This is a genomic window from Pseudomonas sp. GD04091, assembly GCF_029836165.1.
Taxonomy (GTDB): domain Bacteria; phylum Pseudomonadota; class Gammaproteobacteria; order Pseudomonadales; family Pseudomonadaceae; genus Aquipseudomonas.
Window position 1 is genome coordinate 339,690 of sequence record NZ_JAOEBG010000002.1, and the last position, 55,537, is coordinate 395,226.

General features: G+C 62.6%; 56 protein-coding genes and 4 pseudogenes (2 of these 60 only partly in view). 34 read left to right on the forward strand and 26 right to left on the reverse strand.

Going from position 1 to position 55,537, the window contains the following annotated elements; translation table 11 throughout:
- Both traD and N7422_RS04600 read left to right on the forward strand, forming a co-directional pair.
- Positions 1–2,093: the 3' portion of a type IV conjugative transfer system coupling protein TraD gene (traD, locus tag N7422_RS04595; protein ID WP_023912667.1), read on the forward strand. Its footprint begins 91 nt before the window's first position; only the last 2,093 of its 2,184 coding nucleotides appear in the window; its start codon lies beyond the left edge, outside the window; it ends in the stop codon at positions 2,091–2,093.
- Positions 2,090–2,839, forward strand: coding sequence for a TIGR03747 family integrating conjugative element membrane protein (locus tag N7422_RS04600; protein ID WP_023912669.1), 750 nt, complete (start codon positions 2,090–2,092; stop codon positions 2,837–2,839). The genes traD and N7422_RS04600 overlap by 4 nt, the downstream gene beginning before the upstream one ends.
- Before the next feature lie 50 nt (positions 2,840–2,889).
- Here the strand turns inward: N7422_RS04600 and N7422_RS04605 are convergent, their stop codons facing one another.
- From N7422_RS04605 to N7422_RS04615, 3 genes are all read right to left on the reverse strand, one after another.
- Entirely contained in the window at positions 2,890–5,403 is a 2,514-nt protein-coding gene (locus N7422_RS04605) for a heavy metal translocating P-type ATPase (protein ID WP_094226391.1), read from the reverse strand.
- Between the two features lie 126 nt (positions 5,404–5,529).
- A complete protein-coding gene (locus N7422_RS04610) occupies positions 5,530–5,814 on the reverse strand; it encodes a DUF2789 domain-containing protein (RefSeq protein ID WP_031276165.1) in 285 nt (94 codons plus the stop codon).
- 662 nt (positions 5,815–6,476) lie between these two features.
- Positions 6,477–6,857 carry a hypothetical protein gene (locus N7422_RS04615; RefSeq protein ID WP_031276167.1) on the reverse strand — a complete coding sequence of 127 codons (381 nt, stop codon included), beginning with the start codon at positions 6,855–6,857 and terminating at the stop codon, positions 6,477–6,479.
- Between the two features lie 208 nt (positions 6,858–7,065).
- Between N7422_RS04615 and N7422_RS04620 the strand changes: the two genes are divergently transcribed.
- The 15 genes from N7422_RS04620 (at position 7,066) to N7422_RS04690 (ending at position 20,452) form a co-directional block, all read left to right on the forward strand.
- Positions 7,066–7,449, forward strand: a complete 384-nt coding sequence (locus tag N7422_RS04620) for an RAQPRD family integrative conjugative element protein (RefSeq protein WP_023912677.1) — start codon at positions 7,066–7,068, stop codon at positions 7,447–7,449.
- Positions 7,446–7,679 carry a TIGR03758 family integrating conjugative element protein gene (locus tag N7422_RS04625; RefSeq protein WP_013520781.1) on the forward strand — a complete coding sequence of 78 codons (234 nt, stop codon included), beginning with the start codon at positions 7,446–7,448 and terminating at the stop codon, positions 7,677–7,679. The genes N7422_RS04620 and N7422_RS04625 overlap by 4 nt, the downstream gene beginning before the upstream one ends.
- A gap of 16 nt (positions 7,680–7,695) precedes the next feature.
- Positions 7,696–8,055, forward strand: coding sequence for a TIGR03745 family integrating conjugative element membrane protein (locus N7422_RS04630; RefSeq protein ID WP_021195311.1), 360 nt, complete (start codon positions 7,696–7,698; stop codon positions 8,053–8,055).
- A gap of 12 nt (positions 8,056–8,067) precedes the next feature.
- A complete protein-coding gene (locus N7422_RS04635) occupies positions 8,068–8,478 on the forward strand; it encodes a TIGR03750 family conjugal transfer protein (RefSeq protein WP_023912678.1) in 411 nt (136 codons plus the stop codon).
- Positions 8,475–9,164, forward strand: coding sequence for a PFL_4703 family integrating conjugative element protein (locus N7422_RS04640; protein ID WP_023912679.1), 690 nt, complete (start codon positions 8,475–8,477; stop codon positions 9,162–9,164). Before N7422_RS04635 ends, N7422_RS04640 begins: the two co-directional genes overlap by 4 nt.
- The gene (locus N7422_RS04645; RefSeq protein WP_023912680.1) at positions 9,161–10,087 is read left to right on the forward strand and encodes a TIGR03749 family integrating conjugative element protein; all 927 of its coding nucleotides are present in this window, start codon (positions 9,161–9,163) and stop codon (positions 10,085–10,087) included. The genes N7422_RS04640 and N7422_RS04645 overlap by 4 nt, the downstream gene beginning before the upstream one ends.
- Positions 10,077–11,495: a TIGR03752 family integrating conjugative element protein gene (locus N7422_RS04650; protein WP_023912681.1), complete on the forward strand. Its 1,419-nt coding sequence runs from the start codon at positions 10,077–10,079 to the stop codon at positions 11,493–11,495. Before N7422_RS04645 ends, N7422_RS04650 begins: the two co-directional genes overlap by 11 nt.
- Complete coding sequence (locus tag N7422_RS04655; protein ID WP_023912716.1) at positions 11,476–11,916, forward strand: TIGR03751 family conjugal transfer lipoprotein; 441 nt, start codon at positions 11,476–11,478, stop codon at positions 11,914–11,916. The genes N7422_RS04650 and N7422_RS04655 overlap by 20 nt, the downstream gene beginning before the upstream one ends.
- Positions 11,916–14,792 (forward strand): conjugative transfer ATPase, encoded by a 2,877-nt coding sequence (locus tag N7422_RS04660; protein ID WP_023912683.1) that lies wholly within the window; start codon positions 11,916–11,918, stop codon positions 14,790–14,792. Before N7422_RS04655 ends, N7422_RS04660 begins: the two co-directional genes overlap by 1 nt.
- A gap of 13 nt (positions 14,793–14,805) precedes the next feature.
- On the forward strand, positions 14,806–15,567 hold the full coding sequence (locus N7422_RS04665) for a thioredoxin domain-containing protein (RefSeq protein ID WP_023912685.1): 762 nt from the start codon (positions 14,806–14,808) through the stop codon (positions 15,565–15,567).
- A 182-nt stretch (positions 15,568–15,749) separates the two neighbouring features.
- Positions 15,750–16,196, forward strand: a complete 447-nt coding sequence (locus tag N7422_RS04670; protein WP_023912687.1) for a TIGR03757 family integrating conjugative element protein — start codon at positions 15,750–15,752, stop codon at positions 16,194–16,196.
- Positions 16,193–17,140 (forward strand): TIGR03756 family integrating conjugative element protein, encoded by a 948-nt coding sequence (locus N7422_RS04675; protein WP_023912689.1) that lies wholly within the window; start codon positions 16,193–16,195, stop codon positions 17,138–17,140. The genes N7422_RS04670 and N7422_RS04675 overlap by 4 nt, the downstream gene beginning before the upstream one ends.
- Positions 17,141–17,150: 10 nt before the next feature.
- Complete coding sequence (locus tag N7422_RS04680; protein ID WP_023912691.1) at positions 17,151–18,545, forward strand: integrating conjugative element protein; 1,395 nt, start codon at positions 17,151–17,153, stop codon at positions 18,543–18,545.
- A complete protein-coding gene (locus N7422_RS04685; protein ID WP_023912693.1) occupies positions 18,542–18,889 on the forward strand; it encodes a hypothetical protein in 348 nt (115 codons plus the stop codon). Before N7422_RS04680 ends, N7422_RS04685 begins: the two co-directional genes overlap by 4 nt.
- Positions 18,890–18,904: 15 nt before the next feature.
- Positions 18,905–20,452: a conjugal transfer protein TraG N-terminal domain-containing protein gene (locus N7422_RS04690; RefSeq protein WP_023912695.1), complete on the forward strand. Its 1,548-nt coding sequence runs from the start codon at positions 18,905–18,907 to the stop codon at positions 20,450–20,452.
- 15 nt (positions 20,453–20,467) lie between these two features.
- On the opposite strand, the gene N7422_RS04695 is transcribed toward N7422_RS04690, so the two are convergent.
- The 3 genes from N7422_RS04695 to N7422_RS04705 form a co-directional block, all read right to left on the reverse strand.
- On the reverse strand, positions 20,468–20,827 hold the full coding sequence (locus N7422_RS04695; RefSeq protein WP_023912697.1) for a DUF3742 family protein: 360 nt from the start codon (positions 20,825–20,827) through the stop codon (positions 20,468–20,470).
- An 84-nt stretch (positions 20,828–20,911) separates the two neighbouring features.
- Positions 20,912–21,544, reverse strand: a complete 633-nt coding sequence (locus N7422_RS04700; RefSeq protein ID WP_023912699.1) for an RES family NAD+ phosphorylase — start codon at positions 21,542–21,544, stop codon at positions 20,912–20,914.
- 12 nt (positions 21,545–21,556) lie between these two features.
- Positions 21,557–22,183 carry a hypothetical protein gene (locus N7422_RS04705; protein ID WP_031276174.1) on the reverse strand — a complete coding sequence of 209 codons (627 nt, stop codon included), beginning with the start codon at positions 22,181–22,183 and terminating at the stop codon, positions 21,557–21,559.
- A 316-nt stretch (positions 22,184–22,499) separates the two neighbouring features.
- On the opposite strand from N7422_RS04705, the gene mobH reads away from it, so the two are divergent.
- Positions 22,500–24,392, forward strand: coding sequence for a MobH family relaxase (mobH, locus tag N7422_RS04710; protein ID WP_279805444.1), 1,893 nt, complete (start codon positions 22,500–22,502; stop codon positions 24,390–24,392).
- Between the two features lie 50 nt (positions 24,393–24,442).
- Here mobH and N7422_RS04715 read toward each other — a convergent pair whose 3' ends face one another.
- The 14 genes and pseudogenes from N7422_RS04715 to aac(6')-Il all read right to left on the reverse strand — a co-directional run bounded on the left by N7422_RS04715 (position 24,443) and on the right by aac(6')-Il (position 35,896).
- Positions 24,443–25,123, reverse strand: coding sequence for a hypothetical protein (locus tag N7422_RS04715; protein WP_023912702.1), 681 nt, complete (start codon positions 25,121–25,123; stop codon positions 24,443–24,445).
- Between the two features lie 22 nt (positions 25,124–25,145).
- Positions 25,146–25,817: a HupE/UreJ family protein gene (locus N7422_RS04720; RefSeq protein WP_155684841.1), complete on the reverse strand. Its 672-nt coding sequence runs from the start codon at positions 25,815–25,817 to the stop codon at positions 25,146–25,148.
- Positions 25,818–25,880: 63 nt separating this feature from the next.
- Positions 25,881–26,216 (reverse strand): molecular chaperone DnaK, encoded by a 336-nt coding sequence (locus tag N7422_RS04725; protein ID WP_011518936.1) that lies wholly within the window; start codon positions 26,214–26,216, stop codon positions 25,881–25,883.
- Positions 26,217–26,232: 16 nt separating this feature from the next.
- Complete coding sequence (locus tag N7422_RS04730) at positions 26,233–27,096, reverse strand: universal stress protein (protein ID WP_011518937.1); 864 nt, start codon at positions 27,094–27,096, stop codon at positions 26,233–26,235.
- Between the two features lie 14 nt (positions 27,097–27,110).
- Positions 27,111–27,797: pseudogene (locus tag N7422_RS04735) on the reverse strand (STAS domain-containing protein); the annotation flags it as partial.
- 56 nt (positions 27,798–27,853) lie between these two features.
- A complete protein-coding gene (locus N7422_RS04740) occupies positions 27,854–28,618 on the reverse strand; it encodes an IS6-like element IS6100 family transposase (RefSeq protein WP_001389365.1) in 765 nt (254 codons plus the stop codon).
- Positions 28,619–29,124: 506 nt separating this feature from the next.
- Entirely contained in the window at positions 29,125–29,625 is a 501-nt protein-coding gene (locus tag N7422_RS04750; RefSeq protein ID WP_000376623.1) for a GNAT family N-acetyltransferase, read from the reverse strand.
- A 127-nt stretch (positions 29,626–29,752) separates the two neighbouring features.
- Complete coding sequence (sul1, locus tag N7422_RS04755) at positions 29,753–30,592, reverse strand: sulfonamide-resistant dihydropteroate synthase Sul1 (protein WP_000259031.1); 840 nt, start codon at positions 30,590–30,592, stop codon at positions 29,753–29,755.
- Positions 30,586–30,933, reverse strand: coding sequence for a quaternary ammonium compound efflux SMR transporter QacE delta 1 (locus tag N7422_RS04760; RefSeq protein WP_000679427.1), 348 nt, complete (start codon positions 30,931–30,933; stop codon positions 30,586–30,588). Before N7422_RS04760 ends, sul1 begins: the two co-directional genes overlap by 7 nt.
- Before the next feature lie 135 nt (positions 30,934–31,068).
- Positions 31,069–31,896: an OXA-2 family oxacillin-hydrolyzing class D beta-lactamase OXA-21 gene (locus tag N7422_RS04765; RefSeq protein ID WP_014386432.1), complete on the reverse strand. Its 828-nt coding sequence runs from the start codon at positions 31,894–31,896 to the stop codon at positions 31,069–31,071.
- Positions 31,897–32,004: 108 nt separating this feature from the next.
- Positions 32,005–33,259, reverse strand: a pseudogene (cml, locus tag N7422_RS04770) (CmlA/FloR family chloramphenicol efflux MFS transporter); the annotation flags it as partial.
- A gap of 266 nt (positions 33,260–33,525) precedes the next feature.
- Positions 33,526–34,080: an aminoglycoside N-acetyltransferase AAC(6')-Ib4 gene (locus tag N7422_RS04775; protein ID WP_003159191.1), complete on the reverse strand. Its 555-nt coding sequence runs from the start codon at positions 34,078–34,080 to the stop codon at positions 33,526–33,528.
- A gap of 328 nt (positions 34,081–34,408) precedes the next feature.
- Positions 34,409–35,272, reverse strand: coding sequence for an extended-spectrum class A beta-lactamase GES-13 (locus N7422_RS04780; protein WP_063860501.1), 864 nt, complete (start codon positions 35,270–35,272; stop codon positions 34,409–34,411).
- A gap of 165 nt (positions 35,273–35,437) precedes the next feature.
- Complete coding sequence (aac(6')-Il, locus tag N7422_RS04785) at positions 35,438–35,896, reverse strand: aminoglycoside N-acetyltransferase AAC(6')-Il (protein ID WP_013263788.1); 459 nt, start codon at positions 35,894–35,896, stop codon at positions 35,438–35,440.
- Between the two features lie 146 nt (positions 35,897–36,042).
- Between aac(6')-Il and intI1 the strand changes: the two genes are divergently transcribed.
- Together intI1 and N7422_RS04795 are read left to right on the forward strand one after the other, a co-directional pair.
- Positions 36,043–37,056, forward strand: a complete 1,014-nt coding sequence (gene intI1, locus N7422_RS04790; protein ID WP_000845039.1) for a class 1 integron integrase IntI1 — start codon at positions 36,043–36,045, stop codon at positions 37,054–37,056.
- Between the two features lie 290 nt (positions 37,057–37,346).
- Positions 37,347–38,198, forward strand: coding sequence for a recombinase family protein (locus tag N7422_RS04795; RefSeq protein ID WP_010792468.1), 852 nt, complete (start codon positions 37,347–37,349; stop codon positions 38,196–38,198).
- Between the two features lie 27 nt (positions 38,199–38,225).
- Here the strand turns inward: N7422_RS04795 and N7422_RS04800 are convergent, their stop codons facing one another.
- Positions 38,226–38,660 carry a mercury resistance transcriptional regulator MerR gene (locus N7422_RS04800; protein WP_000414383.1) on the reverse strand — a complete coding sequence of 145 codons (435 nt, stop codon included), beginning with the start codon at positions 38,658–38,660 and terminating at the stop codon, positions 38,226–38,228.
- 71 nt (positions 38,661–38,731) lie between these two features.
- Here N7422_RS04800 and N7422_RS04805 point away from each other — a divergent pair, with 71 nt between their 5' ends.
- The 8 genes and pseudogenes from N7422_RS04805 to N7422_RS04840 all read left to right on the forward strand — a co-directional run.
- Positions 38,732–39,082 (forward strand): mercuric transport protein MerT, encoded by a 351-nt coding sequence (locus N7422_RS04805; RefSeq protein ID WP_001294666.1) that lies wholly within the window; start codon positions 38,732–38,734, stop codon positions 39,080–39,082.
- A gap of 15 nt (positions 39,083–39,097) precedes the next feature.
- A complete protein-coding gene (merP, locus tag N7422_RS04810; protein ID WP_000732290.1) occupies positions 39,098–39,373 on the forward strand; it encodes a mercury resistance system periplasmic binding protein MerP in 276 nt (91 codons plus the stop codon).
- Positions 39,374–39,444: 71 nt separating this feature from the next.
- Positions 39,445–41,130 carry a mercury(II) reductase gene (gene merA, locus N7422_RS04815; RefSeq protein ID WP_126107561.1) on the forward strand — a complete coding sequence of 562 codons (1,686 nt, stop codon included), beginning with the start codon at positions 39,445–39,447 and terminating at the stop codon, positions 41,128–41,130.
- Positions 41,131–41,147: 17 nt separating this feature from the next.
- Positions 41,148–41,513, forward strand: a complete 366-nt coding sequence (merD, locus tag N7422_RS04820) for a mercury resistance co-regulator MerD (RefSeq protein WP_003090698.1) — start codon at positions 41,148–41,150, stop codon at positions 41,511–41,513.
- Positions 41,510–41,746 (forward strand): broad-spectrum mercury transporter MerE, encoded by a 237-nt coding sequence (merE, locus tag N7422_RS04825; RefSeq protein WP_003090697.1) that lies wholly within the window; start codon positions 41,510–41,512, stop codon positions 41,744–41,746. The genes merD and merE overlap by 4 nt, the downstream gene beginning before the upstream one ends.
- The gene (locus N7422_RS04830; protein WP_010792470.1) at positions 41,743–42,732 is read left to right on the forward strand and encodes a DUF3330 domain-containing protein; all 990 of its coding nucleotides are present in this window, start codon (positions 41,743–41,745) and stop codon (positions 42,730–42,732) included. Before merE ends, N7422_RS04830 begins: the two co-directional genes overlap by 4 nt.
- A gap of 130 nt (positions 42,733–42,862) precedes the next feature.
- Positions 42,863–43,423: a recombinase family protein gene (locus N7422_RS04835; RefSeq protein WP_003124096.1), complete on the forward strand. Its 561-nt coding sequence runs from the start codon at positions 42,863–42,865 to the stop codon at positions 43,421–43,423.
- A 2-nt stretch (positions 43,424–43,425) separates the two neighbouring features.
- Positions 43,426–43,536, forward strand: a pseudogene (locus tag N7422_RS04840) (DUF4158 domain-containing protein); the annotation flags it as partial.
- A gap of 105 nt (positions 43,537–43,641) precedes the next feature.
- Here N7422_RS04840 and N7422_RS04845 read toward each other — a convergent pair.
- Genes N7422_RS04845 through N7422_RS04855 form a run of 3 tightly spaced genes read right to left on the reverse strand, consistent with a single transcriptional unit; the run spans position 43,642 to position 45,961 of the window.
- The gene (locus N7422_RS04845) at positions 43,642–44,478 is read right to left on the reverse strand and encodes an aminoglycoside O-phosphotransferase APH(6)-Id (protein ID WP_000480968.1); all 837 of its coding nucleotides are present in this window, start codon (positions 44,476–44,478) and stop codon (positions 43,642–43,644) included.
- Entirely contained in the window at positions 44,478–45,281 is an 804-nt protein-coding gene (gene aph(3'')-Ib / locus N7422_RS04850; protein ID WP_001082319.1) for an aminoglycoside O-phosphotransferase APH(3'')-Ib, read from the reverse strand. Before aph(3'')-Ib ends, N7422_RS04845 begins: the two co-directional genes overlap by 1 nt.
- 11 nt (positions 45,282–45,292) lie before the next feature.
- Entirely contained in the window at positions 45,293–45,961 is a 669-nt protein-coding gene (locus N7422_RS04855; RefSeq protein ID WP_023434504.1) for a recombinase family protein, read from the reverse strand.
- A 125-nt stretch (positions 45,962–46,086) separates the two neighbouring features.
- Between N7422_RS04855 and N7422_RS04860 the strand changes: the two genes are divergently transcribed.
- Both N7422_RS04860 and N7422_RS04865 read left to right on the forward strand, forming a co-directional pair.
- Positions 46,087–48,972 (forward strand): Tn3 family transposase, encoded by a 2,886-nt coding sequence (locus tag N7422_RS04860; RefSeq protein WP_006473469.1) that lies wholly within the window; start codon positions 46,087–46,089, stop codon positions 48,970–48,972.
- Between the two features lie 33 nt (positions 48,973–49,005).
- Positions 49,006–51,867, forward strand: a pseudogene (locus N7422_RS04865) (Tn3 family transposase); the annotation flags it as partial.
- Between the two features lie 181 nt (positions 51,868–52,048).
- Here N7422_RS04865 and N7422_RS04870 read toward each other — a convergent pair.
- Entirely contained in the window at positions 52,049–52,432 is a 384-nt protein-coding gene (locus N7422_RS04870; protein ID WP_126107559.1) for a hypothetical protein, read from the reverse strand.
- A gap of 95 nt (positions 52,433–52,527) precedes the next feature.
- Here N7422_RS04870 and N7422_RS04875 point away from each other — a divergent pair, with 95 nt between their 5' ends.
- Positions 52,528–52,797: a metal-sensing transcriptional repressor gene (locus N7422_RS04875; RefSeq protein ID WP_126107558.1), complete on the forward strand. Its 270-nt coding sequence runs from the start codon at positions 52,528–52,530 to the stop codon at positions 52,795–52,797.
- Between the two features lie 45 nt (positions 52,798–52,842).
- Here the strand turns inward: N7422_RS04875 and N7422_RS04880 are convergent, their stop codons facing one another.
- Positions 52,843–53,745 (reverse strand): LysR substrate-binding domain-containing protein, encoded by a 903-nt coding sequence (locus N7422_RS04880; RefSeq protein ID WP_126107557.1) that lies wholly within the window; start codon positions 53,743–53,745, stop codon positions 52,843–52,845.
- A gap of 110 nt (positions 53,746–53,855) precedes the next feature.
- On the opposite strand from N7422_RS04880, the gene N7422_RS04885 reads away from it, so the two are divergent.
- The 3 genes from N7422_RS04885 to N7422_RS04895 form a co-directional block, all read left to right on the forward strand.
- Entirely contained in the window at positions 53,856–54,560 is a 705-nt protein-coding gene (locus N7422_RS04885) for an SDR family oxidoreductase (protein WP_126107556.1), read from the forward strand.
- Complete coding sequence (locus N7422_RS04890) at positions 54,550–55,137, forward strand: pyridoxamine 5'-phosphate oxidase family protein (protein ID WP_206437311.1); 588 nt, start codon at positions 54,550–54,552, stop codon at positions 55,135–55,137. Before N7422_RS04885 ends, N7422_RS04890 begins: the two co-directional genes overlap by 11 nt.
- Before the next feature lie 103 nt (positions 55,138–55,240).
- Positions 55,241–55,537, forward strand: partial view of a DMT family transporter gene (locus N7422_RS04895; RefSeq protein ID WP_126107554.1) — the start only. Its footprint extends 579 nt past the window's final position; 297 of the gene's 876 nt are visible here — the first part of the coding sequence; the start codon lies at positions 55,241–55,243; its stop codon lies beyond the right edge, outside the window.

The following is a 55,537-nucleotide window of genomic DNA, read 5'->3' on the forward strand; positions in this document are numbered from 1 at the left end:
TGGTGGCCCCATGGTCGCTCGCGCTGAGCCCGGCCATGGGCGTGGGCAGCGCGCTGGCGTTCGCGACCTACGGCGCCATCCGCTATCGCGACGCGCGTGTGATCCTGCGCTATCGCCGCAATATCCGTCGCCTCCCTCGCTACGTGATGACGAGCCGGGATGTGCCGGTCAGCCAGCATCGGCTCTTCATCGGCAAGGGGTTCCGCTGGGAGCAGAAGCACACGCACCGGCTGGTGCAGACATACCGGCCCGATTTCCGCCGCTACGCGGAGCCGACGCCGGCATACCTGCTGGCGCGGCGCCTGGAGGAACGGCTGGAGTTCGCGCCGTTCCCGATTTCGCGTCTGGCCCGGCTCACGGCCTGGGACGTGCCTTTCAACCCGGTGCGGCCGCTGCCGCCCGTGGGCGGGATGCCGCGGCTGCACGGCATCGAGCCGGAGGAAGTGGATGTCAGCCTGCCGCTGGGCGAGCGCGTCGGCCATTCGTTGGTGCTGGGGACGACCCGCGTGGGCAAAACACGGCTCGCCGAACTGTTCGTCACGCAGGACATCCGCCGCAAGAACGCAGCTGGCGAGCATGAAGTCGTCATCGTCATCGATCCGAAGGGCGACGCCGATCTCCTGAAGAGGATGTACGTCGAGGCCAAACGTGCGGGCCGCGAGGGTGAGTTCTATGTGTTCCATCTCGGCTGGCCCGAGATTTCCGCGCGCTACAACGCGGTGGGCCGCTTCGGGAGGATTTCGGAGGTCGCCACACGCGTTGCGGGGCAGCTATCCGGTGAGGGCAACAGCGCGGCGTTCCGCGAGTTCGCCTGGCGCTTCGTGAACATCATCGCGCGCGCCCTGGTGGAACTGGGGCAGCGCCCGGACTACATGCTGATCCAACGCCATGTGATCAACATCGATGCACTTTTCATCGAGTACGCCCAGCACTACTTCGCAAAGACCGAACCCAAGGCCTGGGAGGTGATCGTCCAGATCGAGGCCAAGCTCAACGAGAAGAACATCCCACGCAACATGATCGGGCGCGAGAAGCGCGTGGTGGCCTTGGAGCAGTACCTGAGCCAGGCCCGCAACTACGACCCCGTGCTCGACGGCCTGCGCTCGGCGGTTCGATACGACAAGACCTATTTCGACAAGATCGTGGCGAGCTTGTTGCCTTTGCTGGAGAAGCTCACCAGCGGCAAGATCGCCCAGCTCCTGGCGCCGAACTACTCCGACCTAGCCGACCCACGGCCGATCTTCGACTGGATGCAGATCATCCGTAAGCGGGCCATCGTCTATGTGGGCCTCGACGCGCTGTCCGATGCCGAAGTCGCCGCGGCGGTCGGGAACTCCATGTTCTCCGACCTGGTGTCCGTCGCTGGGCACATCTACAAGCATGGCATTGACGACGGACTGCCCGGCGCGACGGCAGACGCCCGGGTGCCGATCAACGTCCATGCAGACGAGTTCAACGAGTTGATGGGCGACGAGTTCATACCGCTCATCAACAAGGGGGGCGGCGCCGGGCTTCAGGTCACCGCGTACACGCAGACCCTCAGCGACATCGAGGCCCGCATCGGCAATCGCGCCAAGGCTGGCCAGGTGATCGGAAACTTCAACAACCTGTTCATGTTGCGGGTTCGGGAGACGGCGACCGCCGAGTTGCTGACCAGGCAGTTGCCCAAGGTGGAGGTCTATACCACCACCATCGTGAGCGGCGCGACCGACAGTTCGGACATCCGCGGCGCGACCGATTTCACGTCGAATACCCAGGACCGGATCAGCAGCACCAGCGTGCCCATGGTCGAGCCCTCGCACGTCGTTGGTCTGCCCAAGGGCCAGTGCTTCGCGTTGATGCAGGGCGGTCAGCTCTGGAAGATTCGGATGCCTCTACCCGCACCGGACGCGGATGAGCTGATGCCGCAGGATCTGCAGCAGCTCGCCGGGTACATGCGACAGAACTACACCGACGCGACGCAGTGGTGGGAGTTCACCAGTTCCCCGGCCTTGCAGGACGCGGATTTGCCCGATGACCTGCTCAACGAGGCGGCCATTGGCGTGCCGGCCGCCGGCGCGGACGATGCGGCCGGCAACGAGGCTTCGCCATGAGCGATGCTGCCGCCTCCGCACAGCGGGAGCAGAGCCGCCGCCAAGGCCTGATCGTCGGCACGATCACCTTGCCCTTCAGGGTGTTCGGCGTGCTGATCGCCTCGCTGCTGTTCTCGATCGTGGTCGAGTGCGTGGGCATGCACCTGTTTTGGCCAGAACAAGGCTGGCGGCACTCGCAGCAGATGCTGCAGTACGAGCTGGGGCACCTCTCCAGTCATTTCACGCGCAGCGTGGTCGTGCAGGAGCCGGGGCGCACGGCGCATGAGCTGGTGGATGCCGGATACGAGTGGGTGTTCGTGCGCTCGGGCCTGCTGGAGCGGATGAGCCAGACCGCCGAGCGCGCCCGCGCGCCCAGTCATGGGCAGGCGCGCAACTTCCGGTACTACGTCAGCCAGATGTATGTTTGGGCCGAAAGCTACTTGATCGCGGCCGCCTTCACCACGTTGACCTTCATGGTCCGCCTGCTGGTGCTCGTGCTTACGCTACCGTTGATCTTCACGGCAGCATTCGTCGGACTGATCGACGGCTTGGTCCGCCGCGACGTGCGCCGCTTCGGCGCAGGCAGGGAATCGGGCTTCATCTACCACCGCGCCAAAGCCTCGCTCATGCCCTTGGCCGTGCTGCCCTGGGTCACCTACCTGGCATTGCCGGTCTCGGTGCATCCGCTGGTCATTCTGCTGCCCAGCGCCGCGTTGCTGGGGCTGGCTGTGAGCCTCACGGCGGGCAGCTTCAAGAAGTACCTGTGACCGTGCCTTGCGCGCTCGGTTGCTCCCTTCAACCGAAGCGCGCTCGGCCGCTACTTCGCGCCACGCAGCCGCAGCGCATTGAAGATCACCGAGGCCGAACTCAGGCTCATCGCGAGCGCCGCGATCATGGGCGAGAGCAGCCAGCCGGTGAAGGGATAGATCACGCCGGCCGCAATCGGCACACCAATGCCGTTGTAGATAAAGGCGAACAGCAGGTTCTGCCGCATATTGCGCACCGTGTCGATGGAGACTTCGCGCGACACCGCAATGCCGCGCAAGTCGCCCTTGATCAGGGTGACCTGCCCACTGTTCATCGCCACGTCGGTGCCTGTCCCCATGGCAACACCCACGTCGGACTTGGCCAGGGCGGGCGCATCGTTGATGCCGTCTCCTGCCATGGCGACCACGTGGCCTTCCTGTTGCAGCTTGTCCACCAGCGCCAGTTTGTCCGCTGGCTTGACCTCGCCATGCACTTCGTCGATCCCGAGCTTGGCCCCGACGGCCTTCGCCGTGGTGAGACCGTCGCCGGTTGCCATCACGATGCGCAGGCCGCTGGCGTGGAGGGTTCGTATCGCGTCGGGGGTACTGGCCTTGATGGGGTCGGTCACCGCGAGGATGCCCGCGAAGCTGCCGTCCACCGCCAGGTGCATGATGCTGGCGCCTTCCGCGCGCAGCCGCTCTCCGTCCGCCTGCAGCGCCGAAACTGGCACGCCTTCCTGTTCCATCAACGCGGTATTGCCCAACGCCAGGCGGCGTCCCTCGACCGTGCCGCGCACGCCGATGCCGCTGCCGGACTCGAAATCGGCAGGCTTGGCCAGTTGCAGCCCCTTGGAACGCGCAGCGCTGACGATGGCGTCCGCCAGCGGATGCTCGCTGCCCTGGTCCAGGCTTGCAGCCAGCCTCAGCACCTCATCGGGGGTGAAGCCCGGCGCCGCGATGGCCCGGTCGAAAGCAGGTCGGCCTTCCGTGAGGGTGCCGGTCTTGTCCACGATCAGGGTATCGACCTCGCGCATCTTCTCGATCGCGCCGGCATCGCGGAACAGCACGCCCTGCGTGGCGGCGCGGCCGGTGGCAACCATCACCGACATTGGCGTGGCCAGGCCCAGCGCGCAGGGGCACGCGATGATCAGCACCGCCACCGCGTTGATCAGGCCGAATACCCAGCTCGGCTCGGGGCCGAACAGCCCCCAGACAAAGAAGGTGGCGATGGCGATCAGCACGACCACGATCACGAACTTGCCGGCGACGACGTCGGCCATGCGCTGCATGGGCGCCTTGGAACGCTGGGCCGAGGCGACCATCTGCACGATCTGCGAGAGCATGGTGGCAGCGCCGACTTTCTCGGACTGCATGACCAGTGCGCCACTCGTGTTCAGCGTCGCACCGATCAGCTTGTCGCCGACCCGCTTGGTCACCGGCACGGGCTCGCCGGTCAGCATGGACTCATCGACCGCGCTGCTGCCTTCGGTCACGGTGCCATCGACCGGGACCTTCTCACCCGGGCGCACGCGCAGGAAATCACCGACATGCACGTGGTTGAGCGGCACGTCTTCCTCGCTGCCATCGGCATTGATGCGCCGCGCGGTTTTCGGTGCGAGACCCAGCAATGACTTGATGGCCGCGGAGGTCTGAGAGCGCGCTTTCAGTTCGATGATCTGGCCCAGCATGGTGAGGGAAATGATCACCACCGCCGCCTCGAAGTACACCGCCACCCGGCCCATCGAGACGAACGAATCGGGGAACACCCCCGGCGCCACCGTGGCAACCACGCTGTAGATGAAGGCTGCACCCGATCCCAAGCCGATCAGCGTCCACATGTTCGGGCTGCGATGGACGATCGATTGCCATCCCCTGACAAAGAACGGCCAACCCGTCCACAGCACGACCGGCATGGACAGCACCAGTTCCACCCATGTCTGGGTCTGCATGCTGAACAAATCCAGTTGATGTCCGAACATGGCAAGTACGGTGACGATCACCGTGAACGGCAGCGTCCACCAGAAGCGCCGCTGGAAATCCTTCAGTTCGCTGTTGTCTTCCTCATCCAGCGGAATGATCGGCTCCAGCGTCATGCCGCATTTCGGGCAGTTCCCGGGATGGTCCTGTTGCACCTCCGGGTGCATGGGGCAGGTGTAGATGGTTCCCGCCGGCACGGATGCCGGCTCGGCGGCCGGTTCGCGTTGTGCGTGAACTACCGTCCCATGGGCATGCTCGTGACCGTGGCCATGCCCCTTTTGGGCTTCTGCTTCGGGCACCAGATGCATCTGGCATTTGGGGCAGCGGCCAGGGCGATCCTGCCGGATCTCCGGGTGCATGGGACACACGTACATCGTGCCGGAGGATGCTACTTGAGCGGACGTCGCACTCACCGCATATCGCGCGGGATCGGCGATGAATTTTTCTCGGCATCGGGCGCTGCAAAATCGATAGGTCTCGCCGTTGTGCTCTTCACGATGCGGTGATTCGGGCGGCACGTCCATGCCGCATACGGGGTCCTTCGAGCGTGCCGTTGTGCTTGCAGATCCTTCTTGGACGCCGTCCTGCCTATCGGGATGATGATCCATGCCCATGCCTTTCAGGTTAGTGGTTGATTCCTTTGCTGTCCCTCGATGTCTTTGGCGCGGCCCGCTTGCCGATCGTCTGGTCGCGAGGGCCTACATACTTGCGCCGCGCGATGAGCGCGGGCCGCATCAGCTTTGGCAGCAAGATGCCGCCGCGTCGCCATCCTTGCGCGAGCGGACCGAATCCTCATGCAGCGACTCGCTGAGCTGGTCCACGACGATGGCCCAGGCTGCATCCGCCTTGATCTGTTCGGCCAGGAACTGGCGTTGCGCGTCAGTCCAGAACGGGGCGTCCTCCAGCCTGACGTCGGCAGCAAGTTGATTCGCTTCAATGAAGCGCGAAATCGACTCGGCGTCGCTATCCAAGCCAAGCTGACGAAAAAGGTTGGTCATTCGAGGGGTCGATTTGTCCATTGAAGCCGTCCCTAATTGCAAAAAATCTAGATAAAGAATAGCCGATGCAAGCCATGCGGTCCTGGCGAGGCCGCCCGCCGCCCCGACGGAGCCATGAGGCACCCGTCACTGGGGCGCGCGGCGAGAGTACCGAAGCCACGTCCAACACCCTGTACGCATGGCGCCGGGAGTTACCCAGCAAGGCGCGTCGTCGAGCGTTCGACTGTGGAAGTGGCACTCGGAAAGCCCGCTTCGGTTATCCGCAGCAGGATGTGCGGCGAGCTGTCGCTCCGCAACATCCGCCGCTCCTTGCGTCGCCGCTCGTACTGGCCGGGCCGGCGGACTGCTGGACCAGCTCTGGCGTATAGCCAGCCTCCTGGATGGCCTCCGCGAATTCCGCATCGGTTGCGGCGCCAGAAATCTGCACCAATCGATCGCGAACGCTGATCTCGATGCGAGCGGTGTCGTCCGTTGCGACGATCGCCCGTTGGATTCGTCCGGCACAACTGCCGCATGTCATGTCGGGTACACGAAAAGCTGTCATTGCACGCTCCTTTCAAGGTAGTGAAAGAAGTGTGAACCTTGACATCGTTGGAATGTCAAGCGATTCGTGCAAGGGCTTTTTGACTTTGGCCGGGCGCAGCCCCAGGAAGTGCCTATGACGACATAGGCGACCGTGACGACTAAGCCCGCAGCCGTTCGTACACCTGCCTCCATGCTTCACCCGCCCGGACCTTCGCGGCTTCCATTTCCGAGCGGATGAGCGCGGTCATCTCGGCATGGCCCGCCTCGGCTTCCTCCCAGATGAAATACCGGCGCATCTCGTGCGCCGTGTCATCCACGAAGGCGATCGTCTCGAACAGGAGCGGATCGCCACCTGGCCCGTGGTTGTGGTCCAGCCCGAGAAAGACTGTGGAGATGCGGACGTCATCGATCCATGTTTCCGCGACACGGCGGTCACCCGCCGCCATCCAAGCGGACCATTCCACAAGGCTCTCGCACAGCACAGCGCGACGCCCGTCGAGCTTGTAGTGCATCAGGCGTGGGAAGCGGGGAATCGGCATGGTGAAAGAGTACTCCAGGTCCGCCTTTCCTCCCAATCGGCCCATCGGTCGATCCCGAGGTTCCGCAAGGCTCTTGTAGCCACTGTTCAACCCGCGCGTCTGCGTGCGCCCCCATGAATCCGGTCGTGCGCGGGTTCCTATTGTTTGCGGCCTAAAGCAGCCCCGATCTCCACGATCAAGCCATTGCTGATTACACAGGAATGGCGCGATGGCGGCTTCAACCTGGCGTCGTGCCGCGCATCGCGGCGCGCCCACTCTTTTCGTGATGGCCCTCCTGCTGGGCCACACACCGATGGTCCTGGCCGAGTCCCCGGCGCAGCGCCAGGAACTGGCCGCCACGCTGCGCCAACTCGACGCTTTGGAGCGCACCGTCGCGGACAGCGCCTCGCGGTCCTCCATCACACCTGGCGAGCGCTACCACTTCGATTACCCGCGGCTCCTGGCTGACCTGGCGCGCGTGCGCGCTGGCATCCAGGCCCATCTCACGCCGTCGCGGGCCCAGCCGCGCGACCCCTCCGAACTGGCCGGCGACTACCGCACCGAGCGGGCCGTCGAGCCGCCGCCGACAACGACTGCGGAGGGCAAGCCATGAACGGCGCCCAGGTCTCGGCATTTCAAGCCAACAGCGGCATCGCGCCTTCCGCGATGGCGACCGTCCTGGTCGGTGTCGTGTTCGCGGTCCTGCTCGTGTGGGGCGTCTGGGCCATCCGAACGGCCTACGTGGGGTGGTCCGAGAGCCGCCTCAACCAGCGCCAGTTCCTCGGCGTCTGCATCCGCTTCGTCGCGATGTACCTCGTCCTGACCTTTTTCCTCCTCTCCTGACCTGAAAGGCCTCACCATGCACAACCGCATCCTCACTTCCCGTTTTGCCCAGCGCGCCGCCGTGGCCCTGGGCGCCGCCGCGCTGCCTGCGCTGTCGTTCGCACAGGGTCTGCCGCAGTTGGAGAACCCAACCCGCGGCACCGGCAACGGCATCATGGAAACGATCAGGAATTACGGCTACGACATCATCATGCTCGTGGCCCTGCTGGTGGTGGCGTCGATGTTCATCGGCGTCTGCTATCACGCTTACGGGACCTACGCGGAGATCCATACCGGCCGCAAGACGTGGGGCCAGTTCGGCCTCACGGTCGCCATCGGCGCCGTCCTGCTCGTGATCGGCATCTGGCTGCTCACCGAAGCCACCGGCATCCTGTAAGGCGAGGCTGGTATGTCCGAGCAGCAGCACGTCCGTGCTGACGGGACGGTCACGTTCCTTCCGCACCGGCTCAACCGCCATCCCGTAGTCGTGCGCGGCCTCACCGCCGACGAGTTGTGGATTTGCTGCGGCCTGTCCGGCGCCGCCGGCCTGCTGGTCGGCGCGCCGCTGTCCTGGGTGTTCCGCACGATTGCCATCGCGCCGACGTTCGTGGTCCTGGGCGTCGCGCTCGGCGTGTTCATCGGCGGCGGCATCCTGCGCCGCCTCAAGCGCGGGCGTCCCGACACCTGGCTGTACCGTCAACTGCAATGGCGCATCGCCACGCGCCATCCGCTGATGGCCGGCTGGGTGGGCGGCCATGTGCTGATCTCGCGCTCCGGTTTCTGGACCACCCGAAGGCCTGCTTCAAGGGGGGTGCGATGAGCCGTTTCAAGAACGAGATCACCCACCTGCAGGCGCACATCAAGACGCTACGGCTGGGCGCAGGAGCACTGGTCATCATCGCCCTGGTCATGGGCGGCGGCTGGTGGAACGCCCCGCGCGATCTGACCATCCACGTTCCGCCCGACCTGCGCTCCGGCAGCACCAGGAAGTGGTGGGAAGTGCCACCCGAATCGGTCTATGCGTTCACGTTCTACGTGTTCCAGACGCTCAACCGCTGGCCGACGAATGGCGAGCAGGACTACGCGCGCAACCTCCACACGCTCTCACCGTACCTCACCCCATCCTGCCAGGCCTTTCTGCGGGCGGACTACGAATACCGCCGCAGCACAGGCGAGCTGCGCCAGCGCGTGCGCGGCATCTACGAAATCCCCGGCCGCGGCTATGGCGACGACCCGACGGCGCGCGTGCGCGTGGTTTCCGACCGCGACTGGGTGGTGACGCTGGACATCACTGCCGACGAGTACTACGGGGCAGAGCAAGTCAAGCGTGCCTTGGTGCGCTACCCCGTGAAGGTCACGCGAGTTGACGTCGATCCCGCCCGCAACCCGTTCGGCCTGGCGCTCGATTGCTACGAGGGCGCGCCCCAGCGCATCAGCGCGCCGGAGCCGACGCGCCCGGCCTCGGGCGGCTTGTCGCCGCAAGCGCCCCAAGGAGAAACCCCATGAAGCACGCTGTACTCACGCTGCTGGGGCTGCTGGCCGTGGCCGCGGTTCCCGCTGTCCAAGCGGTAGAGATCCTGCGCTGGGAACGCATGCCGCTGGCGGTGCCGCTGAAGGTCGGTCAGGAGCGCATCGTGTTCATCGACCGTAACGTGCGCGTGGGCGTGCCGGCAGGCGTGGGTGAGCGACTGCGTGTGCAGAGCGCGGGTGGAGCCGTGTACCTGCGCGCCAGCGAGCCGATCGAGCCCACGCGGCTGCAACTGCAGGACGCCGACACGGGCGCGCTGATCCTGCTCGACATCGCCGCCGATCCGCCCAAGGACGGGGAGCCCGAACTGGAGCCAGTGCGCATCGTCGAGGGCAACAGCACCCCGGCGCGCTATGGCGACCAACCCGACGCTGCCGACGGGACGCCGGCTCGCACCCAAAATCAGGCAGGCGCGCGGGCAGCGCGGCGCGAAACCCCGGTCCCGGCCGTCCTGACGCGCTTCGCCGCGCAGAACCTCTACGCGCCGCTGCGCACGGTCGAGCCACTGCCAGGCGTTATGCGGGTCAACCTGCGGCGCGATCTGGACCTCGGCACGCTGATGCCGACGCTGGCGGTGCGCGCACATGCGCTCGCGTCCTGGCGCCTGGAGGATCAGTGGGTGACGGCCGTGCGCCTGACCAATAGCAGCAACGGCTGGATCACCCTCGACCCGCGCGTGCTGCAAGGCGATTTCCTCACGGCCACCTTCCAGCACGAAGCGCTCGGCCCGCGCGGAACGCCCGAGGATACGACCGTCCTGTACCTGGTGACGCGCGGGCGCGGCCTTGCGCAGTCGATGCTGCCGGCGATCAACCGCTTCGACCCGGCCGTGCATCTACCTCGGCCGGAAGCCAGTTTCCAGGACATCAGCGACAGCAAGGAGGCCCGCCATGCGCAGTAACGGACTCCTGAAGTGGCTGATGATCCCCGTGGCCTTGCTGGTGCTGTTCGTCGCCATCCGGCTGTTCTCAGGCGGGGGCGCATCGGCACCGACCGCCGCGGATGGCGGCAGCAGGCTCACGCCGGAGGAAATGAAGGCGCTGGGTATCGAGGGTGATACCCCGCGCGACACCGTGGCGACGCTCGTTGCCCAGGTGAAGCAGTTGCGCACCGAGCTTCAGACCGCGCTTTCGGACAACAAGTCCCAGCGCGAAGAGAACCAGCGGCTACGCCAGCGCGAAAACTCCATCGACCAGCGCATCAATTCGGCGCTGGACGCCGAGCGCTCCAACCTGCGCCGCGACCAGCAGCAGGCGGCCAGCGAACGCCAGCAGACCGAGGGGCTGCTCGCCGACTTGCAGCGACGCCTGGACAGCATCGGCGGGCGCGGCGACGGCCATGCCGATCTGCCCGTGGGCCTGGGGCTGCGCGACGGCGACGAGGCCGGGATGGAAGGCGGCATGCGCTGGATCGAACCGGACGACGCGAAGCCAGCCGATGGACGCAACAGCAGTCGTGGCACGGGAAGCGGCATGAACTTCCCGACGAGCTTCGGACCTGCGCAGAGCACGCTGGAAAGCACTGCGGAGAGCGTTGCGAATGCGGGCGCCCGCGCCGCTGGGGTCAAGAGCGCTAAGCCCGTCTATACCGTGCCGACCAATTCGACGCTGATGGGATCGGTGGCGATGACGGCGCTCATCGGCCGCGTGCCGATCGACGGAACCGTCAACGACCCGTACCCCTTCAAAGTGTTGGTCGGGCCGGACAACCTGACCGCGAACGGGATCGACATTCCCGACGTGGCCGGCGCCGTGTTCTCCGGCACCGCCTCGGGCGACTGGACGCTCTCGTGCGTGCGCGGCCAGGTTCGCAGCATCACCTTCGTCTTCCACGACGGGACGGTTCGCACCATCCCCGAGGACCGCGACGGCAACCAGCAGAACAACCAGCAGCGCGACGGCCTGGGCTGGATCAGCGACCCCTATGGCATTCCTTGCGTCAGTGGGGAGCGGCGCAGCAACGCCCAGCAGTACCTCGGCTCGCAAGCCCTGATCACCGCGGCTGGTGCCGGCGTGGCCTCGCTCATCGACAGCGACAGCGGCCAGATGTCCTACGTGGGCGCCGACGGCTCCATCGGCAGCGTCGGCATCTCGGGCAACGAGGCCGTGGGCCGCATCCTGGCCGGTGGCGTGCGCGACATGGCCGACTGGGTGAACAAGTTGTACGGCCAGGCCTTCGCTGCCGTCTATGTCCAGCCGGGCGCCAAGGTCGCCGTCCATCTCGAAAAGCCGCTTGCCATCGACTTCGATCCCGAAGGCCGCAAGGTCGATCACCGCGCAGGAGAAAGCCATGCTCTTGAACTTGACTAAGGGCCTGGCGCTGGCCCTCGCCGTCGTGGTGCTCGGCGGATGCGCCACCAGCAAGGAAAAGCTGCTGCCCCACGGCGACAGCACGATGATGGACATCTGGCAGCAGAACGCCGGTGACGGCGGTGGTAGCGCCGGCCAGGTGGCACGTCGGCAGTTGCTCGATGCACGCCAGAGCCTGCGCCGGCCGTTGACCGAAGCCGACGTGCAAGCCGCACCTTCCGAGCAGATGCGCTACACGCGCACTGCGCGCAACGAGGTCTATCGCCAGTTCCAGCGCCTGCCCAATCCCGATCTCGTGATGTACGTGTATCCGCACCTGGCAGGCACGGACCCCGTGCCGGTCCCGGGCTATACGACCGTGTTCCCGCTGTACCAGCGCGTGCAGTACGCCATGCCGGGCGAGCGCGTGGAGGACTACTGATGCAGTGGAAATTCCCGTGGCTGAGGCCGACCGCCGAAGGTGCCAACGATACGACCGATGACGACCAGCCGGACGGGTGGCAGCGCCACGTCGAGACCTTGCGCCAGGCTGGCATCCCCGAACCTGGCGCGGCGCTCCAAGGCCGCAGGCCGGCGACCGTGACCGACGATCAGGCGCTGTACGACGTGGCGCCTTCCTTCGTGGAACTCCTGCCCTGGGTGGAGTTTCTGCCCGAGTCGAAGGCCATGCTGCTGGAAGACGGGCACTCGGTGGCGGCCTTCTACGAGCTTGTGCCGCTGGGCACCGAAGGCAGGGAGCCTGGCTGGCTCGCCCACGCCCGCGACGCCTTGGAGAACGCGCTCCAGGACAGTTTCGATGAACTGGACGAGAACCCATGGGTCCTGCAGCTCTACGCGCAGGACGAACCGAGCTTCGACCAATACATGCAGACGCTGCGCGACTATGTGCAGCCGCGTGCGCGCGATACGGCCTTCACCGAGTTCTACCTTCGCTTCTTCGGCCACCACCTTCGCGCGGTAGCTAAGCCTGGCGGTCTGTTCGAGGACACGGTAGTCACGCGGCTGCGCTGGCGCGGCCAGACCCGGCGCGTGCGCATGGTGGTCTATCGCCGCGCGACCGGACAGGCCAGCCGCCGTGGCCAGACACCCGAGCAGATGCTGAACATCGTCTGCGACCGCCTGTGCGGCGGACTGGCGAACGCCGGTATCCGGGCTCGGCGCATGGTGGCCGCTGATGTCCACGACTGGCTACTGCGCTGGTTCAATCCCCGGCCCACGCTGCTCGGGCCTGGGGCCGATGACCGGGAGCGCTTCTATGCGCTGGCCCGCTATCCAGACGAGACCGAGGACGGCGAGATCGAACTGGCGAGCGGGCGGGACTTCAGCCAACGATTGTTCTTCGGCCAGCCGCGTTCCGACGTAACGCACGGCACCTGGCACTTCGACGGTATGCCGCATCGCGTACTGATCACCGATCGGCTGCGCATGCCGCCGGGCACGGGACACCTGACCGGCGAGACCCGCAAAGGGGATGCCATCAACACGCTCTTCGACCAGATGCCCGAGGACACCACCCTTTGTCTCACGATGGTCGCCACGCCCCAGGATGTTCTCGAATCGGATCTCAATCACCTGGCGAAGAAGGCTGTGGGAGAAACCCTGGCGTCGGAGCAGACACTCAAGGATGTGCATGAAGCCCGCTCCCTGATCGGCAGCGCGCACAAGCTCTATCGCGGGACGCTGGCGTTCTATCTGCGCGGGCGCGACGAGGCGGAACTGGACCGGCGCGGCCTGGACCTGGCGAACGTGATGCTCAACGCCGGGCTACAGCCGGTGCGCGAAGACGACGAAGTGGGGCCACTGAGCAGCTATCTGCGCTGGCTACCGTGCTGCTACAACCCCGGCCAGGATCGGCGTAAGTGGTACACCCAACTGATGTTCGCCCAGCACGCCGCGAACCTGTCTCCGGTGTGGGGCCGTGCCCAAGGTACGGGGCACCCCGGCATCACGATGTTCAACCGCGGGGGCGGCCCGATCACTTTTGATCCGCTGAACAGGTTGGACAGGCAAATGAATGCCCACCTGTTTCTGTTCGGTCCCACCGGCTCCGGTAAGTCCGCGACGCTCAACAACCTCTTGAACCAAGTCACGGCCATCTATCGGCCGCGGCTGTTCATCGTGGAAGCCGGCAACAGCTTCGGATTGTTCAGCGACTTCGCCAAACGCTTGGGCCTGACAGTGAACCGGGTGAAGCTGGCCCCCGGCTCAGGCGTGACGCTGGCGCCGTTCGCCGACGCCCGCCGGCTGATCGAAACGCCCAGCGACGTGCAGACCCTCGACGCCGATGCGCTGGACGAGGATCTGCTGTCGGACGCCGCCGTGATGGATGCGGACGAGCAGCGCGACGTACTGGGCGAATTGGAGATCACGGCACGCCTGATGATCACCGGCGGCGAGGACAAAGAAGAAGCGAGGATGACGCGGGCTGATCGCTCGCTCATCCGTCAGTGCATCCTCGACGCGGCCGAGCACTGCGTGGCCGAGAAGCGCACGGTACTGACGCGCGACGTGCGCGACGCCTTGCGTGCTCGCGGCAATGACACGACGTTGCCCGAGATGCGGCGCGTGCGGCTGCTGGAGATGGCAGACGCGATGGACATGTTTTGTCAGGGGGCCGATGGCGAAATGTTTGACCGGCCCGGCACCCCGTGGCCCGAGGCCGACATCACGCTGGTCGATCTGGCGACCTATGCCCGCGAGGGCTACAACGCGCAGCTCTCCATCGCCTACATCAGCCTGATCAGCACGGTGAACAACATCGCCGAGCGCGACCAGTACCTCGGTCGGCCAATCATCAATGTGACCGATGAAGGCCACATCATCACCAAGAATCCGTTGCTCGCACCCTACGTGGTCAAGATCACAAAAATGTGGCGCAAGTTGGGCGCGTGGTTCTGGCTGGCTACGCAAAATATCGACGACCTGCCACGGGCCGCGGAGCCCATGCTCAACATGATTGAGTGGTGGGTGTGCCTGTCGATGCCGCCCGATGAAGTCGAGAAGATCGCGAAGTTCCGCGAACTCTCGCCGGCGCAGAAGGCGCTGATGCTGTCCGCGCGCAAAGAGGCGGGGAAATTCACCGAGGGCGTCATCCTCTCCAAGAGCATGGAAGTGCTGTTCCGTGCTGTGCCACCAAGCCTGTATCTCGCGCTCGCGCAGACCGAGCCCGAGGAGAAGGCCGAGCGCTTCCAGCTTATGCAGCAATATGGCTGCACCGAACTGGAAGCAGCCTTCAAGGTGGCCGAGAAGATCGACCAGGCGCGCGGCATCGAGTCGCCGGCTCTGGAACTTTCGTAAGCCGGAGAACGCCATGAAGCAGAAACGACCTTCCATTCCGATGCAGGTGCAGGCGTCCCGCCATCGGCGCTCGCGGCTCCGCTGGCCCTGGGCCGTGGCTGCTGCGCTGGTTGCGCTGCTGCTGATCTGGCTCATGTCCCGGTCGCCCGGCGAATCTTCAACGCAGCCGCCTGCGACGGTCTCCACTGCGCAGGTGGCTGGGCCTCCCTGGCAAATGGGCAACCCCGAAGGTCGCTTCACGCTGACGCTCCATGCCGACCTGGAATGCCCGTTTTGCCGGGAGTACTTCCCTCAACTGAAGCGATGGGTCGGCAATAACGCCGACGTGGCCCTGCAATGGCACCATCAGCCGCTGGCTGCGCACGAGCCGGCCGCGTCAGCCGAGGCACGTTTGACCGAGTGCGTCGCCGAAGCTGGCGGGCATGCCGCGTTCTGGCATGCCGTCGAGTGGGTCTATGCCCACACGCGCAGTGACGGCCAGGGATTGCCCGATGGCCTGCGCTACCCCGAATCGACGCCGGCCGTTGAGCAGTGCATGACAAGCGAACGGACCGATGTGGTCATCCGTGCCCAGGCTGCGGAAGCCACCAAGAGCGGCGTGACCGCCACGCCATCGCTGCGTCTGCTTGATCGCCAGACGGGCCAAGCCATCCTGTTGCAAGGGCCGATCGAGGGCGACGCCTTGCTGTCGGCCATGGACATGCTGGCGGCTGATGACGCGGACGCTGCGCCCGCTACCGATAAGCCTACCGACGCCACCGATGCGCCCCGGTAGTGCATGGCCCTTGAGGCCACACCGCCACCACTTCTTCAATCACGGCGGGGGCTTCGGCTTCCGCCTTTTTCGTTGGCTTGAGACAAGCAGGTATGCGGGCAGTCCGCGATGCGCATTGTTTGTTGGGATCGCATCGGATTCGCGTTTGACTATGGCCCTGATCTACTTCCGGGACACGCGACATGCCAGCATCCTTTTCCAAGTTCGCGCCAGGCTGGAGAACACTCGGCTTGGCCGTTGCGTTGCCGGCTGCCCTGGCCGTTTTCAGCCCGTCCACCTTCGCCGCCGACGTACTGGTTGTCACCGACAGCCGCCACCCCGTCAAGACGATGGGCGGCGAGCGGCTGATCGAACTGGACGAAGCCCACCGGATTGAAGCGGAGCTTTCTGCGGAACTGCCTGCCGACCCCGAGCAGGCGACGGCCATCGTCAAGCGCCGGCTGAACCAGGGCGGTGCCGACATCCAACGCCGCATCGCTTCCGCATACCAGGGCGTCACCGACGCATGGAGCCTAGGCGTCACGAGCATTCCGGCCGTCGTGGTGGATAAGCGCTACGTGGTCTATGGCGAGCCAGACGTGGCCCGCGCCGTCGCGCGCATCGAGCAGCGTCGGAGGACCCAGCCGTGACCCGACCATTCGACCTGATGCGCCGCCTGCGTGCTGGCGTGGCCTCCGTGCTGCTGCTCAGCGCAACGGGCAGCTATGCCCTCAACACCGCGACCATCGTCGGCTCGGTGGCATCGCCAGACTGCCTCGAATACCGCGTCGTTGGAATCTGCTACTGGCTTTACTGCACCTGGACAGGCTGCACGGTGCGCACGTCCATCAAGGTGCGCCACTACATCCCCGATGCGGTGGTGTCGTCGTACTCGAACACCGGGGAGAACCCCTGGGTTGAAGTGCGCGCCATGAGTACGCCCAATCCTTCGGCCCAGGCCGGCGGGGACGGCACCACCAACGAGGATCACGAAAACAATCTCGCCAAGTTCAAGAACGCCGACGTCATCGGCCATCCCGGCGCCGAAGTGTTCAACCAGTTCGTCTCGTCGTCGGGCTACTTCTGCGAGGGTGCGGGTACGGCGTTCATGCCGTACTTGCTGAGCACTCTGGACACACTGGCCTGGCGCTATAACGTGCCCGAGATGGCCTACCCGGAAGCGCTTATTCCGGGCATGCGAGAGGTCGGCGCACGCACCACGATGAACCTCTGGGGCAACGTGTACCCCCGCGGCGGCTTCCTGCACCAGACCGACGACCACAAGGCCGGCGCAGTAGTCGCCCAGCGCGCTGGCGATGTCGTCACGCGCCGCGGGCAGATCCACGTCTATCAGCCCCTGCTGGCGAACTCGCGGCCCGGCTACTGGCCCGCCGGCGCGCTGATGGAGGGAGATGCCTCGACCGGCAAGTGGCAAGAACTCACTCCCGTTCTGTCCTCGTCCTGCACGGTCTTCCCGCGCAGCGGCTTCCTGACCCAGGCCCAACAGGGTGACTACGCCTGGGCGCTGTGGCGGCCCTATGCGTGCTGCGAACGCCGCGGCCAGGTGTTCCTCGGCAGCGTCGATTTCTATTGAGGGTACGGCGATGAAGCGTCCTGAACTGATGAACCTCTCCCCGAAGGTATGCCGTTCGCTGCGCTCGACCGTGCTGGCCGGCGCGCTCGCGTTGGGCTGCGGCCTGGCATGGGCACAGACCGGCTTCCAGACCAGCGGCCCCGTTATCGGCGATGAGGTCATGTATTCGATCGGCGGCGGCAGCGCGGTGTCCATGGGCCGTGCGGCCGGCATGCGCTCCATCGGGGTTGGTGTGGGCTGGAACAGCAACCTGATATGCGGCGACATGAGCATCCAGACCACGTTGCGCAATCAGCTCAACGGCATCACGAACGGCTTCCAACAGATCATGAGCAACGTGATCCAGAGCGCGACGAGTGCCGTGGCATCCCTGCCTGCGCTGATCATCCAGCGTGCCGATCCCGGCCTCTACAACCTGCTCACCAACGGCGTGCTGCAAGCGCGGATGGATTTCGACCGCTCCAAGCTGACGTGTCGTGCAATGGCCGAGAAGATGGCCGACATGGCGGGTGGACAGTTGGGCTGGAGCCAGATGGCCGAAGGCATGGCGTTGCGCGATGCTGTGTCGAGCACGGATGCCGTGTCAGCCATCGAGCAGGCCGAGACGCGCCGCGGCAACGACGGCGTGCCTTGGGTGGGCGGCAGCAATGCCGGCGGCGCTGGCCAGCCCGCGATCCGGGTGGTCGGCGACGTCACCCGCGCGGGCTACAACCTGGTCAACGGCCGCGGCGTGACGGACACGTCGTCCATCACGCCCGCCAGTTGCGCGAGCCTGTCCTGCCAGACCTGGACCTCGCCGCAGCAAGCGGTCGAATGGGCTACGCGGGTGCTCGGGGAGCAAGAGCAGCGCACCTGCGATTCCTGCACCAAGACCGAGACCGTGCCCGGCGTCGGGCTGACGCCGCTGATCCAGGAGGAATACGAGGCGAAGCTGGAAGCCCTGCAGGAGTTGGTCTCGGGAACGCGCAACACGACGTTCGAGAACCTGCGCGAGGCCGGCAGCACGTCGCTGCCCATCACGCGTGGCGTCATCGAGGCGTTGCGCGACGAACCGGACCAAGACCTGCTGGCAAGGCGCCTGGCGTCGGAGGTTGCGCTGTCATCGGTGCTGGAGAAGGCACTGCTGCTCCAGCGGACCCTGCTGACCGGAAAGAAGGAACCCAACGTCGCGGCGAACCAGTTGGCGGTCGAGGCCGTGAACCACGAGAGCAACACGCTCGACCAGGAGATCCGCAACCTCAAGACCGAACTGGAGCTGCGGCGCGAGCTGGCGAACAACTCCCCCATGGCCATCATCCAGCGCCACGGCACGCGCGCAGCCGGATCGCGCGGCATCTACGAAGGTGATCCGGTGCCCGACCGTCTCGACCAGTTGCAGAAGGGCAATCCGGGGAGTCGGCCATGAGCGCGACTCGGCTGCGTCCGCGCTGGCTGTTCAGCCGGCGCGCGGCGAAGGCGCTGCTGTGGGTGGTTGTGCTCCTTGCTGCCGCCGTGGGTGCCAACGTCGCCGGAATCTATCTCGTCGGCAGCGTGGCCGGCTGGGAGCGGTGGTTGGCGGCCGCTGCAGGCTACTTCCTGGTGTGGCGGCTGTGCCTGTACGGCGCGACGGCCTACGGCTGGGTCTGGATGCGCCGCCGGCTGCTGGCGCGTGAGGACGACGCGCAAGCGCGGCGCCGCCTGGTGCGCAGCGAGATCGCCGGCGCAGTCGCCATCGTGGCGCTGGAAGCCAGCCTGCTGATGCAAGGCTGAGGGGGGATTCGTGACATGACGCTTTTCACCACGGATTACCTGGAGTACTACCTGACCCTCGTGTCGTGGATCGTCCATAACGGCATCTGGGCAGTGCTGGTGTCGAGCGGTGTATTCGCGCTGCCTTTCGTCGCCATCATCGTGCAAGAGTGGCTGAAGGCCCGTGCGGAAGGCGCCGACGAAGGCAACAAGGGCGTGCTCTCGGCTGCGCGCATCGAGAACCGGGTATTCGTCGCAATCGTGGTGGTGATGTTCGCCGGTATTCCATTCATCGACGTGGACCTCAACACCATCCAGTACGACAGCTCGCGCTCGGCGCAGTGCCAGGTCAGCGTGCCGCAGCCCACGGATACCGGCTGGTCGCAGTCTTTCAGCACCATCAACAACCAGTCGGCGAAAGTGCCGGTCTGGTGGGCCTTCATGCACGCGCTCTCGCGCGCCGTCACGGGTGCGTCGGTGGCGGCGATCCCGTGCGGTACGGACCTTCGGCAAATGCGCATGGAGATCGACGCGACCCGCATTGACGATCCAGTGTTGGCCCAGGAAGTGGCGGATTTCTCGCGGGATTGCTATGGCGCTGCGCGAGCCAAATTGTTCATGCAGCGGCCTCAGCTCGATGAGCAGCAGATGCACGACGTGACTTGGATCGGGTCCAGGTTTTTCACGGACACGAGCGGCTACTACGACACCTATCGCTCCAGCACGCCGCGCGAGGACTGGCCCTACGACAGCACCCGTGACGCAGGGCTCGCGCAGGTGGCCAGCGGTGGCGGCTACCCGACCTGCCGCCAGTGGTGGAGCGATGGGAGCAACGGCCTGCGGGCACGCCTGCTGGGTCAGGTGGACCCGAGCCTGTTGAATCGGCTGGCGGGCTGGGCCGGGTTCCTGAGCCGGGCCGAGGTGGACGACTCGGTGATCCGCGCCATCGCATCACCGCGGCAACAGAAATTGAACCAGGGCAGCGTCTATACCGATTACGGTGGCCAGATCGAAATGACCGACCCGAACATCATCACCCGGGCGGCAGCCGACGTAGGACTGGCGGTGGGCTCGCTGGGCTACTTCCCCGCCATGGATGCAATGCGCCAGGCTCTTCCGATGGTGCTGGCGCTCTTGAAGATGGCGCTGGTCATTTGCATTCCGGTGGTGCTCATGGTCAGCACCTACAACCTGAAAACACTCGTGACGGTCAGCGTGGTGCAGTTTGCGCTGTTCTTCGTGGATTTCTGGTTTCAACTCGCGCGCTGGATCGACAGCACCGTTCTCGACGCGCTCTACGGATGGGGCTGGGGATGGAACCGGCCGCATACGAATTTCGATCCGGTCATGGGCCTCAACAATGCCTTTGGAGACATGCTGTTGAATTTCGTCATGGCGACGATGTTCATCGTACTGCCCTTGTTCTGGGTAACCGCCTTGGGATGGGCGGGCTACGCCGTGGGAGGCATGTTGCAAGGGCTTGCTGCTGGTACGGCAGGCGCCAAAGCGGCCGGCGGCAAAGCCGCCGACATGGCGTTTGGCGGCGCTATGAAGTGGGCATCGACACCCAGCAAGAAGAAGTAGTGCCTTGCTCCTTCGCTAGGTCTCATCAGATGGATCATGTGGATCTATCCGATACTCATCGTGGGTATAGAGGCCAAAACCAGCGTGCCCGTGCCGCCACTCTGGTTCGGGTGGCTCCCATTCGACGGTATCGTACCCCCGGGCCACAAACACCAGCGCGACCAGCAGCAAGGCCAGCCAGAAAGCAACGTAGAGCAGCAGCCCCAGGATAGCCAGTTTGCCGGCCCACAGCAGCGCGGCAGCGCCAGCCAACGGCACACGCTTGGACACCAACCAGTTCGTCACCCGCCGTTCGCCGCGCGCGTAGGCGCGCCACCCGCGGCCAAGGGCGCGGCCGAGGCGTTCTGCGGTACTGATGCGAGTCGTGGTGTTCATGGTCGTCTCCTGCTACAGAGGAATGCCTATTCCAGTTTGCTCCAATTCATTCGGTTCGGGGCTTCAATATGTTCTCTTGCTGCTTCAGGACGCCTCATCATTCGGTTCCACCGGGCCGGGGTCGGGCTCCACGCCGATGCGGTAGGTGGCAACGAAACGCGGCCAGTCCACATGGTCAACCAGGTCGATGTCCTCCATGACGCTGACCTTTGCTCCCGCACGCTCGAACAAGGCGATGCTCTTGGCGGGGTAGTTGTTGCGCGACGGATAGAGCACCCCGTCGAACACCGGCTTGCCGTCGTCTCCGAGCATCGCATGCACCTGAGCCGACACCTGCTGCGTGTGCGTGTAGTCGCGGCTGGCCAACTGCTCCAGGTTCAGGCCGAAGTAGCCCGCCATGACGCCCGGTGCGGTGAGATCGGCCAGAAGCACGTCGGCCATCACGCCTACGGCACGCACCATCCGGCTCTGGACTTCCTTCATCGCGATCGAGCGCTTCGTGTCCGCAAGCCACTGGTGCTTGTGAAACACCGACTCCATCAGTGCCGTGGGCAGGTCGTGCCCCAGGTAGAGCACGCCGTAGGCCCGCGCCGGGTCGTCGTAGCGATTGGTGCTGCTACGGCCATAGTACAGCGTGCTGCCCCGATAGACGACGCGGCTCACGTGCTGGAGCAGCTCGCCGGCATCGATCAGGAAAGAAGGCAGCTCGCGGTTCATGGCGGTCTCGCTTCAATGCACCTGAACGCCCAGCACGTTGAACACGGCCTCGGCCACGTCATCGATCGTGCCATGCGTCACCGCATCCACCGGCGAGCGACCGCCCAGGCCTTCGAGTGGTTCGGACAGCGCGCGGTAGATCGTCCAGTGATCGATGCCTTCGACCTCCTGAAGCACGGTCTGGGTCAACTGCTGCTTCACCGGGTCGAGCTGCCAGTCGGGCAGCTTCTGACCGCGCGGCCCCACGTTCAGCGCCAGCAGCCGGCGGGCGAGGATGTCCTTGTAGATCTGCTGGCGCGACTTGTCCGCCAGCTTGGCGAACTCGGCCGGCGGCAGGTTGTGCGGTTGGTTGAAGGTCTCCAGCAACACGGCGCGGCCTCGCTGAACATCGGTTTCATTCGGTGCCCAGCGCGTCTCGGCGCGCAGCGCGGCCGTCTTGCGTGTCAGGGCCTGCTCCACCGTTTCGCCTTCGAGGTTGGCGGGCAGTTTCACCGCCTCCACGCGCTCGTGGATGAACGCCTGCAACTCGGCCGCGAAAGCTGGGGCATCCCGGATTTCGACGGTATCCGCAAAGCGGCGCACATCCTCCACCGTGACACGCGGCAGACGGTCGGCAATGAATTCAATGGCGGTGGGCATGGTCATCTCCCAGGTAGGTTTGCGATAGGACCCACTCTAGTCGCCTTTGTCGCGTTTGTCAACTTAGTCGCCTTGATGAGCGCCTACCTGGCGGAACCAGCGTCCCAGGAGCATAGGCCGGGGCCGGGGGCCAGGTCGCCGTCCAATCCATTCCAGCGGGTTCCACATTGACGCTGGAGTCCCGCCCCGCGCCCCGCTATACCGAAACGGTTAAAGGCCAAAGGGTCGAAATGGCAAGGGAATGGGGTGCAAGGGGAAAGGCCCTACCCGAAAAGGCCAAAAGGCCTCCCGATCGGCCCGTCACCAGGACATCTACATGCTCTCCCTGTTCCAGCGAAAACGGCCCGCGGTCGCTGTCGCACCGACGCCACCACCCGTCACCGCCCTCCCGAAAGGGCTGCTGCGTCCTGAGTCGGCCGCATCGCTGCTGGCCACCCCACGCCGGCAGAAGCTGCTGGAGCACATCTGGCAGCGTACCTCGCTCTCGCGTAGGCAATTCGCCACCCTGTATCGCACGCCCCTGGAGCGCTATGCCGAACTGGTCCAGGCCTTCCCGGCCTCCGAGGCGCATCACCATGCCTACCCGGGCGGCATGCTCGACCACGGCCTGGAGATCGTCGCCTACAGCCTGAAACTGCGGCAGTCCCATCTGCTGCCCATCGGTGCCAGTCCCGAAGACCAGGCGGCGCAGTCCGAAGCCTGGACCGCCGCCGTTGCCTATGCTGCGCTGCTCCACGATATTGGCAAGATCGCCGTCGATCTACACGTCGAACTGGCCGACGGCAGTACTTGGCATCCGTGGCATGGCCCGCTGCACCAGGCGTACCGATTTCGCTACCGTGACGACCGCGAATACCGCCTGCACAGCGCCGCAACAGGCTTGCTCTACCGCCAACTGCTCGACCGAGACGTCCTGGACTGGCTCAGCGGCTATCCGTCCCTGTGGGCGTCGCTGCTCTACGTCCTGGCCGGGCAGTACGAGCATGCCGGCATGCTGGGCGAGCTGGTCGTGCAGGCCGATCGGGCTTCGGTGGCCCAGGAGCTGGGCGGCGATCCCGCGCGCGCCATGGCCGCGCCCAAGCATGCGCTCCAGCGCAAGCTGCTCGATGGACTGCGCTACCTGCTCAAGGAAGAGCTGAAGCTGAACCAGCCCGAGGCCTCCGATGGCTGGCTCACCAATGACGCGCTATGGCTGGTGAGCAAGACGGTCTCCGACAAGCTGCGCGCGCACCTCCTGTCCCAGGGCATCGACGGCATCCCTGCGAACAACACCGCCGTCTTCAACGTGCTGCAGGACCATGCCATGTTGCAGCCCACCCCCTCCGGCAAGGCCATCTGGCGCGCAACCGTCACCAGCGAAAGCGGCTGGTCCCATGCCTTCACGCTCCTGCGCTTGGCCCCGGCGCTGATCTGGGAGCCCTCGGAACGACCCAGCCCATTTGCCGGAACCGTGACCGTGGAAAATACCGGCGAGGCCGAGGATGGAGCGCACACGTCCGCGCCTGGCGCTGCGCCACTGCCGGGCACAGCGTCGGCAGAGGAGAGGGAATCTGCGGCCAGCCCCGCTCCAGCTACGTCGAAAGGAACCCGCGCCATGCCTCCCAGCCCGGACAATCAGCCCGACCCGCTGGAAAGCATGCTTTCGATGTTCGGGGCATCGCCTGGGCCGGAGCAGTCCGTCGATGCCCAGCCAGAGGAACCCGACGACGCAGCGGCGCCGCTCGATCCCCCCGCATCGGCCCCAGGCCCTTCGGAGCCAGCCGCGCACGATTCCGCCCCATGCGCCAGGCGGCCTTCAGGCGAGCATTTCATGGCCTGGCTGAAACAGGCCGTCCAGACCCGCAAGCTCATCATCAATGACGCCAAGGCCCTCGTGCATACCGTGTCCGACACGACTTATTTAGTGAGTCCCGGCGTTTTCCAGCGCTATGCACAAGAGCATCCACAAGTTGCGTTTCAGGCCAAGCTGGATGGCCTGGCAAACTGGCAGTGGATTCAAAAGCGCTTCGAGAAGATGCAGATCCACCGCAAGCAGGCCAATGGATTGAACATCTGGACTTGCGAGGTCAAGGGGCCTCGCAAGTCCAAACGGCTCCATGGCTACCTGCTCGCTGACCCTGGCACGCTGTTTCAGGAGCTACCGCCGAACAACCCATTTCTGAGCCTTGTCAGCGAGTCTCCTACACGGGGCAACGCCTCCACGGACTAGCCGCGATACCCACCTTCCTCGCATGCGCAATGGATGCATGTCCTAGGCCATCAAGGACGCTGAATGTCGATGTAGTCTCCATCGGTTCGCAGCACCAGGGCCACCTCAGCATTGCCGCGATTGCGCCAGAACCAGCCGTGATTGCCGGTGAAAGCAGCCACAAGCGTTCCCTTGTCGGAAGGAACACCCCTTCCTTTTTCGTAGCTGATTGAACGTCCCCCGCCGTCGCCATGCGTATCGAAGTTCACCGCACCAGCCCCCTCGACGGCCCAGGCGAAATTGGCCTCGGCGCCTTCCTTCATGCGCAGTTTGATTTCAATCCCTTGGCCGGGTGCCAGCGTGAAGCGCGTCTCGTCACGCCAGCGCGGCTGAGGCTCCGCTGCTGCAGGAGCCGGAGAGCTGGCGGATGCAGCCTTTGTGGAGCTTTCCTCCGGGACGTTCGCGGGTCGGGATTGTTGCCCCATTTCAGCCACGCTGGGCGCTCCGGCCATAGCCTTCTTGGCATCGGCTTCCGCGTCACTAGCGGCCTCGGCGGCTAACTGGTTCTTGATCTCTCCCATCTCGGTCAAACGCAGGACGCGGCCAACGCCGGTCGGATCAATGCCGTACTCAGCGGGCAAAACCACCGTTATCAATATCACCGCAGCGGAGACGGCGGCAATGATGGTGGAGCGGAAAAGTTGCTTGGAGGATGGCAATTCTGCCGGGGAAGGAACAGCAGTGTTGTACATGAGTAGATTCTCTCTCTTGGATTCAGGAAACGAAGAAGCCGGTGAGCTGGTAGCCGACGAGCATGAAGCCCAGGCTCATCATGATCACGTTGGCGCTATAGGCATGGCGGAGAAAGCTGGCGCCGCGGCGCCAGTAGCTCATGGCGATCAAGATGACAGCCAACGCCAGCAGTTGGCCAATTTCCACGCCCACATTGAAGGCCAGCAAATTGGGCACTAAGCCGTCCGGCGAGACCTCGTATTCCTGAATCTTTGAGGCAAGGCCAAATCCATGGAATAGCCCGAAGATCAGCGTAGCTGCCTTGGTATTAGGCTGAAAACCGAACCAGCGCTGGTATGCCCCGATGTTGTCGAGCGCCTTGTAAACCACTGAAAGCCCAATGATTGCGTCAATGAGATAGCTGTTGATCCCGATGTTGAAGTAAACACCCAGGATCATTGTGGTCGAGTGCCCCAGCGCGAACAGGCTTACATAAAGACCGATGTGCTTGAGTCGGTAGAGGAAGAAAATGACGCCAAAGAGGAACAGGATATGGTCGTATCCCGTCATCATGTGCTTGGCACCGAGATAGAGAAAAGGCAAGAGGTTCACCCCTGAAATCTCTTGGATGTACCCCTTGTCGCCCTCGGTCACGGCGTGGGCGAATGCGTTGCCCACTCCGAAAATTGAAAGAGCAAGAAGGGGTCGCCTCAGAAAACGGAAAATAAAGCACGTTAAGGCAAAACGGCTCCGCCGTTGGGCATCAATACGGCTTTGTCATTGACGCGCTGTCGCGCATTCCTGGCAGAACACAACAGCAGGATCGGCGTTCAACAGTTCCGGCTCCAAATCACTGTGACAGGCGCAGCACAGCCCATAGGTGCCAGAGTCGAGGCGGGCCAGCGCAGCTTCGACCTTGCGCTTGCGAATGGTCAGCCGCTCCCGCAATCCTTGGGCAAGAGCCTGTTGTTGGAGGGCGTCGATACGCGACACCCTACCGACACAGGATTGATCCAGCTCGACCGGCGCGGCGGACTGTTGAGCCTGCTGGATTGCCTCAACGGTTTCCCTTTGCTCGATCAGCAGTCGAGCGCGGAACTGTTCCATGTCCATTGAGGCGACTCCTTCGCTATCGCAGTAGAAGCGTGGGGATGGTCGAGGAACGCAGCAGGTCAGCGGTCTTGCTGCCGAACATCAAAGTGCGCAGCGGCGAGTGACCGAATGCGCCCATGATGAGCATGTCGATGGACTGCTCCTTGACCGTCTTGGCGATGATGCTTTCCGCATCGCCGGGGATCAGTGAGGCGGTGACGTCGAAGCCAGCCGATTCCAAGGTGGTCTTGGCCCAATCAAGCTGCTTGGGTGCATCCTGGCTTTTCTTCCCCGACATCAGCAGGATGATAGGCAAACCTCGGAACAGCGGGCTGCCAGCGACCATTTCGACGCCACGCCGGGTCACGACACCGCCGTCGAAGGCGATCATCACGCGCTGCGGCTCTTTGAAGCCTTCGGTCACGGTCAGGATCGGTTTGTGCAGCGAACGTACCACCCGCTCCACATTGCGGCCCAAGTCGCGCTGTGTGGCTTCTGCGGCTTCGCCACGGCGTCCGAGTATCAGCAGGCGCACGCCGTCTTCCTGTTCGGCCAGCGTTGCTTCAAGTTCGCCGTGCCGCTGGCGAACATCGACCAGCGCGGCACCGGCAGCGGTGGCCCGTTCGCGCAGTCGGTTCAGGAAGATGCGGCCTTGCTCGCGAGCATTCTTGGTGCGGGCCTCGTCTTCGGCGGTGAGCTTGGTCAGCAGATTTTCCTGGGCGTCAATGCCGATGGCACCGCTGTGATCTTCGCCCGATCCCTGCTCGGGGTGGCGGTCGATGACGTGCAGAAACTCCAGCGGCGCGTCCATTCGGCGAGCGGCCCATGCGGCGTAGTCGGCCACGTAATCGGCGAAGTGGGATTGATCCACGCAGGCCAGCACTTTGTTTTCGTTCTTCATGATCCTGTTTCCTCTCAGTGGCCCATCAGCATGTCTTCGGCACCGTCTTTGTCATGCACGGCGAACTTGTCCACCATTGTGGCGCTGGCCTCGTTCAAGCCGATGACTTCGACCTCGGTGGCTTCACGGCGGAACTTGATGACCACCTTGTCTAAGGCGCTAACAGCGGTGATGTCCCAGAAGTGGGCGCGACTTACGTCAATGCGCACTTTCTCGATGACTTCCTTGTAGTCGAAGGTATTGATGAAGCGATCCGCCGAGGCAAAGAACACTTGGCCGGTAATGGTGTAGGTGCGCACGCGGCCTTCGTCCTCGGTGCGAGAGGTGACGCGCAGAATCTGGCCCACCTTGTGGGCGAAGAAGAAGCCCGACAGCAGCACTCCGATTAGCACGCCCTTGGCCAAGTCGTGGGTGCCAACCGTCACTACCACGGTGGCCAGCATCACCATGCTGGAACTTTTTGGGTGCTCGCGCAGATTGCGGATCGAGGCCCAGTTGAAGGTGCCGATAGACACCATGATCATCACCGCGACCAGTGCGGCCATCGGAATGCGGGCCACCCAGTCACCGATAAACACCACCATCAGCAGCAGAAACACGCCAGCGGCCAGCGTGGAGAGTCGGCCACGACCGCCGGATTTTACGTTGATGACCGACTGGCCAATCATGGCGCAACCTGCCATGCCGCCGAGGAAGCCGGTAGGGCTCTGTTGCAAAGATTGGCGGCAGTCAGAGGTAGGCTGTCGCTCTGCGCCGATCAGGCGGCTGCTGCGAAATGGTGGTTGAGCATGCCCATGGCCTCCGTCAGCGCCGAGGGCCCAATGCCAAAAGCTCTCTCCACAAGGCGCACCTCGCCCCTGATGCCGGGCTGCAGGCACCAGGGGCGAGCCTGTCCTTTGCGCAGGGCTCGCATGACTTCGAATCCCTTGATCGTGGCATAGGCCGTGGGGATCGATTTGAAACCGCGCACCGGCTTGATCAGTATCTTGAGCTTTCCGTGATCGGCCTCGATCACGTTATTGAGATACTTCACCTGCCGGTGGGCCGTCTCCCGGTCCAGCTTTCCTTCGCGCTTCAATTCGGTGATCGCTGCACCATAGCTCGGCGCTTTGTCGGTATTGAGCGTGGCAGGCTTTTCCCAGTGCTTCAGGCCTCGCAGGGCCTTGCCCAGGAACCGCTTCGCTGCCTTGGCGCTGCGGGTCGGCGACAGGTAGAAATCGATCGTGTCGCCCCGCTTGTCGACTGCCCGGTACAGGTAGGTCCACTTGCCCCGCACCTTGACGTAGGTTTCATCCAGGCGCCAGCTCGGATCAAAGCCACGCCGCCAGAACCAGCGCAGCCGCTTCTCCATCTCCGGGGCGTAGCACTGGACCCAGCGATAGATCGTCGTATGGTCGACCGAAATGCCGCGTTCCGCCAGCATTTCCTCAAGGTCGCGATAGCTGATCGGATAGCGACAATACCAGCGCACCGCCCACAGGATCACATCACCCTGGAAATGGCGCCACTTGAAATCCGTCATCGTTCCGTCCGTCCAATCTCCGCCAAGCATGCTCAAGCTTCACGATTTTTGCAACAGAGCCCACACGAGTATTGAGCATAGTCGAGATTGGTGCAGATCACTTCTGATATTGAACTGTCAGGAGCTGGCTGCACAACAGCCATTACGCCCAATCAACTGGTGCAGTCGTCTTCTGAAAATGACATTTGGTATCTCTCATAAACGGATGTTTTTGAGAGAACTATCTTCGGCCTTCACACGCACGAAAGGCGGCGAAGCTCCGCCGTTAATCCGTCCGCCGGAGATCTCGCCCAGGCAGGCTGAAGGCCGAGCAAGCCTGACAGGCCCGAAAAGCCCGGCACGGGCGTCGGCGGCGATGACGGCGGCGGCATTATCCAGGGTTGATGATGGAAGTGGAGGATATCGACAACCTCTCGCGCAACCAAGACATCGCGGTCGGACTGCAAGTGATCTTGAAGCCACGGGCCCGTCCCACCCCGACATGGACCTCGATGCCCGAACGGACGTTAGATTTCGAGTTCTAGGCGTTCTGCGATGAAGGTTGGATCCCAGCCGGGATTGAAAGTGTCGACGTGGGTGAATCCGAGCCGCTCGTATAGGCCACGCAGGTTCGGGTGGCAGTCGAGCCGCAGCTTGGCGCACCCCTGCGTTCGCGCGGCATGGCGGCAAGCCTCGATCAGCGCGGAGCTGACACCCCGGCCCGCATGTGTCCGTCGCACCGCGAGCTTGTGCAGATATGCGGCCTCCCCCTTGAGGGCGTCGGGCCAGAACTCGGGATCCTCGGCCGACAAGGTGCAACAGCCGACGATGCCGTCGCTGCAACTCGCGACTAGGAGCTCGGATCTCAGGACGAAGGTCTCCGCGAATGTCCGGTCGATCCGCGCGACGTCCCAGGCGGGCGTTCCCTTGGCGGACATCCACGCCGCAGCGTCGTGCATCAGCCGCACAACCTCGTCGATATCACCCGAGCAGGCGACCCGAACGTTCGGAGGCTCCTCGCTGTCCATTCGCTCCCCTGGCGCGGTATGAACCGCCGCCTCATAGTGCAGTTTGATCCTGACGAGCCCAGCATGTCTGCGCCCACCTTCGCGGAACCTGACCAGGGTCCGCTAGCGGGCGGCCGGAAGGTGAATGCTAGGCATGATCTAACCCTCGGTCTCTGGCGTCGCGACTGCGAAATTTCGCGAGGGTTTCCGAGAAGGTGATTGCGCTTCGCAGATCTCCAGGCGCGTGGGTGCGGACGTAGTCAGCGCCATTGCCGATCGCGTGAAGTTCCGCCGCAAGGCTCGCTGGACCCAGATCCTTTACAGGAAGGCCAACGGTGGCGCCCAAGAAGGATTTCCGCGACACCGAGACCAATAGCGGAAGCCCCAACGCCGACTTCAGCTTTTGAAGGTTCGACAGCACGTGCAGCGATGTTTCCGGTGCGGGGCTCAAGAAAAATCCCATCCCCGGATCGAGGATGAGCCGGTCGGCAGCGACCCCGCTCCGTCGCAAGGCGGAAACCCGCGCCTCGAAGAACCGCACAATCTCGTCGAGCGCGTCTTCGGGTCGAAGGTGACCGGTGCGGGTGGCGATGCCATCCCGCTGCGCTGAGTGCATAACCACCAGCCTGCAGTCCGCCTCAGCAATATCGGGATAGAGCGCAGGGTCAGGAAATCCTTGGATATCGTTCAGGTAGCCCACGCCGCGCTTGAGCGCATAGCGCTGGGTTTCCGGTTGGAAGCTGTCGATTGAAACACGGTGCATCTGATCGGACAGGGCGTCTAAGAGCGGCGCAATACGTCTGATCTCATCGGCCGGCGATACAGGCCTCGCGTCCGGATGGCTGGCGGCCGGTCCGACATCCACGACGTCTGATCCGACTCGCAGCATTTCGATCGCCGCGGTGACAGCGCCGGCGGGGTCTAGCCGCCGGCTCTCATCGAAGAAGGAGTCCTCGGTGAGATTCAGAATGCCGAACACCGTCACCATGGCGTCGGCCTCCGCAGCGACTTCCACGATGGGGATCGGGCGAGCAAAAAGGCAGCAATTATGAGCCCCATACCTACAAAGCCCCACGCATCAAGCTTTTGCCCATGAAGCAACCAGGCAATGGCTGTAATTATGACGACGCCGAGTCCCGACCAGACTGCATAAGCAACACCGACAGGGATGGATTTCAGAACCAGAGAAAGAAAATAAAATGCGATGCCATAACCGATTATGACAACGGCGGAAGGGGCAAGCTTAGTAAAGCCCTCGCTAGATTTTAATGCGGATGTTGCGATTACTTCGCCAACTATTGCGATAACAAGAAAAAGCCAGCCTTTCATGATATATCTCCCAATTTGTGTAGGGCTTATTATGCACGCTTAAAAATAATAAAAGCAGACTTGACCTGATAGTTTGGCTGTGAGCAATTATGTGCTTAGTGCATCTAACGTAGAAGTAACCGGCGCTGCGCGGCTTTATCGCGCTGCGTCCGAGTTGACTGCCGGGTTGGGCGGCAACGCTTCGATAGAGCGAAGGATTGCCCGCACTATTGCCTCCCTTTTGAAAAGGTCATCCATCCTGTTTGGCGTATCAATATTCAGTGCGAAGAATACGGGGCCAGTCGGCCACTCAACCCATCCTACCCACCAACCCATGCGGCCTTCCCAGCCCGTCTTTGCGCGCAGTATCCAGTTGCGACCGGCTTCCACAATCATGAGGTCCTTGACCAAGCGCTGATGTTCTACCCGAAAGGGCAACTCGTTATGATAGAGCTTCCTGAGAAATGCAATCTGTTCTTGTGCCGCGATAGCAAGATTGCCATCTATCCAGTAATCGCCATTACTTGTCGAAGGATCGGCGTTGCCATAGTCGATTTGCTTCAAATAGCGTCGAGCCTTGTCTTCACCGATCTCTTTTGCAAATAGCTCATAAATCCAGACAGTAGAATTCCGCATTGCTGATCGCAAGTCTTGGTCTTGGTTGTGAGCTGCAAAGCTTCTTTTGATGCCGTCCCATCGGAAAACTTGAAACTCATCACGTGCAGCGCCTGCGTCAAGTGCAAAAAGTGTATGTGGAATCTTGAATGTCGAGGCCGGCGAGTAGCGTTTCTCTGACCGCACCTGATCAAAAACCAATATGACACGATCTGTTTGGCGTTCGTCTGCCACAACTATCGTGCCTTTGGCTTGAAATTCGCTGAAAAACTTCCGCCAGTCAGAACGTTCGCGCATGCCTTCTTGTGCATGCGCGAACGTGCCAAAAACAAAAGTGGAGAAAAGTATTGCGAAGATTCGGATTGCCATTAAGTTTTCCTTGACGCCCAACGCTTGAGCTCAGCCGACCGAAACCGCGTAGCGGTTTTGGGTCGGCTGCAGCGATTTGTTGGGCGACAACTTGCCATATTCCCAGTGATCGGGATTTGGTGTGTTTTCCGCACTATGTGCGTGCAACCGCATCATACTCCCCGTGACCGCGAAGGTCTCTCGCTCGGGAAACACACGACAGTCCAAGCACGATTGTTGCAAGAACCAAACAATACGCGATAACTGGCCAGGCCGTGTCGCGCGGCAACAGCGAAATGATGAGCGTTCCAACACTCCCCAGCAGCAGCCCCCCCAAGCAGAAGTAGACTGCCGTAACGGCTCCTGCAATATGGTCGAACCCTCGAAGCGCACCATTGGGTGCAACGGATACCGCTGTCGCGACGCCGACGCCCACTAGCCACATTGGGGCAATAAAGCCCAACACGGACTGCGGAATCCATAGCTCGGTGATGACAAGCAAGACTGCGCCTGCTATCAGGCAGCCCATCCCCATTCGCAAGGCACTCAGGCTGCCCCACTTGGCGATTACGCGCCCCATGAAGCGGGCCGCAAGCATCATCGCAATTGCCACTGTTGCGAACAACAGACTGAAGCCAAACTGGGACATGCCTTGCCTACCCATCATCAATCCGGGCGCTATGGAGAAGAAGACGAAGAAGCTGCCCATTCCTGCGGCATAACACACTGTGTACAACCAGAAGTTAAGGTGCTTGATGGGAAGCAGAAGTTGTGACCATTGCAAAGCTGCTGGTCGCTGCACCCGGGTCTCAGGCCAGAGCCGCCACGCTGCTGTCAATGCAGCGATCATTCCCAATCCCAAGAACGCAAAGATCGCCCGCCACCCGAACCAGGTGTCTATGACCGCTCCCAGCAATGGGCCTATCGCCGGAACCATAGCAAGCATAGAGCCAAGCAAGCCGTAGATGACGTTACTTTCCTTGCGACCTGCGTAGATATCACGCACTGTTGCAAATGTGGCAACAAGGCATGCCGAGGCACCACAAGCTTGGAGAATCCGAAAACCCAGAAATACTCCAGCCGATGACGTGACGACGAGGCCGATTGAGGCCGCAACGTAGGCGGCACCGCCCGCCAGTAGCACGGGACGACGTCCCAGCCGGTCCGACAGTGGCCCAAACAAAAGCTGACCGGCCCCTATCATGACCAAATACGTTGTCAGCGTAAGCTGAATTGTGCCCGCTGTCGTACCAAGAGCATGTGGCATGAAAGGCACCGCTGGCAAGTACATGTCCATGCCGAGTGATGCCAGTAAATCGAAAGGTGATAACAACAACACAGTGACGGCAAGGGAATACCGCCAATTACAGTTCTTTGAGCGCACGAAACCATCTCCTTGAACGAAGGATTTGGCGGCGCTCCCGTAGAGCAAAAGGGTTCATGAGAACGCCGCAACAACCGAAAAATGAAGGTTGCTGCGGCTTACTTGTCTGCTTTCTTGGAAGTGCTCATTTGCTGACTATCTCATGGCTGAATTTGAATCGTAACAATTCTCAAGCAATTCCGCGAAGAATCTTTTTGTTCGCCCAACGTTTGACATGAGGGGCGGCCAAGGGCGCCAGCCCTTGGACGTCCCCCTCGATGGAAGGGTTAGGCATCACTGCGTGTTCGCTCGAATGCCTGGCGTGTTTGAACCATGTACACGGCTGGACCATCTGGGGTGGTTACGGTACCTTGCCTCTCAAACCCCGCTTTCTCGTAGCATCGGATCGCTCGCAAGTTGCTCGGCGACGGGTCCGTTTGGATCTTGGTGACCTCGGGATCATTGAACAGCAACTCAACCAGAGCTCGAACCAGCTTGGTTCCCAAGCCTTTGCCCAGTTGTGATGCATTCGCCAGTGACTGGTCTATTCCGCGTACTCCTGGATCGGTTTCTTCTTCCCACCATCCGTCCCCGCTTCCAAGAGCAACGTACGACTGGGCATACCCAATCGGCTCTCCATTCAGCATTGCAATGTATGGAGTGACGGACTCTTGCGCTAAAACGCTTGGCAAGTACTGTTCCTGTACGTCAGCAAGTGTCGGGCGTGCTTCTTCTCCGCCCCACCACTCGACGATATGAGATCGATTTAGCCACTCATAGAGCATCGCAAGGTCATGCTCAGTCATGAGGCGCAGTGTGACGGAATCGTTGCTGTTGGTCACGATGCTGTACTTTGTGATGCCTAACTGGAAATAGACCAACCTGCTTTCGCAAGGGATGTTGGCCTAAAAGTTTGTAACCGCGCAGTCGGGGTGGTGCAAGTGCTTGATGTGCAAGGCATTTGTTCTCCCGTGATGCTGTTGTGGTGGTGTGTTAGGCAGCCTAAACGATGTTGGCGCGGGGAGGGTGGTGGCATGCCCCGGAATGAGTGGCCTAACGCCTGAGTTAAGCCGCGGTGCGCAGTGGCAAGCGGCGTGCGAAGCTTAGCGTAGCACGCAAGCGCCGCCACGAAGCAACGTCGGCTTGAACGAATTGTTAGACGGGCGTCAACTATTTGTCCGTGCTCAGGATGAGTTGTGTAATAACTTGACCGACAGAGGCAACTAATTCGTCACGTTCTACGGCCGATAGTTTCGGGGCCGTTGTATACACCGCTACAGCGTAATCTCTCTCCTGGGCTTTAAAAAAACCAATGTCGTTCCGGCCCCCGTTGGCGCAGGTACCAGTTTTCTCTCCAACAACCCAATCTTTAGGAAAACCCGCTCGTAGTGTCGCGTCTCCCGTTTGGTTTCCGATCAGCCACCTCTCAATGGTGTGGGTCGAGGTGGACGTCAGTGCGCCGCCATAGAGGACTTTAGCCACAGTACGTGCCATAGCAATAGGCGTAGTTGTATCTCTGAGGTCGCCAGGTGTGTTGTCGTTCATCTCCGGCTCTTTCCGGTCTAGCCGACTCACAGAGTCGCCAATTTTACGAAAATACTGCGTCATTGCAGCAGGTCCGCCAATTTCTCTCAGTAAGAGGTTAGTAGCCCCATTGTCGCTAAGCTGCACCGCAGCTTGCGCTGCCTCGAGAACCGTCATGTGTCCCGATGCTAGAAACCGCTCCGTGGCAGGAGACCATTTGACGATCATGTCCGGCCCATATGAAAGTTTTCGATCCCCCCGCTCGGTGCCTGAGTCAATTCTTTCAAAGACCAGCGCGGCTAGCGGAAACTTGAACGTTGAGCACATTGCAAAACGCTGCGCCATTCGGTGGCCCGCGACGATCTCTCCTTGGGGATCGACGATCGCAACACCGATCTGAGCTGCTTTTTCGCGCTCTAGCTTCTCAAGATCGGTCTTGAAGGTTAATTTTTCCGACGCATATGCAGAGTGAGCGATCCCTGCCAGTAATAGTGCGTGAATGAAGCGCATGGTGATCCCTTGAGATGGAAATTATCTTTGTACGCCCGTCTAACGCCTGAGTTAAGCCGACTTGCGTAGTGGAGCCAAAGCCATGGCAAGCTCATTCTGCCATGGCTTTGGTGTAACGAAGCAAGTTCGGCTTGAACGAATTGTTAGGCACCAACGCGGCGCCCCTCACAACGGTTTCCGGAAGCAGCGTACTTGAGCAACCTCCGTGAATCCAGCCGCCAGGTGCGCCGAGGTGCTTGCGCTGTTGGTAAGTTGAGTGTCGGAGGCGAATTCGGTGCATCCGCGACCACGAGCCCAATGCTCGGCGGCTTTTACCAGAGCTACACCTACGCCCTGACGCCGCGCACTTGGCACAACGTACCAACCCTCCAAGAACGCAACGTTGCCGGAGTAGCACTCCTCCGCATACGGGCGGATCGAAAGCTCGGCAAACCCTAGTGCTTCTCCGTCGGGTGCTACAGCAATGAGGACAGCAGCAGGCCGGGCGACTTTTCCGGACAGAAATTCTGCGATCTCTGACTGGTGCTCTTGACATGTGCCATCTGGCCACAGCTCACAGCGCATGCTTAGCCAACTGGCCGAATCGGTAGTTTCAACAGGCCTGACGAGCGGCGAACTATCCATTGGTGCCTAACTTTGTTTTAGGGCGACTGCCCTGCTGCGTAACATCGTTGCTGCTCCATAACATCAAACATCGACCCACGGCGTAACGCGCTTGCTGCTTGGATGCCCGAGGCATAGACTGTACAAAAAAACAGTCATAACAAGCCATGAAAACCGCCACTGCGCCGTTACCACCGCTGCGTTCGGTCAAGGTTCTGGACCAGTTGCGTGAGCGCATACGCTACTTGCATTACAGCTTACCAACCGAACAGGCTTATGTCCACTGGGTTCGTGCCTTCATCCGTTTCCACGGTGTGCGTCACCCGGCAACCTTGGGCAGCAGCGAAGTCGAGGCATTTCTGTCCTGGCTGGCGAACGAGCGCAAGGTTTCGGTCTCCACGCATCGTCAGGCATTGGCGGCCTTGCTGTTCTTCTACGGCAAGGTGCTGTGCACGGATCTGCCCTGGCTTCAGGAGATCGGAAGACCTCGGCCGTCGCGGCGCTTGCCGGTGGTGCTGACCCCGGATGAAGTGGTTCGCATCCTCGGTTTTCTGGAAGGCGAGCATCGTTTGTTCGCCCAGCTTCTGTATGGAACGGGCATGCGGATCAGTGAGGGTTTGCAACTGCGGGTCAAGGATCTGGATTTCGATCACGGCACGATCATCGTGCGGGAGGGCAAGGGCTCCAAGGATCGGGCCTTGATGTTACCCGAGAGCTTGGCACCCAGCCTGCGCGAGCAGCTGTCGCGTGCACGGGCATGGTGGCTGAAGGACCAGGCCGAGGGCCGCAGCGGCGTTGCGCTTCCCGACGCCCTTGAGCGGAAGTATCCGCGCGCCGGGCATTCCTGGCCGTGGTTCTGGGTTTTTGCGCAGCACACGCATTCGACCGATCCACGGAGCGGTGTCGTGCGTCGCCATCACATGTATGACCAGACCTTTCAGCGCGCCTTCAAACGTGCCGTAGAACAAGCAGGCATCACGAAGCCCGCCACACCGCACACCCTCCGCCACTCGTTCGCGACGGCCTTGCTCCGCAGCGGTTACGACATTCGAACCGTGCAGGATCTGCTCGGCCATTCCGACGTCTCTACGACGATGATTTACACGCATGTGCTGAAAGTTGGCGGTGCCGGAGTGCGCTCACCGCTTGATGCGCTGCCGCCCCTCACTAGTGAGAGGTAGGGCAGCGCAAGTCAATCCTGGCGGATTCACTACCCCTGCGCGAAGGCCATCGGTGCCGCATCGAACGGCCGGTTGCGGAAAGTCCTCCCTGCGTCCGCTGATGGCCGGCAGCAGCCCGTCGTTGCCTGATGGATCCAACCCCTCCGCTGCTATAGTGCAGTCGGCTTCTGACGTTCAGTGCAGCCGTCTTCTGAAAACGACACCACCCTGCCCTTTCCCTGGCGTTTTTTGTCGCGTGTTTTAGTTGCATGAAATAGAATACTTGCGACTAGAACCGGAGACATTACGCCATGAAAGACAAGAGCGCCGCCGCTGGCCTGCTGCTGGGATATGCCCGCGTCAGCACCGACGACCAGGACTTGACCAACCAACGCGCCGAGCTGCACGCCGCAGGCTGCACGCGCATCTTTGCCGAGAAGATCACCGGCACCAGGCGCGACAGGCCCGAGCTGGCCCGCGTGCTCGATCACTTGCGCCCTGGCGATGTTGTGACTGTGACCAGGCTTGACCGCCTGGCCCGCAGCACCCGCGACCTGCTGGACATTGCCGAGCGTATCCAGGCGGTCGGCGCGGGTTTGCGCAGCCTGGCCGAGCCGTGGGCCGACACCACCACCCCGGCCGGCCGCATGGTTCTGACCGTGTTTGCCGGCATCGCCGAGTTCGAGCGTTCCCTAATCATCGACCGCACCAGGAACGGCCGGGAAGCGGCCAAGGCCCGAGGCGTGAAGTTCGGCCCGCGCCCTACCCTCACCCCGGCGCAGATCGAGCACGCCCGCGAGCTGATCGACCGTGACGGCCGGACGGTGAAGGAAGCGGCCGAGCTGCTGGCCGTGCATCGTTCGACCCTTTACCGGGCGCTGGCGCGTGGCGAGGAAGTGACAAAGACCGAGGCCCGCCGACGTGGTGCGTTCGCCGAGGACGCATTGAGCGAAGCCGACGCCCTGGCGGCCGTCGATGATGAACGCCAGGAAGAAGGCCCCGCGTTCCTCGATGGCGACGGCCCGGCCGCCGACCTGCCGCCGCCGCCGTATCGAACGCAGAGCCTGCCGCAAATCCTGGCGGCCCTCCCCGATGACGAGCTGGCGAGCTGGCCCGGTGAGCTGGCCGACCAGGAGGGGGTCGTCTCAGAAAACGGAAAATAAAGCACGCTAAGGCGTAACTACCCTCGGCTACACCGCGTCGGCACCACGCGGCTCTTTCTCCCCTTGCAGCGAAGCAATCAGCGGGCAAGAAACGTTCCCTTGCCGCGCATGGCAGGCGAACACAAGTTCGGATAGCACGGTTTCCATGCGCGCCAGGTCGGTCATTTTTTCGCGCACGTCCTGAAGCTTGTGCTCGGCCAGGCTGCTGGCTTCCTCGCAGTGGGTGCCGTCATCCAGCCTCAGCAGCTCTGCGATCTCGTCGAGGCTGAATCCGAGCCGCTGGGCTGATTTCACGAAGCGCACCCGCGTCACATCCGCCTCGCCATAGCGGCGGATGCTGCCATAGGGCTTGTCCGGCTCCGGCAACAAGCCCTTGCGCTGATAGAACCGGATTGTTTCCACGTTGACCCCGGCCGCCTTGGCGAAAACGCCAATAGTCAGATTCTCCAAATTTTTTTCCATATCGCTTGACTCCGTACATTGGTACGGAAGTAAGCTTAAGCTATCCAATCCAGATTTGAAAGGACAAGCGTATGTCTGAACCTCAAAACGGGCGCGGGGCGCTCTTCACTGGCGGGCTAGCCGCCATCCTCGCCTCGGCTTGCTGCCTGGGGCCGCTGGTTCTGATCGCCCTGGGGTTCAGCGGCGCTTGGATCGGCAACTTGACGGTGTTGGAACCTTATCGCCCGATCTTCATCGGCGCGGCGTTGGTGGCGCTGTTTTTCGCCTGGCGGCGCATCTACCGACCGGCGCAAGCCTGCAAACCAGGGGATGTGTGTGCGATTCCCCAAGTGCGCGCTACTTACAAGCTCATTTTCTGGGTCGTGGCCGCGCTGGTTCTGGTCGCGCTCGGATTTCCCTACGTCATGCCATTTTTCTATTAATCACAGGAGTTCATCATGAAAAAACTGTTTGCCTCTCTCGCCATCGCTGCCGTTGTTGCCCCCGTGTGGGCCGCCACCCAGACCGTCACGCTGTCCGTACCGGGCATGACCTGCTCCGCTTGTCCGATCACCGTCAAGAAGGCGATTTCCAAGGTCGAAGGCGTCAGCAAAGTTAACGTGACCTTCGAGACACGCGAAGCGGTTGTCACCTTCGATGATGCCAAGACCAGCGTGCAGAAGCTGACCAAGGCCACCGAAGACGCAGGCTATCCGTCCAGCGTCAAGAAGTGAGGCACTGAAAACGGCAGCGCAGCACATCTGACGCCCTTGTCTGCTACCACAAACGAAAAAGGATCTGTCGCATGACCCATCTAAAAATCACCGGCATGACCTGCGACTCGTGCGCGGCGCACGTCAAGGAAGCGCTGGAAAAAGTACCCGGCGTCCAATCTGCCATAGTGTCCTATGCCAAGGGCGCGGCCCAGCTCGCCCTTGATCCAGGCACAGCGCCGGACGCACTGACCGCCGCCGTGGCTGGCCTGGGCTACAAAGCGATGCTCGCCGATGCCCCGCCGACCGACAACCGCACTGGGCTGTTCGACAAGGTGCGCGGCTGGATGGGTGCCGCCGACAAGGGCAGCGGCGGCGAGCGCCCGTTGCAAGTCGCCGTGATCGGCAGCGGTGGAGCCGCGATGGCGGCAGCACTGAAGGCCGTCGAGCAAGGCGCGCAGGTCACGCTGATTGAGCGCGGCACCATCGGCGGCACCTGCGTCAAGGTCGGTTGTGTGCCGTCCAAGATCATGATCCGCGCCGCCCACATCGCCCATCTGCGCCGGGAAAGCCCATTCGACGGCGGCATGCCACCCACACCGCCGACGATCTTGCGCGAGCGGCTGCTGGCCCAGCAGCAGGCCCGTGTCGAAGAACTCCGTCATGCCAAGTACGAAGGCATCCTGGACGGCAATTCAGCCATCACCGTTCTGCACGGTGAAGCGCGTTTCAAGGACGACCAGAGCCTTATCGTTAGTTTGAACGAGGGTGGTGAGCGCGTCGTGATGTTCGACCGCTGCCTGGTCGCCACGGGTGCCAGTCCGGCCATGCCGCCGATTCCGGGCCTGAAAGAGTCACCCTACTGGACTTCGACCGAGGCCTTGGTCAGCGACACCATTCCCGAACGCCTGGCCGTCATCGGCTCGTCGGTGGTGGCGCTGGAACTGGCGCAAGCCTTCGCCCGGCTGGGTAGCCAGGTCACGATCCTTGCGCGCAGCACGCTGTTCTTCCGCGAAGACCCTGCCATCGGCGAGGCCGTCACAGCCGCCTTCCGTGCCGAAGGAATCAAGGTACTGGAACATACGCAAGCCAGCCAAGTCGCCCATGTGGACGGCGAATTCGTGCTGACCACTGGACAGGGCGAAGTGCGCGCCGACAAGCTGCTGGTCGCCACCGGCCGGACACCGAACACGCGCAGCCTGGCATTGGAAGCGGCGGGGGTAGCCGTCAATGCGCAGGGGGCCATCGTCATCGACAAGGGCATGCGCACCAGTAGCCCGAACATCTACGCGGCCGGCGACTGCACCGACCAGCCGCAGTTCGTCTATGTGGCGGCAGCGGCCGGCACTCGTGCGGCCATTAACATGACCGGCGGCGACGCCGCCATCAATCTGACCGCGATGCCGGCCGTGGTGTTCACCGACCCGCAAGTGGCGACCGTGGGCTACAGCGAGGCGGAAGCGCACCACGATGGCATCGAAACCGACAGCCGCACGCTGACGCTCGACAACGTGCCGCGTGCGCTCGCCAACTTCGATACCCGCGGCTTCATCAAGCTGGTCATCGAGGAAGGCAGCGGACGGCTGATTGGCGTACAGGTGGTGGCCCCGGAAGCGGGCGAACTGATCCAGACGGCTGTTCTCGCCATTCGCAACCGCATGACGGTGCAGGAACTAGCCGACCAGTTGTTCCCCTACCTAACGATGGTCGAGGGCTTGAAGCTCGCGGCGCAGACCTTCAGCAAGGACGTGAAGCAACTGTCCTGCTGCGCCGGATAAGGAAAAGGAGGTGTTCGATGAACGCCTACACAGTGTCCCGACTGGCCCTTGAGGCCGGGGTGAGCGTGCATATCGTGCGCGACTACCTGCTGCGCGGATTGCTGCGGCCAGTCGCCTGCACCACGGGCGGCTACGGCTTGTTCGATGACGCCGCCTTGCAGCGGCTGTGCTTTGTGCGGGCCGCTTTTGAGGCGGGCATCGGCCTGGACGCATTGGCGCGGTTGTGCCGGGCGCTGGATGCGGCGGACTGCGATGAAACAGCCGCACAGCTTGCCGTGCTGAGTCAGTTCGTCGAACGCCGACGCGAAGCGTTGGCCGATCTGGAAGTGCAGTTGGCCGCGATGCCGACCGCGCCGGCCCAGCAAGCGGAGAGTCTGCCATGAACAGCCCCGAGCGCTTGCCGACCGAGACACACAAGCCGTTCACCGGCTACCTGTGGGGTGCGCTGGCGGTGCTCACCTGTCCCTGTCATTTGCCGATTCTCGCCATTGTGCTGGCCGGCACGACGGCCGGCGCGTTCATCGGCGAGCACTGGGGTATTGCAGCCCTCACGCTGACCGGCTTGTTTGTCCTGTCTGTGACGCGGCTGCTGCGGGCCTTCAGAGGTCGATCATGAGCGCTTCCCAGCCAATTGAATGGACAGTGGCGCAACTGGCGCAGGCGGTCGAGCGCGGGCAGCTTGAGCTGCACTACCAGCCGATTGTCGATTTGCGCAGTGAGCAGATTGTCGGCGCGGAAGCCCTGTTGCGCTGGCGTCATCCGACGCTCGGACTGTTGCCGCCGGGCCAGTTCCTGCCCGTGATCGAATCGTCCGGCCTGATGCCGGAAATCGGCGCATGGGTGCTGGGCGCAGCCTGCCGTCAAATGCGCGACTGGCGGGTGCTGGCATGGCAACCGTTCCGGCTGGCCGTCAATGTTGCGGCGAGCCAAGTGGGGCCAGATTTCGACAAGTGGGTAAAGGGCGTGCTGGCCGATGCCGGGTTGCCCGCCGCGTATCTTGAAATTGAGCTGACCGAATCGGTTGCGTTCGGTGATCCGGCGATCTTCCCCGCCCTGGAAGCTTTGCGACAGATCGGTGTGCGCTTCGCCGCCGACGACTTCGGCACCGGCTATTCCTGCCTGCAACACCTGAAATGCTGCCCCATCAGCACGCTCAAGATCGACCAATCGTTTGTCGCCGGACTCGCCAACGACCACCGCGACCAGACCATCGTGCGCACCGTGATTCAGCTTGCGCATGGGCTTGGCATGGAAGTAGTGGCCGAAGGCGTGGAAACATCGGCGAGTCTTGATTTGTTGCGACAAGCGGACTGCGACACAGGACAAGGCTTCCTGTTCGCCAAGCCGATGCCGGCGGCGGCATTCGCCGTCTTCGTCAGTCAATGGAGGGGTGCCACCATGAATGCAAATGATCCGACTGCCACCAGTTGCTGCGTGTGCTGCAAGGAAATCCCGCTCGATGCCGCCTTCACCCCGGAAGGCGCGGAATACGTCGAGCACTTCTGCGGGCTGGAGTGCTATCAGCGCTTCCAGGCGCGCGCCAAGACCGGGAGCGAAACCGATGCCGATCCGAACGCCTGCGACTCATCACTGTCAGACTGAGGCATACCCTAACTTGGCGTCAGACCATCCGGCGCTAAATCGTCAGAATAGAGTTGCCTTCCGAATTGATTGACATACGCCGTCAAGGGTCATAGATTTCTTCCTGACACATTTCCCTCAGGAGGATACCTTGCACGGTCAGCGCATCGGTTACGTCCGCGTCAGCAGCTTCGACCAGAACCCAGAACGGCAGCTCGAACAGATCCAGGTGGATAAAGTGTTCACCGACAAGGCGTCGGGCAAGGACACACGGCGGCCCGAACTGGAACGGCTGCTCGCCTTCGTGCGCGAAGGCGACACGGTCGTGGTGCACAGCATGGATCGTCTGGCGCGCAACCTCGACGACCTGCGCCGCCTGGTGCAGGGCCTCACCCAGCGCGGCGTACGCATCGAGTTCCTTAAGGAGCATTTGACCTTCACCGGCGAGGACTCGCCGATGGCGAACCTGATGCTGTCGGTAATGGGCGCGTTCGCCGAGTTCGAACGCGCCTTGATCCGCGAGCGGCAGCGCGAGGGCATCGCGCTCGCCAAGCAGCGCGGGGCCTACCGTGGCAGGAAGAAATCCCTGTCGTCTGAGCGTATTGCCGAACTGCGCCAACGTGTCGAGGCTGGCGAGCAAAAGACCAAGCTGGCTCGTGAATTCGGAATCAGTCGCGAAACCCTGTATCAATACTTGAGAACGGATCAGTAAATATGCCACGTCGTTCAATCCTGTCCGCCGCCGAGCGCGAAAGCCTGCTGGCGTTGCCGGACACCAAGGATGAGTTGATCCGTCACTACACGTTCAGCGAAACCGACCTCTCGGGGTCGTTTGCGGGAAGGGGCGGAATCCTACGCTAAGGCTTTGGCCAGCGATATTCTCCGGTGAGATTGATGTGTTCCCAGGGGATAGGAGAAGTCGCTTGATATCTAGTATGACGTCTGTCGCACCTGCTTGATCGCGGCCGCGATAGCTAGATCGCGTTGCTCCTCTTCTCCATCCGCGTTCCAAGCTGCGGAAAGGCACCCATAAGCGTACGCCTGGTCGAGCAGGCGACGCGGATCGACGTCCAGCGCACGAGAGAATGCGTCCGCCATCTGTGCAATGCGTCTAGGATCGAGACAAAGGTCGTCTCTGTCAGCCGGATCGTAGAACATATTGGCGGCGCCAAAGCCCACTTCACCGACCAGACCGACGGGATCTATCACCAGCCAGCCGCGACTGGAGAACATGATGTTTTCATGATGCAGATCGCCATGTAGCCCACGCAGTTCCGAGGCATTGCTCATCATTTGATCGGCTATAATCGCCGCGTGGACGTAGTCAGTTTGACAACCTGCGTTTTGATCATCGCGCGCCCGCTGAAACAAAGCTGCAAAGCGATCCCGGATCGGGAGAAGGGCAGAAGGCAGGGGTTCCTCAGATGCGGCATACAGCTTCGCCATTAGTTCCGCTGCAATTTCGGTCGCCTGGTAGTCGCCGTGCTCGGCAACGATGTGAGAGAGCATTCGCTCCCCGGCATATTCGAGCAACATCAGATTGTTCTCACGACCGAGCAACCGGACTGCTCCCCTCCCATTGCGCCATACCAGATAGTCGGCCCCGCGCAGTTCATCAGCAATGTCTTCTATAGGTTTCAATCCCTTGACGATTGCAGGAGTCCCGTCTGGCAATGAAACTTTCCAAACGAGGCTGGAAAAGGTGTCCGCAATGAGAACAGGTTGCGAAACGTGCCAATGAGCAGGAAAAACAGGCGGCATGAACATCAACCCCAAGTCAGAGGGTCCAATCGCAGATAGAAGGCAAGGCGTTCGCGGTCGGGGGCTTCGATCCCCAATACATTGAATAGGACAGCGAAGGCGCGCTCTGCTTCATCTGGCGCTGCCCAGTTCTCTTCGGCGTTAGCAATCATGAGTGCCAAATCGGCATAGCGATCTGCTGTTCCGAGCCGCCCAAGGTCGATCAGACCCGTGCATTGAAGAGTTTTAGGGTCCACCATGAAGTTCGGCATGCAGGGATCACCATGGCAAACAACCATATCGGTGCGCTCTTGGTCGAGCCGCACCGGTAGCTCTCGTTCGACACGAGCCAAAAGATCGAGCTGCGGCGTACTCTTGTCCTCGTCCGGTAAGAAGTCGGGATTGACGGCATTGCGGGACACCACATCAACGGCGCGTCCGAACATTCGCGACAGCCTGCGCTCAAACGGACATTGATCAACCGATAGGCTGTGAACAGCGCCAAGTTGCTGCCCCATTGACGGCCACGCTTTGAGCAAATCCGCTCCAGACAGATCAGCCGCCGGTACTCCCGGAATTGCCGTTATCACCAAGCATGCACCCTCCTGTTCCTCCTGCCAGTTGATGACCTCGGGGCAAGCCACACCTCGACCTTTGAGCCAAATGAGGCGGTCACGCTCTCCAGCGAGCTCACCGCGGCGGGAAGCAGGTGCGATTTTCGCGAAGGCATGCCCGTCACCACGTCGAAAAACAAAATCACCAGATTCTCCGCCTCTGACAGGCAACCAGTCAGAATGCGATTCACCAAAAAAAATATTAGTTCGATTCAATGGAGGTTCCTTCAGTTTTCTGATGAAGCGCGGAGGTGGCTCAACTTGCGAAAAGAAACGAGTTGCGACGTAAGTCCGAGAACATGCTTTCCATGGTCTCTGAGCTCGCCTTTGGGACCGACATATCGGTAGAGAGTGACGCGCTCGATGCCGAGTTCCTTGCAGAGATCGGAAACTGAAGTATCGCGCTGGGCCATGGCGGCTTGCGCGAGACGCACCTGAGCTTTGGTGAGCGCGAATTTTCGTCCGCCCTTGCGACCGCGCGCTCTCGCGGAGGCGAGACCCGCCATGGTGCGCTCTCGGATCAGATCCCGCTCGAACTCGGCCAAGGTGGCGAAGATTCCGAACACCATGCGACCGGACGCAGTCGTGGTGTCGATCTGAGCGCCCTTTCCAGTCAGAACCCGCAGGCCGATCTTGCGGTCTGACAGCTCCTTCACCGTGTTGACCAGATGGGCAAGCGATCGTCCGAGGCGATCGAGCTTCCAGACCACCAGCACATCGCCGTCACGCAATGACTTGAGGCAGGCAGTCAAGCCAGGGCGATCATCACGACCGCCGGAAGCAAGATCATCATAGATATTGTCCCGTTCGACACCTGCGGCGCGCAAGGTGTCGTGCTGCAGGTCGAGAGACTGCGAGCCATCGGCTTTGGAGACGCGGGCATATCCGATCAGCATGTATCACAAACGTTGGTTTGAGGCGGCGCTTCGGCCACGATTGCATTGACCTCTGGAAATGTATCTCAACCAGCTTCATAAACAAAGCGTCTTGAACGCTATCAGATTTTGAAAAAGGAACATGTATGCCGCGTCGCGTCACTCTAACCGATCGGCAGAAAGACGCGCTGTTGCGCTTGCCGACTTCACAGACGGATTTGCTCAAGCACTATACGCTGAGTGATGAAGACCTTGGGCATATCAGGCTGCGTCGGCGCGCTCACAACAGGTTCGGCTTCGCCCTGCAATTGTGTGTCCTGCGCTATCCCGGCCGGGTGCTGGCTCCAGGCGAACTGATCCCTGCAGAGGTCATCGAATTTATCGGAGCGCAGCTTGGCCTGGGTGCCGACGATCTCGTAGACTATGCTGCCCGCGAGGAAACACGGCACGAGCATCTTGCCGAGTTACGGGGGCTCTACGGCTTCCGCACCTTCTCCGGACGTGGTGCGAGCGAGCTGAAGGAATGGTTGTTCCGAGAAGCCGAGATGGCGGTGTCGAACGAGGATATCGCCCGTCGCTTCGTAGCCGAGTGCCGACGCACCCGCACTGTCCTTCCCGCGACATCCACGATCGAGCGGCTTTGTGCCGCGGCTCTCGTCGATGCCGAGCGACGCATCGAGACGAGGATCGCCATTCGTCTGCCTATGTCGATCCGAGAACAGTTGCTGGCATTGCTCGAGGAGACGGCTGATGATCGGGTGACCCGTTTTGTGTGGCTGCGCCAGTTCGAGCCTGGCTCGAACTCTTCGTCGGCCAACCGGCTGCTCGACCGGCTCGAATATCTGCAACGCGTCGATCTCCCCGAGGATCTGCTTGCCGGCGTTCCTGCCCATCGGGTGACTCGTCTGCGCAGGCAGGGTGAACGGTATTATGCCGACGGCATGCGCGATCTCCCGGAGGACAGGCGGCTTGCGATCTTGGCTGTTTGCGTCTCGGAATGGCAGGCGATGTTGGCCGACGCAGTGGTCGAAACCCACGACCGGATCGTCGGCCGTCTCTACCGTGCTTCGGAGCGTATTTGCCATGCAAAGGTCGCAGACGAAGCGGGGGTGGTGCGTGACACCCTGAAATCCTTCGCCGAGATCGGGGGCGCCCTGGTCGATGCACAGGATGATGGCCAGCCGCTGGGCGACGTCATCGCGAGCGGATCAGGGTGGGACGGCTTCAAAACCCTTGTTGCAATGGCAACCAGGCTCACCGCCACCATGGCCGACGATCCGCTCAACCATGTGCTCGACGGTTATCACCGCTTCCGCCGATACGCTCCACGCATGTTGCGCCTGCTCGATCTGCGAGCTGCGCCCGTTGCACTGCCGCTTCTGGAAGCGGTGACGGCCCTTCGTACCGGTTTGAACGATGCCGCGATGACCAGCTTCTTGCGGCCCAGCTCGAAATGGCATCGCCACCTTCGGGCCCAGAGGGCTGGCGACGCTCGCCTATGGGAGATCGCGGTGCTGTTCCATCTGCGCGATGCGTTCCGCTCCGGAGATGTCTGGCTTACTAGGTCCCGGCGCTATGGCGATCTGAAACACGCACTCGTTCCGGCACAAGCCATCGCGGAAGGCGGTCGTCTCGCTGTGCCATTGCGGCCGGAGGAATGGCTGGCAGACCGGCAAGCTCGCCTCGACATGCGGTTGCGCGAGCTTGGCCGTGCCGCTCGCGCAGGCACGATCCCGGGCGGGTCGATTGAAAACGGCGTTCTGCATATCGAGAAACTCGAAGCCGCCGCGCCGACAGGCGCCGAAGATCTGGTGCTCGATCTCTACAAGCAGATCCCGCCCACGCGCATCACCGATCTCCTGCTGGAGGTGGATGCGGCGACCGGCTTCACCGAAGCGTTCACCCATCTGCGCACAGGAGCACCCTGCGCTGACCGGATCGGGCTAATGAACGTTATCTTGGCGGAAGGGATCAACCTCGGCTTGCGCAAAATGGCGGATGCGACAAACACCCACACCTTCTGGGAATTGATCCGCATTGGACGGTGGCATGTCGAGGGCGAAGCCTATGACCGGGCGCTGGCCATGGTGGTCGAGGCACAGGCAGCGTTACCCATGGCCCGGTTCTGGGGCATGGGCACGTCGGCTTCGAGCGACGGACAGTTCTTCGTCGCTACAGAGCAAGGTGAGGCCATGAACCTGGTCAACGCGAAATATGGCAATACCCCGGGCCTGAAAGCCTATAGCCACGTCTCCGACCAATATGCGCCGTTCGCAACCCAGGTGATTCCTGCAACGGCAAGCGAAGCGCCTTACATCCTCGATGGCCTGCTGATGAACGATGCTGGACGCCATATCCGCGAGCAGTTCACCGACACGGGCGGCTTCACCGATCACGTCTTTGCCGCATGTGCCATTCTCGGCTACCGGTTCGCTCCGCGCATCCGCGACCTGCCATCCAAACGGCTCTACGCGTTCAATCCGTCGGCCGCCCCGGCGCACCTGCGAGCGTTGATCGGCGGAAAGGTCAACCAAGCCATGATCGAGCGCAATTGGCCCGACACCCTGCGCATCGCCGCCACCATTGCTGCCGGGACCGTCGCGCCAAGCCAGATTCTGCGGAAACTCGCCTCCTATCCGCGGCAGAACGAGCTCGCGACAGCCCTGCGGGAAGTCGGTCGCGTCGAGCGCACCCTGTTCATGATCGACTGGATTCTGGATGCCGAACTCCAACGGCGTGCCCAGATCGGGCTCAACAAAGGCGAAGCTCATCATGCGCTGAAGCGGGCAATCAGCTTCCACCGCCGCGGTGAAATCCGCGACCGTTCCGCCGAAGGCCAGCATTACCGCATCGCCGGCATGAATCTGCTCGCCGCCATCATCATCTTCTGGAACACCATGAAGCTCGGCGAGGTCGTTGCAAACCAGAAACGCGATGGAAAGCTGCTATCGCCCGATCTCTTGGCCCATGTTTCGCCGCTCGGATGGGAACACATCAATCTCACCGGAGAATATCGCTGGCCAAAGCCTTAGCGTAGGATTCCGCCCCCTCCCGCAAACGACCCCCTCTCCATCATCCGGCAGCGGCGCGGCCCGGCCAACCGGCTGGGCTTCGCCGTGCAGCTCTGTTACCTGCGCTTTCCTGGTGTCATCCTGGGCGTCGATGAGCCGCCGTTTCCGCCCTTGTTGAAACTGGTCGCCGACCAGCTCAAGGTCAGCGTCGAAAGCTGGGACGAATACGGGCAGCGGGAGCAGACCCGGCGCGAGCACCTGGTCGAACTGCAAACGGTGTTCGGCTTCCAGCCCTTTACCATGGGCCACTACCGGCAGGCCGTCCAGTTGCTGACCGAGATGGCCTTGCAGACCGACAAGGGCATCGTGCTGGCCAGCACCTTGATCGAGCACCTGCGGCAGCAGTCGGTCATTCTGCCTGCCCTCAACGCCGTCGAGCGGGCGAGCGCCGAAGCAATCACCCGCGCCAACCGGCGCATCTACGATGCCTTGGCCGAACCGCTGTCGGACGCGCATCGCCGCCGCCTCGACGATCTGCTCAAGCGTCGGGACAACGGCAAAACGACCTGGCTGGCCTGGCTGCGCCAATCGCCCGTCAAACCGAATTCGCGGCACATGCTGGAACACATCGAACGCCTCAAAGCGTGGCAGGCGCTCGACCTGCCTTCTGGCATCGAGCGGTCGGTGCACCAGAACCGCCTGCTCAAGATCGCCCGTGAGGGTGGCCAGATGACGCCCGCCGACCTGGCCAAGTTCGAGGCGCAGCGACGCTATGCCACCCTGGTGGCGCTTGCCATCGAGGGCATGGCCACCGTCACCGACGAAATCATCGACCTGCACGACCGCATCCTGGGCAAGCTGTTCAACGCCGCCAAGAACAAGCATCAGCAGCAATTCCAGGCGTCCGGCAAGGCGATCAACGCCAAGGTGCGGCTGTTCGGCCGCATCGGCCAGGCGCTGATCGAGGCCAAGCAGGCGGGCCGCGATCCGTTCGCCGCCATCGAGGCCGTCATGTCCTGGGATGCCTTCGCCGAGAGCGTCACCGAAGCGCAGAAGCTTGCGCAGCCCGAGGACTTCGATTTCCTGCACCGCATCGGCGAAAGCTACGCCACGCTGCGCCGCTACGCGCCGGAATTCCTTGCCGTGCTCAAGCTGCGGGCCGCTCCCGCCGCGAAGGACGTGCTCGACGCCATCGAGGTGCTGCGCGGCATGAACAGCGACAACGCCCGCAAGGTGCCCGCCGACGCGCCGACCGAGTTCATCAAGCCGCGCTGGCAGAAGCTGGTCATGACCGACACCGGCATCGACCGGCGCTACTACGAACTGTGCGCGCTGTCGGAGATGAAGAACGCGTTGCGTTCCGGCGACATCTGGGTGCAGGGGTCGCGCCAGTTCAAGGACTTCGAGGACTACCTGGTGCCGCCCGCGAAATTCGCCAGCCTCAAGCAGGCCAGCGAATTGCCGCTGGCCGTGGCCACCGACTGCAACCGGTACCTGAACGACCGGCTGACGCTGCTGGAAACACAGCTTGCCACCGTCAACCGTATGGCGACGGCCAACGAGCTGCCGGACGCCATCATCACCGAGTCAGGCTTGAAGATCACGCCGCTCGACGCGGCGGTACCCGACACCGCCCAAGCGCTGATCGACCAGACGGCAATGATCCTGCCGCACGTCAAGATCACCGAACTGCTGCTGGAGGTGGACGAATGGACGGGCTTCACTCGGCATTTCGCGCATCTGAAATCGGGCGACCCGGCCAAAGACAAGAACCTGTTGCTGACCACGATCCTCGCCGACGCGATCAACCTGGGCCTGACCAAGATGGCGGAGTCTTGCCCCGGCACGACCTACGCCAAGCTGGCTTGGCTGCAAGCCTGGCACATCCGCGACGAAACCTACGGGGCGGCGCTGGCCGATCTGGTCAACGCACAGTTCCGCCATCCCTTCGCCGAGCACTGGGGCGACGGCACCACCTCATCGTCGGACGGCCAGAACTTCCGCACCGGCAGCAAGGCCGAGAGCACCGGCCACATCAACCCGAAATACGGGAGCAGCCCAGGGCGGACGTTCTACACCCACATTTCTGACCAGTACGCGCCATTTCACACCAAGGTCGTGAACGTCGGCGTGCGCGATTCGACCTACGTGCTCGACGGCCTGCTGTACCACGAGTCCGACTTGCGGATCGAGGAGCATTACACCGACACGGCGGGCTTCACCGATCACGTCTTCGCCCTGATGCACCTCCTGGGCTTCCGCTTCGCGCCGCGCATCCGCGACCTGGGCGACACCAAGCTCTACATCCCGAAGGGCGACGCCGCCTATGACGCGCTGAAACCCATGATCGGCGGCACGCTCAACATCAAGCACGTCCGCGCCCATTGGGACGAAATCCTGCGGCTGGCCACCTCGATCAAGCAGGGCACGGTGACGGCCTCCCTGATGCTCCGAAAGCTCGGCAGCTACCCACGCCAGAACGGCCTGGCCGTGGCGCTCCGCGAGCTGGGCCGCATCGAGCGCACGCTGTTCATCCTGGACTGGCTGCAAAGCGTGGAACTGCGCCGCCGCGTGCATGCCGGCCTGAACAAGGGCGAGGCGCGCAATGCGCTGGCCAGGGCAGTGTTTTTCAACCGCCTGGGTGAAATCCGCGACCGCAGTTTCGAGCAGCAGCGCTACCGGGCTAGCGGCCTCAATCTGGTAACGGCTGCCGTCGTGTTGTGGAACACGGTCTATCTGGAACGGGCTGCGCACGCGCTGCGTGGCAACGGCCATGCCGTTGATGACGCGCTGTTGCAGTACCTGTCGCCGCTCGGTTGGGAGCACATCAACCTCACCGGCGATTACCTCTGGCGCAGCAGCGCCAAGATCGGCGCGGGCAAGTTCAGGCCGCTACGACCGCTGCAACCGGCTTAGCGTGCTTTATTTTCCGTTTTCTGAGGCGACCCCAAGAACAAGTGCGAGGAAAGGCAGGCAGCTTCGCCACAGGCATGGCAAATCCGCCGATCGATCGAAACGGTCGTGCATGAGAACTCCTACGAATGGAAAAATGGCTGGCGAGTGCGAGGGCCTGGAAAGCACATCGCACTCATGAGAGCTAGGCCATTCGAGGGGGGCGTTCCAATCGGTACGCGATTAAGAAGACCAGCAGCGTCAGCGCGAAGATCAGCCGATCCAGCCCATGCTGTACCCAGGTCGAGAGATCGGCGACCGGACTATGGAGCTTTTCGTGTGAGTGGTCGTTGATGTGGTGGGGGTGCGAGAGATCGAAGGCCAAGCTCTCAGCCTCGTCACTGGATTGCCCGAGTTCCCCGACATCGATCTCATGGTGATGATGGGTAAGCGACGCCAGCTCGGCGAGACCGTGGGACATGAAATCGCCGATGGCAGACTGCACCACGCCGGCCAACAGCAATACCAACACCAGCCGCTGTAGGAAGGGCGAGCCCCATTTTGCAAAGAGCCGAGTGCGGTCATACATGCGGGATCAGGGTTGGAATGCTAAAAGTGGATGTTCTTCATGTCTCAAAGGCAATATCATATCCCCCCCGGGGGCATACGATCAAGTTGACAATCATGCATGTTCATCAGACACATCCTGCGATCATCAAACGGCTGCGCCGTGCGGGCGGCCACCTCAACAGCATCGTGGAGATGATCGAACAAGGACGCCCGTGCCTGGACGTCGCGCAACAACTTCAAGCTGTGGAGAAGGCCATCCAGCAAGCCAAGAAGACGCTGATCCAGGACCATCTAGATCATTGCCTGGAGGATATGGTCGGCCCCCTTGGACCTGAACAGCGCGACGCCATGACGGAGTTCAAGGAAATCACGCGGTATCTATGAGCCAGCCCGTGAGCTGTCTGCGCGGATGGAAGCCTTGCTCGCGCGCTATCGCCTGCTAGTCAGATGGTTTCCTTTGAGGGGAACCAACCGTGTCGCGCACCAGGCCCATACCGCATCCACCGCCTGTCTCGGCGACGGCGACCGTTTGCGGACGAGAAAATAGTCGGGCTCCATGACCGCGCTCGCATCCGTCACCTGAACCAGCCGGCCAGCATCAAGGTCAGCAGCCACGAAGGCACGGCACGCCAAGGCGACCCCCTGGCCCGCCAGGGCCGCATCCAGCGCCAGGGTGGTCTGGTTGAACACGGCTCCCGGGAGCTTGCCGCCGGTTTTCAGGAACTGCGGCCAGTGATCGTGGGAATCGTGCAGGAGCGGCAGCGCTCGCAACTGCTCCAGGCTCAAGGGAAGCGCCAGGCCGCTCGCCAGGTGCGGACTGGCCACCGCTACAAGCTCCTGCCGAAACAGCAACCGGGCTTCCAGGTCTGTCGGGAACGGCCCGCGGGTCATCCGCACGGCGATGTCCACTTGGTCGCGATCGAAGTCCGACAACGCTTCCGTTGCCACCGTGCGCAGGTCCACCTCGGGCAATGCGGCCTGCAGTTCGGCCAGGCGCGGGATCAGCAGCTTGGCGGCGACGGTTGGCGTCACGCTGATCGTCACCATGTCGGGACGCACCAGCAGCCGCCCGGTCGATTCGGCCAGGGTGTCGAAAGCGCGGGTCACATCCACCAGGTAGGCCGCACCGCGCGGGGTGAGCGCCAGACCGCGCGCGAGGCGTTGAAACAGCGCGATGCCCAGATGTTCTTCCAGCGCACGCACCTGCTGCGCGACGGCGCCTTGCGTCACGCCCAGCTCTTCGGCCGCAGCGCGGAAGTTCAGCCTGCGGCCCGACGCCTCGAAGGCCCGCAGCGCATTCAATGGCGGGAGCTTGCGGCGAGATGGGATCATCGAAGACATATCCAGTAGTTTTTCTACATGCTACAGCTTTTATTCATCGCGTGAAGTTTTACCGTTGCCTTGGGATAATTGAGCACTAGATCAAGATATTGGAGCTATTCATGTCTGTAGAAAAAGTCGCACTCATCACCGCAGGCGGGTCCGGCATGGGCGCCGCCGCAGCCCGCAGGCTGGCCCAGGACGGCTACCGCGTCGCCGTGCTGTCCTCATCGGGCAAAGGTGAAGCACTGGCCCAGGAACTCGGCGGCGTGGGCGTCACCGGCTCGAACCAGTCGAACGACGACCTGCAGCGCCTCGTCGATCTGGCAATGGAGCGCTGGGGCCGTATCGACGCGCTGGTCAATTCCGCCGGCCACGGCCCGCGCGCGCCGATCCTCGACATCACCGACGAGGACTGGCACAAGGGCATGGAGGTTTATTTCCTCGGCGCCGTGCGGCCGGCCCGCCTGGTGGCGCCGATCATGGCGGCCCAGGGCGGCGGCGCCATCGTCAACATCTCCACGGCCTGGGCCTTCGAGCCTTCCGACATGTTCCCGACCTCGGCCGTGTTCCGCGCAGGGCTGGCGAGCTTTACCAAAATCTTTGCCGACACCTACGCCGCGAAGAACATCCGCATGAACAACGTCCTGCCCGGCTGGATCGACAGCCTGCCCGGCACCGACGAGCGACGCGACAGCGTGCCAATGCGCCGCTACGGCAAGGCCGAGGAAATCGCCGCGACGATCGCCTTCCTGGTGTCGGACGGCGCGGGCTACATCACGGGCCAGAACATCCGGGTCGATGGTGGCATCACCCGTGCCGTCTGAGCTGGCGCGCATCGACGCCGCGGCGTGGGTCCAGCTTGCCGCGGCAGCGGATGACCCGCAGCACGGCTTCCGCTACATCAACCTGTGCTCGGTGGATGCCAGTTCCAGGCCGCAGGCGCGCATGGTGGTGCTTCGGCATGCCGACGTCGCGCGGCGGCTGCTGGAGATCCACACCGATGTGCGCAGCGCCAAGTGGCGCGAGTTGGCCGCCAACCCGCAGGCCACGGCCCTGGGATTCTGCCCACAGGCACGGCTGCAACTGCGCTTGCAGGGCCTGGCCGAACTCCATGCGCCAGCCAGTGAGCGGGCCGAACGGGCCTGGCAGACGCTGCCGGCGTGGACGCGGCAGACCTATGCGGGCGGTCCACCGGGTGACGAGCTGGCGTTTGACGCGGCCCGCGAAGCCGCTCCAGGCGCGGCCGCGCATGAAGCGGATGGCAAGGCGCATTTCGGCGTGGTGACGTTCCGAGCGGAAGCACTGGACTGGTTCCAGTTGCAGCGACAGGGCAACCGGCGCGCGTGCTTTGCCTATGGCGCGGACGGTGCGCTCGCCGGTAGCCAATGGGTCAATCCTTGACCTTTCGATTTTTCACCTGATTCGCTCGGCACGTGCCGCAGCGCATCCGAGCGGTCTTTCTTGAAGGAGGCGCGCTCCACGCTTTATTCCACAGGGGGACACCATGCTTCGCGCTTATGCGGCCCTGGCCGCACTCGGTCTCATTTGGGGGACGAACTTCATCTACATGAAATGGGCGACCGAGCTGATCTCCCCCATGCAGACGGTCCTCATGCGCGTGGTCTTCGGCTTCTTGCCGCTGGCGGCCATGGCCTGGCGGGCCAAGGTCATCACCCGCGAGCAATGGCGCGTTCTGCCGCATTTCGCGGTCATGTCGGTGCTGGCGACGAGCTTCTACTACTACGGTTTCGTCGCCGGAACCGCCTTGCTGCCCACGAGCGTCGCCGGCTTGTTGAGCGGG

Excerpts from the sequence above, each read along its gene's own strand:
- N7422_RS04600 (WP_023912669.1), top strand. The coding sequence starts at position 2,090 with ATGAGCGATGCTGCCGCCTCCGCACAGCGGGAGCAGAGCCGCCGCCAA.
- N7422_RS04605 (WP_094226391.1), bottom strand. The coding sequence starts at position 5,403 with ATGGATCATCATCCCGATAGGCAGGACGGCGTCCAAGAAGGATCTGCA.
- N7422_RS04610 (WP_031276165.1), bottom strand. The coding sequence starts at position 5,814 with ATGGACAAATCGACCCCTCGAATGACCAACCTTTTTCGTCAGCTTGGC.
- N7422_RS04615 (WP_031276167.1), bottom strand. The coding sequence starts at position 6,857 with ATGCCGATTCCCCGCTTCCCACGCCTGATGCACTACAAGCTCGACGGG.
- N7422_RS04620 (WP_023912677.1), top strand. The coding sequence starts at position 7,066 with ATGGCGGCTTCAACCTGGCGTCGTGCCGCGCATCGCGGCGCGCCCACT.
- N7422_RS04625 (WP_013520781.1), top strand. The coding sequence starts at position 7,446 with ATGAACGGCGCCCAGGTCTCGGCATTTCAAGCCAACAGCGGCATCGCG.
- N7422_RS04630 (WP_021195311.1), top strand. The coding sequence starts at position 7,696 with ATGCACAACCGCATCCTCACTTCCCGTTTTGCCCAGCGCGCCGCCGTG.
- N7422_RS04635 (WP_023912678.1), top strand. The coding sequence starts at position 8,068 with ATGTCCGAGCAGCAGCACGTCCGTGCTGACGGGACGGTCACGTTCCTT.
- N7422_RS04640 (WP_023912679.1), top strand. The coding sequence starts at position 8,475 with ATGAGCCGTTTCAAGAACGAGATCACCCACCTGCAGGCGCACATCAAG.
- N7422_RS04645 (WP_023912680.1), top strand. The coding sequence starts at position 9,161 with ATGAAGCACGCTGTACTCACGCTGCTGGGGCTGCTGGCCGTGGCCGCG.
- N7422_RS04650 (WP_023912681.1), top strand. The coding sequence starts at position 10,077 with ATGCGCAGTAACGGACTCCTGAAGTGGCTGATGATCCCCGTGGCCTTG.
- N7422_RS04655 (WP_023912716.1), top strand. The coding sequence starts at position 11,476 with ATGCTCTTGAACTTGACTAAGGGCCTGGCGCTGGCCCTCGCCGTCGTG.
- N7422_RS04660 (WP_023912683.1), top strand. The coding sequence starts at position 11,916 with ATGCAGTGGAAATTCCCGTGGCTGAGGCCGACCGCCGAAGGTGCCAAC.
- N7422_RS04665 (WP_023912685.1), top strand. The coding sequence starts at position 14,806 with ATGAAGCAGAAACGACCTTCCATTCCGATGCAGGTGCAGGCGTCCCGC.
- N7422_RS04670 (WP_023912687.1), top strand. The coding sequence starts at position 15,750 with ATGCCAGCATCCTTTTCCAAGTTCGCGCCAGGCTGGAGAACACTCGGC.
- N7422_RS04680 (WP_023912691.1), top strand. The coding sequence starts at position 17,151 with ATGAAGCGTCCTGAACTGATGAACCTCTCCCCGAAGGTATGCCGTTCG.
- N7422_RS04685 (WP_023912693.1), top strand. The coding sequence starts at position 18,542 with ATGAGCGCGACTCGGCTGCGTCCGCGCTGGCTGTTCAGCCGGCGCGCG.
- N7422_RS04690 (WP_023912695.1), top strand. The coding sequence starts at position 18,905 with ATGACGCTTTTCACCACGGATTACCTGGAGTACTACCTGACCCTCGTG.
- N7422_RS04695 (WP_023912697.1), bottom strand. The coding sequence starts at position 20,827 with ATGAACACCACGACTCGCATCAGTACCGCAGAACGCCTCGGCCGCGCC.
- N7422_RS04700 (WP_023912699.1), bottom strand. The coding sequence starts at position 21,544 with ATGAACCGCGAGCTGCCTTCTTTCCTGATCGATGCCGGCGAGCTGCTC.
- N7422_RS04705 (WP_031276174.1), bottom strand. The coding sequence starts at position 22,183 with ATGCCCACCGCCATTGAATTCATTGCCGACCGTCTGCCGCGTGTCACG.
- mobH (WP_279805444.1), top strand. The coding sequence starts at position 22,500 with ATGCTCTCCCTGTTCCAGCGAAAACGGCCCGCGGTCGCTGTCGCACCG.
- N7422_RS04715 (WP_023912702.1), bottom strand. The coding sequence starts at position 25,123 with ATGTACAACACTGCTGTTCCTTCCCCGGCAGAATTGCCATCCTCCAAG.
- N7422_RS04725 (WP_011518936.1), bottom strand. The coding sequence starts at position 26,216 with ATGGACATGGAACAGTTCCGCGCTCGACTGCTGATCGAGCAAAGGGAA.
- N7422_RS04730 (WP_011518937.1), bottom strand. The coding sequence starts at position 27,096 with ATGAAGAACGAAAACAAAGTGCTGGCCTGCGTGGATCAATCCCACTTC.
- N7422_RS04740 (WP_001389365.1), bottom strand. The coding sequence starts at position 28,618 with ATGACGGATTTCAAGTGGCGCCATTTCCAGGGTGATGTGATCCTGTGG.
- N7422_RS04750 (WP_000376623.1), bottom strand. The coding sequence starts at position 29,625 with ATGGACAGCGAGGAGCCTCCGAACGTTCGGGTCGCCTGCTCGGGTGAT.
- sul1 (WP_000259031.1), bottom strand. The coding sequence starts at position 30,592 with ATGGTGACGGTGTTCGGCATTCTGAATCTCACCGAGGACTCCTTCTTC.
- N7422_RS04760 (WP_000679427.1), bottom strand. The coding sequence starts at position 30,933 with ATGAAAGGCTGGCTTTTTCTTGTTATCGCAATAGTTGGCGAAGTAATC.
- N7422_RS04765 (WP_014386432.1), bottom strand. The coding sequence starts at position 31,896 with ATGGCAATCCGAATCTTCGCAATACTTTTCTCCACTTTTGTTTTTGGC.
- N7422_RS04780 (WP_063860501.1), bottom strand. The coding sequence starts at position 35,272 with ATGCGCTTCATTCACGCACTATTACTGGCAGGGATCGCTCACTCTGCA.
- intI1 (WP_000845039.1), top strand. The coding sequence starts at position 36,043 with ATGAAAACCGCCACTGCGCCGTTACCACCGCTGCGTTCGGTCAAGGTT.
- N7422_RS04795 (WP_010792468.1), top strand. The coding sequence starts at position 37,347 with ATGAAAGACAAGAGCGCCGCCGCTGGCCTGCTGCTGGGATATGCCCGC.
- N7422_RS04800 (WP_000414383.1), bottom strand. The coding sequence starts at position 38,660 with ATGGAAAAAAATTTGGAGAATCTGACTATTGGCGTTTTCGCCAAGGCG.
- N7422_RS04805 (WP_001294666.1), top strand. The coding sequence starts at position 38,732 with ATGTCTGAACCTCAAAACGGGCGCGGGGCGCTCTTCACTGGCGGGCTA.
- merP (WP_000732290.1), top strand. The coding sequence starts at position 39,098 with ATGAAAAAACTGTTTGCCTCTCTCGCCATCGCTGCCGTTGTTGCCCCC.
- merA (WP_126107561.1), top strand. The coding sequence starts at position 39,445 with ATGACCCATCTAAAAATCACCGGCATGACCTGCGACTCGTGCGCGGCG.
- merD (WP_003090698.1), top strand. The coding sequence starts at position 41,148 with ATGAACGCCTACACAGTGTCCCGACTGGCCCTTGAGGCCGGGGTGAGC.
- merE (WP_003090697.1), top strand. The coding sequence starts at position 41,510 with ATGAACAGCCCCGAGCGCTTGCCGACCGAGACACACAAGCCGTTCACC.
- N7422_RS04830 (WP_010792470.1), top strand. The coding sequence starts at position 41,743 with ATGAGCGCTTCCCAGCCAATTGAATGGACAGTGGCGCAACTGGCGCAG.
- N7422_RS04845 (WP_000480968.1), bottom strand. The coding sequence starts at position 44,478 with ATGTTCATGCCGCCTGTTTTTCCTGCTCATTGGCACGTTTCGCAACCT.
- N7422_RS04855 (WP_023434504.1), bottom strand. The coding sequence starts at position 45,961 with ATGCTGATCGGATATGCCCGCGTCTCCAAAGCCGATGGCTCGCAGTCT.
- N7422_RS04860 (WP_006473469.1), top strand. The coding sequence starts at position 46,087 with ATGCCGCGTCGCGTCACTCTAACCGATCGGCAGAAAGACGCGCTGTTG.
- N7422_RS04870 (WP_126107559.1), bottom strand. The coding sequence starts at position 52,432 with ATGTATGACCGCACTCGGCTCTTTGCAAAATGGGGCTCGCCCTTCCTA.
- N7422_RS04875 (WP_126107558.1), top strand. The coding sequence starts at position 52,528 with ATGCATGTTCATCAGACACATCCTGCGATCATCAAACGGCTGCGCCGT.
- N7422_RS04880 (WP_126107557.1), bottom strand. The coding sequence starts at position 53,745 with ATGATCCCATCTCGCCGCAAGCTCCCGCCATTGAATGCGCTGCGGGCC.
- N7422_RS04885 (WP_126107556.1), top strand. The coding sequence starts at position 53,856 with ATGTCTGTAGAAAAAGTCGCACTCATCACCGCAGGCGGGTCCGGCATG.